Raw genomic sequence first — 55991 nt, 5'->3', positions numbered from 1 at the left:
TCCAGCCCTTCCCCCTTACCGGCGACCTTCAAGAAGGCATAGCCTTCCAGCGAACCCGTCATCAAATCGCTACCCAGCGCTAGCTGCGAATCGCGCATCTTTTCGTAGAGCTTTTCAATGCGGACCAAGCGAGGCCGGAGCGTGTCAAAGCCCGCAAGGTCACGCCGCAGTTCTGCAAGGCTGAAGTTGGCCGGCAGCACGCCGGGGTTGTTGCCCAACACTTCCACGGCCTTCCGGCAGAACGCTTCCGACTTGTCGCCCATCTTCATGAGCGTGCTGCGTTGTTCGATCGACAAGTCGATCAGACCAGCAAGCTTCTCTTCCAGCGTCTTCAGCGCAGCGTCGACAGCAGTCAGGTCCGCGGGGCTTGGTTGAAACGAAATCAAGTTTTGTGACATTGCAATCCTTATTGGTTGGCAACGTTATGCCCGTTGGCACAACCGAGCGAGATTGGCGTGCCGCAGCCTTGGTAGCAATGCAAGCATCGACATTTGACAATTCGATCGGACGGTTCTGAAGGAAGCCGCTCGACGGCCGCTTGTTTCGTTTCAGTGTTGGAGAGTGACGTTCGACTCTTGGACAGTCGATCTCGAGTGTTTAAGAGTCGAGTCTGACTCTCAAAGCGTGGCGCTTCAGCGTCTAACGGTGGCGCTCGAGGCTCAAACCGTCGCGCTTCACTGTCCGAGGGTCACAATCGTCACCCTCGGACAGTGAAGCTCCAGTGTTTGAGGGTGAAGCGTGACCGCCGGAGGGTCGGACTCCTCCGTCTTAGGCTGAAGCCCGACTCTTTATGTGTCGCGCTCCACAGTTAGACAGTGGAGCGCTAGTGTCAGACAGTCGACGACGAAGCGCCGTGCGGAGGTTACCGAGCGGTCCTGTTTGCGAACGGCTCTTCCTTTGCGGCGATGCGAGCGCGTAGCTCCTCGTTTCGGTGTTGGCCGTTCTCGCCAAAGTGAATCAGGCGATGGCACGTAGGGCAAATGGCGCCGACGTACTTCGGGTGGTCCAGCCCACCATCGGAAAGCCTGTTGATGTGGTGCGGCTCCAGATACGGCGTGCCGTCGCTTTTGCGATTGAACGGTGCCGGCGCCTCGCAAAGTTCGCAGTGGCCCTCCGCACGCGCTAAGACATATCGCTTGACGCGCGCACTGCGCTGGTATGCGATCCGCACAGTCTCTTTCGGGTCAGCGATGGGGTCGCCGGGCTGACATGCAGCAATCGCCGCTTGCCTCAACGTCGTCAGGTCCGCTCGCTGACTCTCGGCCTTCGCCGCATTGTCGTCGTCTTGATCCGGCAGATCGTCCAGTTCGCGACGCAGTGTGTTCGATACCGGCATCAGCCGGAACACGATCACATTGCGTTCGTTTCCATTGCGGTCCGCGTCTCGTTTGAAGAAGTACGAATCACAAGCGAATTCACCCAAGTATTCGCATGGCTTCCCTTTGCCCCGCATCTTAAAGACGTGCAGTGCGCGGCCGTCCTTAGCGTGAGAAGCGATGGCGAGGTTGCCCTTGGTCATCTTCATGTCGCCCAGTTGCCCCTCACCAACGTAGTACAGGTAACCAAACGCGTCGAACTCGTCTTTGTAGCCGTGCTGCTCGCCGGTCCCCGTAAATAGAAAAACGGCTGGGGACTGTCGGGAGGGCGCGATGCCGCTTTGGCCGCTACCCCCAAACTTTCCCGTGATCTCTTCTCTGCGGTTGTAGGCCCTCCCGATGACGAACTCGGGAATCTCCGTTGCCGTCGCAGCCGTGGGCCGAACGGTGTCCTGGTCGTTACTAGGCAGCATGCAATCCCCCCGGATTGGCTGTAAATTTTTGTGCCTATTTTATGTCACGCTAGTCCGCACTGAGCGGTGCTCTCAGTTGCGCAAGCCGTGCGCCATCAAGCCGTCAGCAAATTTCGCATCGGAAATAGGGGGCTGCTTTTGCGCTTCGCTTTCGTATAATCCCCAGCGCTGCCGCACCAACGGCAGCCGGGTCTGGCGATCCGACCGCGCAACACTCAAAGAAGACGGACAACTGCTGATGCGGTTGCGTCCGTACACGCTCGCGCTAGCTTCATGGCAGGCCGGGTGGGGAGACCGCAAGGTCTGCCGGTTTTCTTTGGGGGCCGGTTCGCCAGCCCCGCCGTCGGGCCTGCCACCCTCGTCTGGCGACGGAGTGGTGAGCCTCCAGCAACCCCAAAGAGGCCATCATGCCAAGCACCCAAAGCGGGCACCGCCCCGCGTCTTACCCATCTCCACCCGAACCACCCACGCACGCGCCCACGTCGTCTGACACAGGCACGCTCACCAAAAACCGCACTTACCTGAACGGTGCAATGGCAGCGCAGGCGTACCTCAAGCGCACACGCACCGCCATGCGGTCCCACGGCCAATGCCGACCGGGCATGCTGCGGGCAGAGCTTCAACACCTCTCTGCACACGCGTTCCCGCCGGCCTTCATCAAAGGCTTTATGGACGCGATCGATGCGTACGTTTCGATGTCGCTCGGGGGCCGCGATGTTGATCCGCAGACGTGGGATGTATTAGCCGCCATAGAGCGGCGTGGCTACAGCCAATAACAACGGACTGACGCATTCCCGTGACGGGCGGGAATGCCAGGGTTTTCGAGAACCTATCCAGGCAATTCCCACGCCCGCAGTCACAACGGCGCTATTGGCGTTCCAACCTCCCTAACTCTGCAAGAACGGCATCCCGAAACTGGTCAAAGATCAGCCAGTTTTTGTACTCGGCGCGCCAGTGCCCTTTTCCCCGGCAGATTGGCTCGACCATGCTCCTCACTGATTCGTTGTACGGATGAAATACCGTCATGTTTCTAAACGGTAAATTCCGTGCATAGACCGGCACCCCTAGAATCAGAAACATCCATTGCCCATTTCCTTGCAACATGTCGACCTCCGTGTGAATGACGAGGTCAGGCTAGGAGCGGCCGGGCGCAAAAAACACTCTCCAACCATGAACGAAACACTGGTGCAGGGAAATTCCGGCTTTGAAATCAACGAGTTGGAGGCGGGGCGGGCACAGCAGGTCGCCGCGCTCCAAGCCTTCCTGGCATTCCATCAGCAGTTCGATCGCGAGACCAAAGCGCTCGCCGTGGCTCGGGCTCTCGCGCAAGCATCGTTGGAACGGCTCGAAAAGGGGCAGCCGATTGCCAAGTACAACTCGGCGAACATCGCCGGCTTAGTCGACCAGAAGGTCGGGCCGGACGGCGCAACCGCATGGCTGTCGAAGGTGTGGAAGTCGCTGGAGCAGCTACTTGAAGAGCGCCGAACGGGCATTCAAGACGTAGCACGGCAAGCGGGCGCCAATATCTACGCGTGGCCAACAAAGACGCGGGGCGCAGGAGGGGCGGGCAATAACTCGGAATATGGCATTGAGTTCTTGTCGCTGCCCCAGAGCGACAACCCGGTCGTAACGCCTCTGCCGGGGGAGGTCACTTACGTCCAAGAGCTAACGTTGCGGCCGGCGTTCTGGGCGCGTCCGCTGTTCAAGAAAGGATTTCCCTTAAAAGGGTGGCGGCGCACAAGCTTCATCGCTTTCGGTGTTGTCGTGCTCCTAGCCGTGGGCGCCGCACTGCTGCTGACTTGGCTCACCCTGAACAACCCGAGGGTGTCATCGTCCGCCAAAGACGTCGTTGTCTGGGTGGTGTTCGCCTTGATGGTGTCTTGGTTTGGCTACTCGATACTGAAGCCCTTCTCCGACTTGGCAGACCTTCGCCTCATCATGGCGCCGGATGTAATGGTCGGCTTCACTGAACTGAATGTTCAACTTGAACTAGCCCGAGAGCGTCCCGCCGACGAGGAGCCGTATCGCGTGCTGCGGCTGGTGCGCTACTCAGCCAAATGCGCTGTCTGCGGTGAGACCGTCCACTTGGCCGACGGCAAAAGAGAGTTTCCTGGCAGGCTGGTAGGCCGGTGTTCAGAACAGCCGCGAGAGCACGTCTACTCCTTTGATCGACACACCAGAATCGGCAGGCCTCTTCGTTAGCCGTCGCGCTATCCAGGCTCCGTTCGCACATGACCCCTTCACTGAAAGAAAGCCCACTCGGCACCTATGCCGACCGCAATGGCAACTTCCGGTCGGAATATCAAATCGCTACCAGGCTGGTTTGGGTCGTCTGCCGGCATCACATCGCTTGCCACCAGTGTGCGGATAAAGCAGACGCGTTGTTGCCCGACATATGGGCCGCAATGCCAGACGCTGTCGCCATGGCCGAGGACTACTCGCGAACCGTCATTCCGGAGTTCTGGCGCCAGCACGACATGTCGCAACGCGAAGGTGCGCGCATGGCTGTATGGGGCATCACCATCGTCCCAAACACTGGAGACGCCACATTCGATATCTCGATGAACTACGACTTTGACTTCGACTCTCCGACGTTCTCGAAAGACGATGCCCGGAAAGAGACGCCCATCTTGCTTCCCGAGCTACCGGACCCGCATTACGTCTTTGTCGCCCGTAACAGCAGCGGGCAGCTCACTGTGGTGTCTGGGCATTCTTGATTGCGAGATCAATCCTGAAACGTGGGAAGCACTCTCCGCCATAGAGCGGCGTGGCTACAGCCAATAACAACAGATTGACGCGCTCCCGAGACGGGCGGGGCGTCAATCGATCAACCGTGCGCCTCGATGCTCACCTTCGCATACGACTCGCGCTCAATTTCAAGCACCTGCACAGAAAGCTGAAGGTGCACGCCTGCCGGCGCGCTGCACTGCGCTTGCAAGACCGCCAACACGCTTGCCGACAGTTCGCGCCGCGTCTCCAGCGGTCGCCCGCTCAGGATCGCGAGATCAGCGTGTACGAATGCGCGCGGCGCGCTGGAGGTGCCCACGGCAAACGTGTCGCACCGGTGGCTTCGGCTTTTGATGTCGGCCTCAACAAAATGCCCGGTCGCAGCAAGGGCTGTGTTGACGGCGAGCAGCGTCGCTTTGGCGTCAAAGGTGTTGAGGTTGGCGGAGTATTCAAGCGTGAGATGGGGCATGGCGGGGCCGTGCTGCACGGCGGTTGTTGGGGGAGTGCGGCACAGATTGTGATGCAAGCCGCAGCCCCCTGGGCCAACGCCAATTTCCACAGTGGGGGATTCAGAAAACGGCCATCTCGCCAACGCTCAAGTAGGGGAAGTGCTCTGCGCCATAGAGCGGCGTGGCTACAACCAATAACAACAGATTGACGCATTCCCGTGACGGGCGGGAATGCCAACAGAGGCAGCGCTTCAGGCGCGCTCGAGCCAAGCCAGTCTCCGCCTCTTCATCAGTTCAACGCACTCGACTTGCGGGCCGGTTTTCCTGACCGCTTCTGCGGCCCGTGCGTTCACGTCGGCCGCTTCAAAAATACGGCTTCAATATGCGCGCGGTCGGGCGTACCGAACTGGTCGGTAAAGAACTTGGCCGTATCGCGAAACTCAACGGCCGTGCCGTGAAACGGGTCGCGTATCGACAGATGAAACTGTCCGTTCGCTTCCCGAATGCCGTCCAGCATCACCATGTGCCCGTTCTTTCGGAGCATGCATGGCCCCATGTCATTGATCTTGCTCGCAAGATCCCGCCACGCCTGTTTGCGGCTCGGGTGCGCGGCGCCAAACAGGCCCGTCTTGTAGTTGAGGTCGTGCTCCACCAGGATCGGGGTCCATCCAGTCTGGTGGTGTAGCGAAGCCATCAGGTTGGCGGTTTCACGGGTCTTGCCAAGGGCTGCTTCGTAACCGTGGGCGGTGTCGCGGTTGATGTGCCCGTGGTCAAACAGCATCATCAGTTCGCAGGCGCCCGTGCAATCCCGAAAACCCGGCTGCGGCACCACCACCTTGCCGTTCCCAAGCGGATAGGCCTTGAATTGCCAGCCGACTTGAATGGGGCTGACCGTATTGCCGTTCACCTCAAACGCTGCGTGCTTGGCATCGGCGGCCAGGTTGATGCCCCCAATGCGCTTGGTGACGTATTTGGCGGGAATGTCGTAGATCTGCCCCTTCCCCAACTGCGAGAAGTAGCGGTCATTGTCACCCTCCGCGCGCGGGAACCGCCGGACGGCACCATCGCTGCAACGGACCATGGGCTCCGCCATCGGTGCGTACTTGATATCCGGCGGAATGCCATAGGCAGCGGGCGGGCGCTCATACATGGCCCCGACAACCGTAGCGATACTCCTGAAGTGCGAGAACTCAGCAGCCGGATACACCGACCGATGTGGCCCTTCTGGCAACGCCGGAGAACCGGGCGGGCTCTGCCGAGACGACGATGCTTCCCCAACGGTCGCACGGCTGCTGCTCGGCGCCGTGGCGCTGATCGGGCGTCTCGGCAAGGGTGCGCGGCGGCGCATGGGCCCATCGGCGTGTGAACTGGTTCCCGCGCGCCGCGCAGCCGGCATGCCGTCGGGGCGCTGCAGCACGCGCGTAGAGCGCTGCGGTGAATCCGTTGAGGCAGGCTGCCTTGCGGCACTCGCGTCCTGTTCCAGCTGCAGGCCGCTGACTCTCTGATGCAGCTCTGCGTATGCAGCTGGATCATGCGGCACATGGTTGAACTTGGTGTCCATACGGGGGTTCGCAAAGCATGATTGGCAGCCGATGCTGCCACGCAGGCAAGACGCCCGCCCCGCCGGCTGGCGAAGCAACGAAGTCGTGTGCGAAGCAAGAGGTTCCCCATACCTGCCCAGTCGCAACGCAGAGCGACTGGCGCCAACAGGCCTCCTCAAACAGCGAGGCAATTCACTTCACGCTGGCCCATTCGAACGGCCCGTAAACGGCGCGATTCGGACCTTCAACTTTCCTCATGGTCATCTTTAAGCGCGCGCTCGGATGCTAATTTGATTCAGCGTGATAGCACGCATGTAGGCAAAAGGCGCCGGCGCAAGCGGATTGCTTTGCCGGGCCGCGATGCCCCTCAGCGCGAAGGTGCCGCTGAGTCGGGTGCTTTCTCAAATAAGCATGAAAATTGACGAGGTCGGGAAATGACAAACGGTAGTGTGGCAGCGGACACGCATCGGCAAGAAATGCACGCGCGCGGAACTCGCAGTCTGTTCTCTCATCGGCATGTGGCGGCAGCTTTGATGGCTCTTGCCTTATTCGGCTGCGGCGGAAGCGATGATGCATCCACCAGCGGCACGACAACGCAAAGCAGTAGTGGCAGCGCACCAGGCACGCCACAAACGGGCACCGGCTCCGGCGCTGGCGACGTTAAGCGGGTCATGGGTACGGACACCAACGCTTCCGCCGCGATTCTCAGCAAGATGGGCAGAACGGGGCGTGTGCAGATCGGCTTGGGTTCGGGGCAGTCCATCGCTGATATGCAGGCCCAGGGCATTCGTCCTGACATTGTCGACGTCTACCTCGTAGGCGTTGGGTCAGGCGCCTGGACTTCGTGGAACAGCCCCACCGGCGCATACGTGACCTATCAGGCCAAGAACGCCATCAGCTATGGCGCGACCCCGATGTTCACGCTCTACCAGATGGCCCAGCGCGGCGACAGTAATCTGAGCGGCATCAGCGATGCGAGCTTCATGAATGACTACTGGTCGCAAGTGCGGACGATGTATGACCGCATCAACGAGCTCGACACCGCGGTGCTGGTCAACCTTGAGCCGGACTTTTGGCCTTACGTCTATGCGCAGGCGCCCAACCACGACATGACGCAAATGCCTGCCGTGCTCAATAACCAGCCGGAATGCAGTTGGATGGCGAACACCGCCGCCAACATCGGCAGCTGTCTGGTGTCGATGGCGCGTTGGCATGCGCCCAAGGCGTTGATTGGCTTTCCCCCGGCATTCTGGAATGCCACGCCAGACGTGTTCGCAAAGCAAATGCAGCTCGTTGGCGCGGATCGTGCCGATTTCATCGTGGCGCAGACAAGCGACCGCGACGCCGGCTGCCTTGAAGCCGCGGCCGTTGGAGAATGCATGGGCCGCAGTGGTCCGTTCTACCTGGACGAAAACAACGTCAACACGCCCAATTTCCACCAGCAGCAGAACTCGTACTCGGCCTATCGTGACGCGCTGGGCAACGGGCTGCCAATCCTTTGGTGGCAAACGCCGTTGGGTGTGCCTTCCGACACCCCTGGCGGCACGCCCGGGCACTACCGAGACAACCACGTTGACTACATGCTGCGCAACACGTGGGAGTACGGCGGCATGCATACCTTTGCCATTGTGTTTGGCGGCGGCGGTACCTATTCGACGAACATCAACACCGACGGCGGCCAGTTTGCGCGCCTCTTCGGTCAGTACCTGACGTCGGGTGGCGTTGCAGCGCTGTAACGGTGGGTTGGAGGGGCGCATTGGCGCCCCTTTTTATTACCGAGGAAGATGGCCAACAAGCCGGCGCCAGTGATGGAACTGCCGGGGCCAACCGTGCCAACGGTGAGGCATCGGCAGCGGTGGCCGGGCTGGGCGGAGGCAATGCGCTCGCCGCCGGTGCAGGCGCTGGGCTGAGCTCACTTGCGGCGGGCAAGCTGAATGAGTTGTCGAGCGCAATTGCTAGCTCTAGCCCGACTGGCAACAAGAACGTGGATGAGGCGCTGGGCAATATTGTGTCCAACGCTTTGGCAACTGCGGTGGGCGGAGCTGTTGGCGGAAACCCGTTACGCAGAAGGTCGAGAGGTTCAACAAGGAAAAGTGCTTCCCCACCCAGCAAGCCATCTCCAATCGCACTAACTGAGCCGTACCCTCCAACGATTCCAGATCATGTTGTCTGCAGTTTGTGGTGACGCAATATAGCGTCGCCGCTCCGCCTTCGACGTATGGCCAGCTGGGTGCACACCGGACACCAGGGGCTGTTAGTAGACCGCCCTACGCGAGCGCTAAGCAAGCCTCCGCCTCCTCCCACCCCCTAGTTCACCAACGTAGTAACGCTCTTCGCCGGCAGCGTCACCGTGAACGTGTTCCCACTCACGGCCACGGGCGCCTGCTGCTCAAACGTGGCACTCGCCGTCGTCCGGTACGGCGTCAGGCTGGTCACCGTGCGCCCTGCAGAGTTGACCGACGTCGTCAGGGTCACGTCCGTGGCGTTCTCGTTCACCAGCACCACCACGGCCTTGTTGTCGGCGGCGCCCGTAGGCGTGCCGAACGCAGAAACACGCACGCCCTTCTGCGGCAGTGTTGTCGTGTCGTAGCGCACGTAGCCCGGGCGGATGAAATACGCAAAGTGCTTCAGGCCAATGCCGAAGTAGGTGGGCTTGTTGTCGGAGCCGATCAGGCCGGTGGGTTGGGCATCGTTGGAGTTGACCAGCCACCAGTAGACGTACGCGTTGTACTGCCCCAGCGTAAAGCCGTCGTGGATCTCCTTTGCAATGGCAATGGCATCGTCAATGCTGGTCTGCCAGGCCGTCTTGTTGTCGGCCTTGTTCACAGAATCCAGGAAGTGTTCGGTCATCCAGACGTCCTTGCCCAACCTCCGGGCTGACGCCGGATACGCGGGCACGCCGCCGTACAGGTGGCCGCCAATGATCGAGACGTTGGCGGCCGCATTGGCATCGCCCAGCAGCGTGTCCGCCGTGGCTTGAGAAAAGTAGAACGATTCCGGTGCCATCAGCTTGGTCGTGGTGCCGGCCACGGCCGCCGCGCCTTGGGCGGCAGTCCAGGCGCGCATGTCGTCGGGGCTCCAGAGGCAGGATTCATAGGTCGCGGGGTCCCAGTCCGGTTCGTTCTGCAGGGATACGGCGTAGAGCCTCACGTTGCGCGTTGCAGCATAGCGGATGTAGCTGTTCAGGTACTTGGCGTAGTCGGCGTAGCGCGCCGGGTCCAGGCGCCCGCTGTAGAGCGGGTTGCTGCGGGTGGTGTTGACGATCTTCATGCTGGCCGGCGGCGTCCACGGCGATGCAAAGACGAGCGCACCGCGTGCCTGGGCGGCGGCGCCGTTCTCAAGCTCGGCTGTCCACTGCGTGGTGTCGGCGGTCTGCGTTGTGGTGTTCCATTCAGCGGGCGCAATGCGCAGCCGCAGGATGGACAGCCCAAGGCTGTCGGTCAGGCTGGTGCCGAACAGCGCGTTCAGACGGTCGTCCGCCATCTTGCTGTAGTACCAGGCCGCCGATCCGCCGAACCCCTGGATGGTTTGTTTCGCGCTGCCAAAGTTGATGGCGGCGGCCGCAGCGGCGGGCTTGATGGTGAGCGCCGTGCTGACCAGGGCCGTGCGGTAGTGCGCGCTGTCCCGCGGTACGAACGTCGCCTGCAGGATCACGCTGCCGGCCGTGCTGGTGGTGGCGGCGCTCAGCGGTGCGCCATCAGCGGTGGTGTAAGACGCCGGGTCCACAGTGCCCTGAATGCCATACAGCGCATAGGGCACGGTGGAGACCTGCGCAGGCGTCAGCGCCGAGCTCTGCGTCACGGTAGCAGGCAAGTCCCACCGCACGGGCGGCTCGGCCTTGTTGACGGTCAGCGTGCGCACGGTGGTGGTGCTGGCGTATTTGGTCGTGTCCTGCGGCGTGAATGTCACCGACAGGGTCTGCGTGCCGACCTCCGGCTTGGTCCCGATTGCCGGCGAATACGTGAAGGTACCGGGCACATTGGCGGTCGCGTTCAACTGCGCCGCGCTGAGCGCCGTGCCCCACGCGATCGATGCGGGGGTCAGCCAAGTGATTGTCGGGGTGGGCGTGGTTGGCGCAGGCGAGGGTGCAGGCGCGGGCGCTGGGGCCGGTGTTGGCGTCGTCGGCGTAGTAGTCGTCGGCGCGGGCGTTGGTGCTGGGCTGGCCCCTGGGCTCGACGTTGCGACTGGTGCAGTCGTTGCGGCAGTGGACGAGTCTGCTGGCGTGTCGCCGCCACCGCCGCAGGCCGCCAGCCCCAGGCTCAGCAAACCGATCACCATGCTCCGCGCGAGGTGTGGATGCGGGTCTTGCGGCGCGCGCGTTGTTCTCGTCGTCAACGACATGTCTGGGCTCATTTTTTTGGATGGGTTACGCGGGCAGCCACCCCCTACGAAAGTGGGGTGCGCCGTTTTGCACACGCGGTATCCCATGTCGCCTCAGCGCGCGTCAAGGCAAGGGCGGGGCTGTTGAGAGTTCTTGAAAATCCCCATGGCTTCGCGCCATGAACAAGCCGGTCGGGCGCACCAAACCTGCGCTGCACGCAAGACGGCTTCGGCGCAATGCACTGCGGCTCGCGCTATTGCGCTTGGGGTATCGACGGATGGGGCAGGGCGTTCCAAATCGGTGCGGCCCGCACCAACTCCAAGCGACTGATGCCCGCATCCGGCAGCGCACGCCTCGCCCACGGGCAGCGCCCAGGCAATCAATCGCCCGCGGTGCAGCCCAGCAAGCCACTGGATGCTGCATGGCACAAAACTCGCATAAGCAGTGGGCGACCGGTCAGACCACGACCGCGTCTTTCTCTAACGTCAGCCCATGCACAGCATTCCATCCTCCGTCGCGCAAGCACTCCAGCAACGCATCCTGAGCGGCGATTACCCGAGTGGCAGCCGCCTGCCGCCGCAGCGTGAGCTGGCGGAAACGCTGGGCGTGAGCCGCGCATCGTTGCGCGAAGCGCTGACGGTGCTCGAGACGCTGGGCTTGGTGGACATCCTCCCGAGCCGGGGCGTGGTGGTGCGCGGTACGCAGGCCAGCGCCGAGCGCATGCATCGCCCGTTTGCCACGCCGGCGCTGGGCACCTTGTCGCCGCGTCAGTTGATTGAGCTGCGTCTGGTGCTGGAGCCCGGCTGGACGGCGCTGGCCGCCGCGCGCATGCATGCCGCCGGCCTGCGCCACCTGCAATGGCTGCAACAGCAGTTGGCCCACGCGCTGGAGCGCAATGACTTGCTGAGCGCGGCAGAGGCGGACTTGCACTTCCACGTGCTGCTCGCACAGTTGTCCGGCAATCCGGGCCTGATGGCGATGGCGGGGCAGTTGGAGCACGCCATTGGCCACAGCCTGCGCCTGCCCTTTGCCCGTAACGGCGCAGACGACCACCCCGCGCACGAACACGACGCCATCGTGCAGGCCGTTGCCGCGGGTGATGCCGTCGCCAGCGCAGAGGCCATGCGCGCGCATCTGTTGTCGGCCGCGCGCCGCAGCGGCATCGACTTGAGCGCGCCGCCTGCCACGCCCGAACCCATGCAGCACGAACCGGTTTCCTTTCGCCTCGCCTCGATTTCCTGAATTTCCTGAAGGAGTTTTTGAATGTTCCGCACCCTTGCTCTGCAGCTGTCGCGTCACACCTCGCGCCGCACCTTCTTCCACGCCGTCATGGCCGCCAGCGCGCTTGTCGCGTTGTTGCCGGGCCGCCCGGCCCATGCCGATACGCTGGCCAACATCCAGAAAGCCGGCGTGATCCGCGTGGCCATCCCGAATGACTTCCCGCCGTTCGGCTCGCTCGGTCCGGACCTGAAGCTGCAGGGCTATGACATCGACATGGCCGGCCTCATCGCCAAGGAACTCGGCGTCAAGGCAGAACTGGTGCCCGTGACGAGCACCAACCGCATTCCGTTCCTGACCACGGGCAAGGTGGATGTCGTGATCTCCAGCCTGGGTAAGAACGCCGAGCGCGCCAAGGTGATCGACTTCTCGCAGGCATATGCACCGTTCCCCAAGAGCGTGTACGGCCCGAAGGAAGCGTCGATCAAGGTGCCGGCGGATCTGGCGGGCAAGACGATTGGCGTCACGCGCGGCTCGACTGAAGATCTGGCGCTCTCCGCCGTTGCGCCGGCGTCGGCCACCATCAAGCGCTATGAAGATAACAACGCCACCGCGCAGAGCTACCTGATTGGTCAGGTGCAGCTGGTGACGGTGGGCAACATCGTGGCCAACGCGGTGAACGAGCGCACCAAGCTGCGCCAGCTCGACCTGAAGTTCCCCGTGGAAGACACGCCTTGCTACGTGGGTGTGGCCAAGGGCGAGCCCGCGCTACTGGACAAGGTCAACGCCATCATCACCAAGCTGAAGACCGATGGCCGCCTGAACGATCTGTCGCAGCGCTGGATCAAGATGCCCCTGCCGGCAAAGATGTAAGAACCTGCCCGCCTTCGCAACACAGGCCCGGCGCCCACGTTGGTGTGTCGGGCCACGGATGACCTCCATGGCTTATCAATTCGACTTTGGCGCTGTCTTCAGTTACAGCGGCCAGCTCGCGCAGGGCGCAGCATTTACGCTCGCGCTCACGGCGGCGGGCGCGGTGCTCGGTGGCGCCATCGGCATTGCTGGGGGCGTGTGCCGCGCCTGGCGCATCGCCCCGTTCAATGCGCTGTTCAAGGTGTATGTGGAGGGCATCCGCAACACGCCATTCCTGGTGCAGTTGATGTTCGTGTTCTTCGGCTTGCCCTCGCTGGGTTTGCAGATCAACGAATGGCAAGCGGCGTTGCTCACGGCGGTGGTCAACCTGGGCGCGTACATCACCGAGATCGTGCGTGCAGGCATTCAAGAAACGCCGCGCGGCCAGCTGGAAGCGGCCAATGCCTTGGCGATGAGCCGCTGGGCCATCTTCCGGCACGTCGTGCTGCGGCCCGCGCTGCAGAAGGTGTGGCCGGCGCTGAGCAGCCAGATCGTGATCGTGATGCTGGGCACGTCGGTTGTCTCGCAGATTGCCGCGCAGGATCTGACCTTTGCGGCCAACTTCATCCAGTCGCGCAACTTCCGCGCATTTGAAACCTACCTGGTGGTGACGGCGCTGTACTTTGCGCTGGCGCTGTTGCTGCGTCAGTTGCTGGCCTGGATCGGGCAGCGCTTTATCGTGGGGCGCCGCGCGCCTGCGGTGTCCGCTGCACCGCTTGCTGCCACCACCGCAGCCGCCTCCATTGGAGACGCCGCATGATCTCCGACATCCCTCTGTTGCCCATTCTCCTCAAGCTGGGGGAAGGGCTGCTCGCCACGCTCATGCTGTCGCTGATGGCCTTTGCGCTGGGCGGCACGGCTGGCCTGGTGGTGCTGTTTGCCCGCGTGGGGCGCAACGCCACGCTGCGGCGCGTGAGCAAGGCGTACATCCAGCTTTTCCAAAACACGCCGCTGCTCATGCAGATGTTCATCGTGTTCTTTGGTGCGTCCATGGCGGGGTTCGATATGTCGCCCTGGACGGCCGCCGCCATCGGCCTGACGCTGTACACCAGCGCCTATCTGGCTGAGGTATGGCGCGGCTGTGTGGAGGCCATCCCGCGCGGCCAGTGGGAGGCGTCTTCCAGCCTGGCGATGGGCTACTTCCAGCAGATGCGGCACGTGGTGCTGCCGCAGGCGGTGCGCCTGTCCATTGCGCCCACCGTGGGGTTCTCCGTGCAGATCGTCAAGGGCACGGCGGTGGCCTCCATCATCGGGTTTGAAGACCTGTCCAAGCTGGGTTCGGTGCTGGCCAATGCCACCTTCCAGCCGTTCCTTATCTACGGGCTGGTGGCCGTTGCGTACTTCGCGCTGTGCTGGCCGCTGTCTCTTTGCGCCTCTCATCTGGAAAAGAAGCTCTATGCCGCTCGTTGATCTCTGCGCCGTACACAAGCATTACGGCAACAACCACGTTCTCAAGGGCGTCGACCTGCGCGTGGAAAGCGGCCAGGTGGTCGCCATCATCGGGCGCAGCGGCTCGGGCAAGAGCACGCTGCTGCGGTCCATCAACGGGCTGGAAGCCATCGACGACGGGCAGATCGTGGTCGACAACGCGGTGCTCAAGGGCTCGCAGGCTACGCCCGCACAACTGCGCGCGCTGCGCCTGAACGTGGGCATGGTGTTCCAGCAGTTCAACCTGTTTCCGCACCTCACGGCGGGCGAAAACGTGGCGCTGTCGCCCGTGGTGGTCAAGGGCATGAAAAAGTCAGACGCCCAAGACCTCGCCCGGCAGATGCTGATCAAGGTGGGCCTGGCCGATAAGTTCGATGCGTACCCCGATCAGCTCAGTGGCGGCCAGCAGCAGCGCGTGGCCATTGCGCGGGCGCTGGCCATGCAGCCGAAGGTGCTGCTGTGCGACGAGATCACCTCCGCGCTGGACCCGGAACTGGTGAACGAAGTGCTGGCCGTGGTGAAGCAGCTCGCCGCCGAAGGCATGACGCTGATCATGGTCACGCACGAGATGCGCTTTGCGCGTGACGTTGGTGATCAACTCGTCTTCATGCACCAAGGGCTGATCCATGAAAGCGGCCCGGCCAAGGAAGTGTTTGCCAGCCCCAAGACGGCGGAGCTGGCGGCGTTCATTGGCGCGGTGCAGTAAGCGGGGCCTATGCCACCTCTTGCAGCTATTTAGGATTAGGCAGTTTCTCATCACCCCACCTGGTGCCTTCTGACTATTTTGTTGGTGCGCTCAACATAATGGTTAGGGGTGCCAAATCGGTAATCTGTTCAGTAAGTTTTCTCTCCATCTGTGCTTCTTATCTCTCAGCAGCGGCCGGAATTTTATTTGCTTATGCTACCGAAGCCCTGAATTTGGGCCGAAGTAAATGCCGTGAAAATCGCACCGCATTTGCTGCGTTGATATTGAAATCACATTCTGGAGATAAAACATGTCTAACGTTCAGACCGCTGCCACGTCGTGGGGGACAGTGCCGTCGATCCGTGTGTACACGGCCAATGGTGGCAAGATCACCGAGCGTTGCTATGACGGGAAGGGGTGGTACACGGGTGCTTTCAGCGAGCCCGGCGATAACGTCTCCGTCACGAGCTGGCTGGTCGGCAGCGCTATCCATATCCGCGTGTATGCAACCAGCGGCAGCACCACCACGGAGTGGTGCTGGGACGGCAACAGCTGGACCAAGGGCGGCTATACCGCCACCAACTGATTTACCGCAGGTTTGATCGTGCGGAATCTGAAATGGGGTTCCGCACAGGTTGGCGTAAAGCGAGAGCGTTCGTTTTGCGCCGATTTGCGTTTCGTATTTTTAATATTTTTGATTTTGGAAATTCGGGTTGATCAGTATTTGAAGATAATCGGCCCATAAAATACCGCCGTGCCGCCGGAGGGCATGGCCCTGCTTGCCGGCAATGCATCCGCCGTGACGACGACGCGCGCGCCTCCCGGCATTGCGCCGCGCACCCAAGCGCCGAGCCGCACTTGCGTAAATGCAACCCAACACGGGTGTCAGGCGCCCGGGGTGCTCTGCGATAATCGCAGCCACTCCAGCTCCTGCCTCACCCGCCCCATGGTTGTCCGCCCCCATCTGCACTGGTTCCGCATGCTTCTGGCATGGCGCGGTTCGGTGCTGCCGCAGCTTCTGCCGCGCCTGTTCCTGATCTTCTGTGTGTCGTTGGTGGCCATTGCGGTGCATGCGCACCTGCTGCCCATCTCGGTCAACCTGAGCACGACGCCGTTCTCGCTCGTCGGCATTGCGCTGGCGGTGTTCCTGGGCTTTCGCAACAACGCCAGCTACGACCGCTATTGGGAGGCGCGCAAGCTCTGGGGCCAGTTGCTCAACACGGCACGTTCGCTCACGCGCCAGGCACTGACGCTGCCGCGTGGCGTTGGTCCGAACGGTGCCGTGGCCGAAGCCGACGTGCGCGAGTTCGCTCAGGTGCTGGGCGCGCTGCCGCACGCGCTGCGCCATCAGTTGCGCCACACCGATGCACGAGAAGACCTCGCCGCGCGCCTGCCTGCACCGTTGCTCGAACGCGTGATGGCGTCGCGCTACCAGCCCATCGCCATCGTGCAGTGGTTGAGTGAATGGGTGCAGCGTCGCACGCAAGCCGGCACCCTGGATGCGTATGCCGCCCTGGCGTTCGACCGCAACCTGAACGAGCTGTCGAACAGCATCGGCGGGTGCGAGCGCATTGCCGGCACGCCGCTGCCGTTTGCGTACTCCGTCATGATCCATCGCACGGTGTACTTCTTCTGCGCGGCACTGCCGTTCGGTCTGGTGGAAAGCATCGGCAGCTTCACGCCCGTGTTTGCGGTGTTCGTGGCGTACACCTTCATGGCGCATGAGGCCATCGCCTCGCAGCTTGAAGATCCGTTCGGCACCGAAGACAACGACCTTGCGCTCAATGCGCTGTCCAACACGATTGAAGATGCGGTGCGCGACATCATGGGCGAGCCCAGCATGCCGCCGCGTGCAGGCGTGCGAGGCGGGGTGATCTTGGATTGATGCGGCGGTTGCCGCGCAACGCTTAAACGGCCATCGCCAGCGGCTGCGCCCACCGCTCCAAGGTGGCGGCGCTGCCGTGTGCCGCACCGCCAGCCGAATCTGCGTTGCCCGCCAGCAGCGCGCTCAGCTCCACACCGAACAGGCTTGCGCATGTGTCGTTCAGCGTGCGCACGTTGCGCATGCCGGCCCGCCGGGCCACCGCGTGCAGCGCTTCGGCTTCGGCACTGCCGCACATCTGCGCCAGCTGGTACAGCGCCCACGCGGCGCGTTGCTCGCGCACCAGGGCATGCAGCGCTTCGCCTTCTGCAAACAGACGCGCCCGCACCTGACGCGGGCAGGCCTGCCAGCACTCGCTCAACAAGGCCGCTTTCCACGCCTGCGCGGGGTGTTCAAACACCAGCGTGGCCGCTGCGCGCGCCCAGGGCTTGTCATGCTGAATGGCGGCCATGCGCGGGCAGCCCGCGTCGGGCACGGCCTTGAAGCTGATGGCGCATGGCTGCCATACGGTGCCCGGTATCTCGCAGCCGAAATGCGCGAAGGCGGGCACGACAAACGGATCGCCCGGGCGCACTTCACGCCGCCCGTTGGCATCGCGCAGGCACGCGCTACCCCGCTCGGCCTGCACGCGCACCGCAAACGGAAAGCGCAGGCGCGAGAGACGGACGTGGGCACGGCTGATGAGTGGCATGGCTGACCGATAAGGCGGCGGGTGAAGCGCGACTGTCGCAGGATTCTAAGTCTGCGTGCAACAGGGGCAATGTCGCTCGGGTGACAGAGTCGGGCGCCGCTTACAGCTCCGACAGGCCGAAGAGCCGCAGCCGCGCAAGGTCGGTCACGCGGATGGTCTGATATGACAGCGCGATCATTCCGCCTTCGGCCAGCCGTTGCAGCGCGCGGTTGACGCGCTGGCGCGACAGCCCCGTCAGCAGCCCGATCTCTTCCTGTGACAGTTCCAGCACGGTGCTTGTGCGCGGGTACAGGGCCGGGTGGAACAACTGCGCAATCGCTTGCGCCACGCGTGCATCGGCGCTCAGCAGCCGGTCGTTCTGCACGGTAGCAATGAACTGGCCCATACGCTCGTTGAGTTGCCGCACCACAAAGCTGGCAAACGGCAGGCTCTGCGCGAGCAGCGTGTTGAACACGGGTTCGGGCACCAGCAGCACTTGCGAGGTGCGGATGGCGATCACGTCATAGCGGCGGTCTTCGCGCTTGATGACGCTGCCCTCGCCGCACCATCCGCCTGCCGGCACGCCCGAGAATGTGCAGCCGCGCCCGTCGGAGGTGTACACCGCCAGCTTGATGAGGCCGGTGTCGACGCCGATCCAGTAGCGGGACGGCTCGCCGCGTCGGGCAATGAAGGCGCCGGGCTCGAATGCCTGCAGCTGGGTTTCTCTCGCGGCCAGGGCCTGATGTTCAGGCGCCAGCGCGGTGAACCACGCATGGCCTTCCAGTTGTGTGGCAGGCGTGGCAGGCGTGGGGGCGCGGGTGGCGTTCATGGCAGGCGTGGCACTCGGTCAAAGGGTGGCGGGGGCGCGTGGGGCTCAGCCGTCGCTTTGTAAGAAACCCGTCAGCCTTGGTGTGGCGCGGGTTTCCGGGCGGTTTGTCATTCAGGTGACAGAGTGCGGGAGCCGGCAGATGATAGCGTTGCCCAACAAAAAGCAACAGCGCCCGGCGCACGGAGACACAGCAATGCCCACGGATTTTGATAGCGGTCTGGCCCGCAACGCGGCCAACTTCGTCCCGCTTACCCCGATCGAGTTTCTGGCCCGCGCGGCAGACGTCTATGGTGACCGCCTGGCGATCGTGCACGGCCCCGTGCGCCAGAACTGGCGCGACACCTATGTGCGCGCACGCCGCCTGGCCAGTGCGCTGTCGCTGGCCGGTGTGGGCCGTGGCGACACGGTGGCGGCGCTCTTGCCGAACACGCCGGCCATGGTGGAAGCCCATTTTGGGGTGCCGATGGCGGGCGGCGTGCTCAACGCGCTCAACATCCGCCTGGATGCCGCCAACCTCGTCTTCATGCTGCGTCATGGCGAAGCCCGCGTGCTGCTGGCCGACACCGAGTTTGCCGACGTGGCCCGCCAGATGGCGCTGGAGATTCCCGGCCTGAAAGTGGTTGCCGTCAACGATGCCCTGGGCCCCCAGGCCGAGCCGTTTGGCGACACCGATTACGAATCCTTCCTGGGCTCGGGCGACCCGCACTACGACTGGCAGATGCCGGCAGATGAGTGGGATGCGATTGCGCTCAACTACACCTCGGGCACCACGGGCGACCCGAAGGGCGTGGTCTATCACCATCGCGGCGCAGCCATCAACGCGGTATCGAACATCCTGGAGTGGGATCTGCCCAAGCACCCCGTCTATCTCTGGACGCTGCCGATGTTCCACTGCAACGGCTGGTGCTTCCCGTGGACGATCGCGGCGCGCGCGGGGGTGAATGTCTGCCTGCGCAAGTTCGAGCCGAAGCTGGTGTTCGACCTCATGCGCGACGAGGGCGTGACGCATTACTGCGCAGCGCCCATCGTGCACACCGCGCTGGTGAACGCGCCGCCGTCGTGGCGCGAGGGCCTGCGCGGGCCGGTGCGCGGCATGGTGGCGGGTGCACCGCCGCCGGCCGCCGTGCTGGCGCAGATGGAAGCCATGGGCTTCGAGCTGACGCACGTCTACGGCCTGACCGAGGTGTACGGCCCCGCCGCCGTCTGTGCCGAGCAGGACGAATGGCGCACGCTGCCCGAGCACGACCGCGCCACCATGAAGGCACGCCAGGGCGTGCGGTATCACCTGCAATCGCAAGTGGCGGTGCTCGACCCGGAAACCATGCAGTTCGTACCGGCCGATGGCGAGACCATTGGCGAGATCATGTTCCGCGGCAACATCTGCATGAAGGGCTATCTCAAGAACGAGAAGGCCACGCGCGAGGCGTTTGCCGGCGGTTGGTTCCACACCGGCGACCTGGGCGTCTGCATGCCCGACGGCTACATCAAGATCAAGGACCGCAGCAAGGACATCATCATCTCCGGCGGCGAGAACATCTCCAGCGTGGAAGTGGAAGACGCGCTGTATCGGCACCCCGCTGTGCTGGCCGCAGCCGTGGTCGCCCAGCCCGACGCCAAGTGGGGCGAAACACCCTGCGCCTTCGTTGAACTCAAGGACGGCGCCACCGCCACCGCAGAAGACCTCATCGCGCATTGCAAGACCTTGCTGGCCGGCTTCAAGGTGCCCAAGGCGGTGTTCTTCGGGCCGCTGCCCAAGACGTCGACGGGCAAGATCCAGAAGTACGAGCTGCGCCGCAAGGTGAAGTCGACTTCGGCGATTGATGTGTGAGCTTGTTGCGGGCGTCCGCGTGCGCCCGCAACAAGAAGGCCACGGCCAGCGGCTGCACCCACCGCGGCTGGGATGGCGCTACTGGGCGCGCCCGAGGGGGCTGCATTCCGGCCGGGCGGCCGCCTCTGCCGTGTCCCGCACGTTGGACAGACGCAGTACCGAAAACGGGCCGAAGTAGCGTTGCGTCCGTACCAGGCATTCATACCCTTGAGCTTGGGCATCGTCCGGGGCGTAGGCTTCAAACGTGTCCAGCGTGCCCATCAGGGCGGCGTGATCGCCGCGCCAGACAACGCGGCTCGGCCTGCCCTCGACGGACTCAACCGGTGCGGAAGCCGCATTCCGCTCGATGCGGGGGCCGGGCAGGGCCCGGAATCCGTGGAACGCGTACGTAGTCTCTTGCGTGGTGCCAACCGGCTCCGGTTCGCCGCTCGTGTTGGTTGCAGCGTCTCTCGGGTGAACGTGCTCAATGCTCACGTTGTCCGGCGCGATGGCCAGCACCAGCAGCGCCACTGCGGCAGCATCAGCAACCCGCCCAGCCACAGCAACGCAGTGCCCGCAGCGTCATAACCCAGATGCCAGTTCAGTGCCGCCAGCCAGCCGATGTCTTTGGACTGGCCCAGCGCGAGGCACAGACCGCCGGTGATGAGCAGCAGGGCGACAACGGCGCTGTACCGGCGCAGGGGTTGGCGGGAGGGTGGGGTGGAAAGCGCATCCATGGTGCTGTGTCGCCGTGTTCCTGGAAGTAGTGCCGCCGGCCTAGGCTAGGCGATGGTATTGGAATCGCGCACCGGGCTGGAATAAGAGGTGTTTACAAACCGCACAGATAGCGGTTTTCAGGCATCGAGTGGCCCGATGGGTGAACGCCGGAATACAAAAAGCCCCTCGCCGTGGCGAGGGGCTTTGCATTCATGCAAACCGATTCAGCTCTCCCTCAAGGCACCGCCACAATCGCCATCCCGCGCGGGATGTTGCCGGTGGCGGGCACTTGACGCAGCACGGTGTCACTTGGTTACTGGACGCGGAGCGGCGTGGGCGCGACGCGCCGTTCAACTCGTTACCGTCGGTCATCCACAGCATCGGGCTTAGTTGGATGCCAGGGCCGCTGCAGGCGCGGCGGCGACCGGCTGAGTTGACGGGGTTTGGGAGGGTGTTACTGGCGGCGTAGGATGGGTTTGCATTCCGGAAAGGTCGCAAAGTCAGCCGAGCCGCTCACAAAGGTTCGATTCGAAACCACGAACGGCCCAAAATAGCGCTGTGTCTGCACCAAACATTCGTACCCGACGGGTTGGCTCGTGGCTGTGTCACCTTGCGCGCTCGACACGTAATCAGGTGCAACGGCGTGCCATTCATAGGTGTCTTGCACACCGGACAGCAGGCCGTGTTCGCCTCGCCATACAGTACGGCGTGTTCTGTCTGGCGCGTATTGCTGGTGCTCGGGATCAAAGTAGCGATGCATCCAGACACCGGGTAAGTGTCGCAGGCTGCACAGTGCGAACGTGGATGAGCGGTTCATTTCGTTGTCACCGGACTCGCCATAGGCGCTGGAGTCGCCACCCTGATACTTGTCGATACTGACGCTTTCGGGCGCGATCCACAGCACTGCAATGGCAACCAGCGCGGCGATGACGAAGCCCACCTGTTGTAGCCGACCACCATGCCTGCCCGGCCCGCGATGCACCCAGAGCGAATACGCCAGTTGCGGCAGCATCAGCAGACCGCCCAGCCACAGCAATGCAACGCTGACGGTATCGTAGTTGAGCCGCCAGCCCAATTGTTCGAGCCAGCCGATATCTTGCGACTGGCCGAACATCAGGCACAGGCCGCCGGTTATGAGCAGGAGCGCGACAAGGGCGCCGTACCAGCGCAGAGGCTGGCGGCGTGAGGGGGGAGTCGACAGAGCGTCCATGGTCTTGCGTTGCTTAGTTTCTTAAAGCTTGTGAAAGAGTTCACTCCAGATTTCCGCCAAGAATGACTGAAAAGCAACGTGGAATGCGAATGCCCATACGCTCGCGCCGACCGCAATACAGGCCGTGCACACAGTACCGATGATCCAGGTTGCCTTCCGTCGGCCCGCGCGTTCGTCGGAGGCTTGGCTTCGGAAGCGGTATGGGTTCGCTTCTCCAGCTGTCGGCGCTTCCTCTGCCGTCCACGCGGCGGGCAGAAGCGCTTCGCGCCGGAAACGCTCGTACAGAATCGTCGACAGCGGTCCCGGCCAGAACGCGGTCCACCAGAAGATGCGAAATGGTCCGATGACTGGCCACCAGTTACGCTTGCGTAAGCGCCCGATGACACCGGCTTCCATCTCCTCTGACGAATCGGCGAGGCTGACTTCGCGCATCGGCCCAAAGTCGAGCAGTGCGCTCTGCCACGTACGGCCACCGCGTACCACCTCAAGTTCAGGTACCTGTTCCGGCGCCTCGTCCATGTATCGTCGAATGAGCTCCCAGAGGCGCTGGCACGCATCGCGATCGGGCAGGATGCCTTGCACCTGCAGGCGTTGTATCGGCCGCGGCGATGCGCCTGCGCTGAACTCCACCAACGTCAAGGCCCAGGCGGGGAGCGCACCCATAGTGAGCGGCCCGGGCACGGCTGACGCAAATGGCCGCACATGGTTCCAGTCCAGCCGAACGGCGATCTTGCCCTCTTGCGTGTACACGCTCTGCGCCTTTCGGTTGAAGTGCAGGTCGGCGTATCGGCTGAATAGGCTGATTTTGAGCAAATAGATGATTCCGGCAACAAAGCCCGGAGTCAGCACGGCCGCGATCGCGCCCATGATGAGTCGGCCCGACCAGGGCTGCTTGTCGTCAAGGATGATGAGTATCGACGCCGGCACGATGAACGCCAGCATGAATAGCAAGGCAAGCGCCATAAAGGCGCTGAGTGCTTCGACGTCGGAGGCGATCTCGTCGTAGGCCCAAACCATGGAGCGGGAGTCAAGCTTGACGATGCTGCGCGGTGGGGCTTGGGGTGTGGCATCGCTATGGCGCGGCAGTTCGCCCTGCATCAACGGTTGCGAGCCGTCAGAAGCAGCAGGGTACGGTGAAAGATCAGACGGCTTACGCATGCCACCTCTTAACCATGGGCAGGCTCCTTTTCCTTGCTTTCTGCTACCTCATCGGCGGAGCGGCCATCCACCACGAAGTCCTTGTATGCGGCGCGGTTGGGCCAGTACTGCACTTCGGCAGCAGGTACGCCCTGGATCAATGCTTTGGCGGTGCGATAGACGCCTGCGCCCGGGAGGATCGCGTCTGTGAGCGCGTTCTTGATCGTATTGGCCTGGAGGCTTGAGCCTTCACCAATCCAGATCAGGATAGACAAGCCATCACCTTCTAGGCTCGCCTGGGCGTGCACTTGCGCTGCTGCAGGCGAGTGAATCACGTTTTCGAGATGGAATTCCTTGGCGGACGCCTTTGACCGACCCGCACCATTGAGTTGGTATCTCGCAATCACACCTTGTCCGGAAGACTTCGGGGCTTTGACCTGGATGTCCATCTCGGTGGCATCGCCAAACACCGGGATCTCAATCTTCATGGCGTTTGGGTTACCAAACGCAGACGCTTTTTCAAGTTTGACCGAGTAAAACAGGCGCAGCAGTGCGTCGAGCTGCTGCCGCGTTGTCGCATACGCATTTCCCCAATCCGAAGTTTGATTCTTGCGGAGCAGCGAGCGGCTCGCCCATTTTTCAAACGGGCTTGTAGTGAAGTGATCCGCGAGGTAGCTGAAGCCCCATGACGTCGCGGTCAGGACTGCAGAAGCTATACCAATCCACATGGCAAGCGGAGGAGCCTCAACCGACACCTCCGCCCCCACCGCGGCTGCTTCGCCCGCAGCAGCCAGGCCTGCGGCTGCCTCACCCATGGTTGTAATGGCGGCGCGCTCTGCCATTCCTCTTAACGCAGCCTTCGCCACCATGCGCGTGTAGAGATAGTAGGCGGCGCCGCTTGCAGCACTGGTGCCACCCGCAGTCATCTTCAGGCCGCCAGCGACACGGTCGCCCTCTCGCCACAGTTGGGCTCCATCCAAGATGCCTGCGGTGCCTTCGATCACGGAAACCGCAAGCACAAGCCTGCCGGCAATGGCGGACAGTCGGTAGTACTCCGCCGTCTTAACGCCCTGATGGGCTATCTGCTCGGCAACATATTTGAGTTCATATCCAGCCTGCCAGATCGCAATGGCCGATGCGCTGGCTTCCATCAGGTCTTTCGTCAAACGCTTCCAGTTGGCGTCACCGGATTGCGCCTCGCTGATATCGACGCCAAGCTCGTTTACGCTCTGAGCGAGAGAAAAAATCCGCAGCACGGCAAGTCCTGCTGACGCGGCGGCGTAGACTTTGGCCCCCGTCAGCGAAAGGTCTTCCTTCATCTTGAAGACTTCATGTTCGGGCAGTGCGTGCGTAACATCCGCAATCTCGGCGATCTTGTTGAATTGCGCCGGCATCGTCTCGCCCTTGCGCCACTCCTTACCAAGTACATCAAAATACTCGTCGATCTGCTTGGTGGTCTTGGGCACCTTCGTCATGATCTTGCCGCCTGCTTGGCTCTTCATGCCATCCGGTACCGCATCGGCGGGCAACGGTCGGTTGTAGGGCGTCTTTGAGGTACCGACGCTCAGCCCCTTGTCGACAGCTTCGCCTTGCTTTCGGCGCAGGCTGGCAATCAGGGCGGAGGCGCCGCCCTTGCCCGGCACCTGGATGAAGGCCACGTCTTCTGCAGTTAAAGCTGCCGCCTGAATGCGCCGGAACGTCTGACGGTAGAGCTTGGGGTTGGCTTTGAGCAACTGACGGGCACGCGCACCGACAGCTTGCATCAATCGCTTGGCACTTTCCGCATTGAGGTGTGCCGCCTCGTTCTTTAGCTCACGTACTTCACTGAGGAAGGCGATCTGCTCGCGCCCTTCCACATACATCTTGGCGCCTTCACCCACTTTTCCTTTATGTGGCGACAGCAAGGTCAGGAGATCGTCCTGATTGGCGGCAATGCCTCTCCAGAACAGTTGCTGCGCACTTACCGTGTCGAGTGTCAACTGTGCGAGCAGCACTTTATCGAATTCGTCTTTGCTGACTCCGCACCCTTCAAACATGTTGGCGACGCAGTGGCCGAGCAAGGCGCCCATCTGCTTGTCCTTCGGGTCGAACAGTTCGGGATGCCGCCGCTGCGGTACGAACTGCATCCACGCGATGTAGTCAGCAGAACGCTTGTCGAAATCTGCAGAGGCGTCGGCGCATCGGTGATAGCTCTCAAGGTATTTTTTGTACGCTTGAGTATCCAGCATGGCTTCCACTTTGCCTTTCTGGTTTCCAAACGGCGTGCTCTCAATCAACCCGGCAGTGGCCATCAAGTCACGATCGGCATCGGTGTACGGTTTTCCCTTCCCGTCCGTATTCCCCATGATGTCGGCCAGTGCGCAGTTGCGGTAGTAGTTCAACTGCGTGGCGATGCCAATGTCATCTTCCAGCGGCAACAGAAGCCCCTCAATCTTGTACGGAGCGTTGTTGCGCTTCATGACGTTCAAGAGCGAGGCTTCCGTGCACGGTGCGGGCCGGCTGTAAGCCTCCACCAGCAAGGTGCGACGGTCAACGCGCTGCTGGAATCCCATCACCTGGTTCTTCAGTAGGCCATCGCCAATCAGGCTCAACGGTCCCATGTTGGCCATCACGGTCGACTCGCACACCTTCTTCGGCATGATCTTTTTCATGTGGAAGGCGGCTGGGTCCTTGGCCACGTTGTCACGCACGCGCTTCGTCCAGCGAGCGTCCGAGAAGCCGATCCAGGCGGTAGGGCGCTTCGTTGGCTCGGCGATGGTGAGCAGCAGTGCATCGGGGGTGTTGGCCAAGCGCGAGCATGTTGCGGGATGACCGCCCATGGCCCCGGCCAAATCCGGGGCCATGCGTTGCATACGCCCGTCGGGCTGCACGGTGTAGATTTCCCACGAGGGGTCTTCCGGATAGTAGACATAGAGCCATCCGGCGCGCATGCGGCGCAGCACATATTGCGATGCTTGCAACGGCCGGCCAGCGAGGTAGCCCTGCTGATCGAGCATGTCGGCCAACTGTATCCAATCGGATTCTCCGGGCCGAAAGTACTGTGGCGGCAGCGCAGCGTACAGCGTCACAAGCATCGTCAGGCCCGACTTGTCGCAACTCGGGCACTTGGGCGGCTGCACTGGCAGATTGTTCTCTTTGGCCGCTGCGACGGCCTTTTGCAGCTTGGCGTGGTCAGGCATGGCTGTGTCGCTCCCAGAACGCTGCGTCGAAGCCGGCGAGTGCCGCAATGGGTGAGTCACCCTGGGCACGCGCGGCGAGCATGGCCTCGCGCACGGTGGTGTCTTGATCGAACTGCGGGGAAATCAGAACGCCGTACAAGGCGTAGATGATGCGGTCGAGCTCGTTGGTGAGGCTCCACGCGCTGCTTGCGCGTTCGACCAACGACAGAATGGCGGCGGCCAATGGAGGCTGCACGACGTTGTGTTCGGCGTCCTGTAATGCGTTCAGTACGGCGTTGATGGTGCCGCTGTTGCGCAGCATCGCCTTGGCAGTCTCCGGCCATGTTGCGTCGGCCAAGGGCGTAGTCGCTGCCGGCGCTGGGTAGCGCTGCAATGCGCCTGCACGGTTCAGCCACCACACGCCGTTGGTGCTGGGTGCGTATCGCACCGGCGGTTCGGCATCGCCCACGTCGGTGAGCAGTTCAAATACGCGCGGATCCCATAGGCGCAGATAGCGTGCGTGTGATCCGGGCCAGCGGTGCCTGGCCTGCATCGCTATATCGTGCGCAACGTGTCGGGCCTGCTCTGCAGGAAAGACCAGCCATGCGCAAACCGATGAGCCGCGCGTCTCTCTGTCAGGATGGCGGGTGGCTTCGGCCCAGGCGAGGTCGAGCGTGAAATCGATCGTGTCATCGCGGCCGAAGTCGCCGAGCGGAAGCAGGTAAGGGCGCTGCTCGGGCCGCATGATGTCGGGCTCGATGGGTAGCGGCACGGCTTCGTTGCGATGTCGTGCGTTGGCAAGCGGGTCCGTAATCTGCGGGCTGATCAGTACCCACAGTGACAATGGCGGCGGGCCGTCTAGCAGCGGGTCGACTTGCGCAAACAGGTGGTCCCGCAGGTGTTGGAGCGTGCCGGCATCCGACAGGGCTATGCGTTGGGGGCTCGGGCGTGCCGCCATGCTTTGTGCCAGTTCCTGGAGGATGCTGTTGGCCACGTTACGGTTCCTTGGACGGCGTCGCGCCCATGTCGTCGAGTGGGTCAACACGATGGGCAGCGGTATCGCGAACGCGCTCTGCCGGTGTTCTCGCATCACTCAAATGACGCGTCATTCGAGGTGCCGCCGGCCTGGGCTAGGCGATGGTATTGGAATCGCGCCCTGGGCTGGATTAAGAGGTGTTAATAAACTGCAGAAATAGCACCTTTCAGGCACTGCAGGGCCCGATGGGTGAACGCCGGAATACAAAAAAGCCCCTCGCCGTGGCGAGGGGCTTTGCATTCGCGCAAACCGATTCAGCTCACCCTCAAGGCACCGCCACAATCGCCATCCCGCGCGGGATGTTGCCGGTGGCCGCAGACCCGCTTGCGACGGCGGTCAGCTTGCCGGTGGTGCTGTTGATGCTGTACGCGCTGACGCTGTTGTCCACGGCGTTGACCACGTAGGCGAAGGTGCCGGTGGGGTTGACGAGCACGGTCACGGGCGCGTTGCCGGTGGGTGTGGTGTCGACCAGTGTGAGCGCGCCGTTGCCCGGGTTGATGCTGAAAACGCTGATGGTGTTGTCCAGCACATTGGCTACGTACATGAAGCCGCCCGACGGTGCGATGGCGATGTAGAACGGGTTGACGCCGGTGGCCACGGGCGAGCCCGAAGCGGTGAGCGCGCCAGTGTTGTCGATGCTGTACACGCCCAGTGTGTTGTCGGCGGAGTTGGCAACGTAGGCAAAGCCGCCGCTGGGCGCAACGGCAATGAACTGCGGCGTGTTGCCGGTGTTGACCGTGGTGCCCACCTGCGTGAGTGCGCCGGTGGCGTTGTTGACGGCGAACGCCATGGCCGTGCCCGGCGTGGCGCCGCTGTTGGCATTCACCACGTAGGCGAAGGTGCCGGCGCTGTTGATGGTGACGGTGTACGGGTTAGCGCCGGCGGTGATGGGCGCGAGCGCGGTCAGCGCGCCGGTGCCTGTGTTGACGGAGAACGCCGATAGCGTGTTGTCTCCAAAGTTGGCCGTGTATGCGAACTTGCCGTTGGGCGTGCGCGCAATGCTGTACGGCTGCAACCCCGTGGGCGTGGCCGAGCCGACCACCGTGAGCAAGCCGGTATCGGCATTGATGGAGAGCGTGGTGACGGTGTTGTCGTTGGCGTTGGCCACGTAGACGTATTTGCCCGCCGGGTCGATGGTCAGTGAAAGCGGTCCTTGCCCCACGGGCACCGATGCGCCGATGGCAGTGGGCATGCCGGTGGTCAGGTCCAGCGTGAAGGCGGAGATCGTGCCGTCGTTGGAGTTGACCGCGTAGCCGAACAGCGGCCGCGGTGCGCAGGCCACCGCAATGGTGGTCACGTTGCTCGTACCCACAATGCCGCTGCCGTTGGTGACAGTGCAGTTCTCGCCCGAGGGCCGCGTGCCCACGGTGGCCGAATAGTGTTTGCCCTGCGCGAGCTTGGTCGGAAAGTGAAAGCTGCCGTTGGCACTGACGACGACGGCATCGCCGCCGTTGTCCAGTAGCGTGACGGATTTGCCCGTGGTAAGGCCACTGACGGTGCCCCCCACGGAGTAAGTTGCCGGGGCAGGCGCAGGCGCCGGTGTGGGTGACGGCGTAGGCGATGGCGCGGGCGTGTTGTTGTTCGTCGGCGGGGTCGTGTTCGTTGCGTCTTCGCCGCCACCGCAGGCGGTAAGCCCCAGCGACAGCGCGGCGGCCATCACCAGCGCGGCGCCGTGCATGCCGCGTGCGTGCCGTGGGGCCTCTGGTGGGATCGGTGCCGGTGTCGGCTGTGCGTGGGCGCTGCTGCTGCGTTGCGCTTGGGCGATCAAAAGCTCGGCCATGGCTTCCCCCCGGTTTTTCGTTGTCGCGGTCTGTTGACTCGCGTTTCCCCGAAGCATAGGTACCCGGGTTCGCACGCCGACATAGGCCAATTGACGGACAAAGCCCTCGGCTTCATGGACGGAGGCGCCGCTGTAGGTCTAGTGCATGTGATTGGCGCGATACTGGCGGCTCTCGCCCGCTTTTGCCTACACGCGCTGTCAGCCATGTCCAACGCCAACCTGAGCAACAACGCCGTCGTCATCCGCCAGCTTTCTCCCGCCAATGCCGCCGATGTGGCGGACTACCGCGCCATTCGTCTGGCTGCGCTCAAGGATTCGCCCGACGCATTCGGCTCAACCTACGAGGCCGAGGTCGGGCTCTCGATGGAAGCGTTTGCTGAGCGCTTGGCTACCACCATCGTGCTGGGCGCCTATGCGGGAACCGGTAGCGACGCACGCATCATCGGCATGGTCGGCTTCAAGCAGCAAACGATAGCGAAGCTTGCGCACAAGGGTTTTGTGTGGGGCTTTTACGTGGCGCCGGCAGCGCGAGGGCGTGGTGTGGGCGTGGCGCTGGTGGAGCGCATCGTGGCGGCGGCAACGGGGTTGGTCCAGCAGCTCACGTTGTCGGTGGTGCAGGGCAACGATGCGGCGCTGGCGCTGTACGAGCGTTGCGGGTTTGAAACCTACGGCGTGGAGCCGCGCGCGCTCAAGTCCACCACCGGCTATGCAGATGAAGTGCTGATGGTGCGCTTTCTGCACGGCTGAACCTGGAGTGTAGGTGCAGCGCCTACGCGGGCACGCAGGCGCTGCTGTACAGCGATCGTTGTACTGGCGCCGGAGTTGTTACGCCGCTGCAACGTACGGCGCCTTCAGCGGCACCGGGTTGCGCAGGCTCACGTTCAGCAGGTTCCAACTGTTGATGGTGACGATCACGAAGCTCAGCTCGGCGATCTCTTCATCGCTGAAGTGCTCGCGCAGTTTGGCGAATTCTTCGTCGCTGGCATCGCTGTGCGGGGTGTTGGTGACCAGCTCGGCCCAGCGCAGTGCAGCGCGCTCGCGCTCGGTAAAGAAAGGAGCCTCGCGCCAGCCGGCCACGGCGTTCAGGTGGCGCGGGTCTTCGCCCATCTTGATGAGGTCGCTCCAGTGCATGTCGATGCAGAAAGCGCACCCGTTGATTTGCGACACGCGCAGCAGCACGAGGTCGACCAGCCGGGCGCCCAGCAAGTCGCGGCGCAGGCCGTTCGACAGGTTCAGCAGGTTGTTGAACGCCTTCGGTGCGAGTTGGAAGTAAGCGATGCGGGGGGCTTGCGACATGAGCGGCTCCTAAAGGGTTTGGGTTGGTGACCAGGAGCAATGGCAGGCGTTGCGTTGTTGCCGTGCGTCGCTCCATACCTTTAAGACGCCCCGCGCGGCTGGCTTGTGACAGGCCGGCCAAAAAATGTTTCGCTTTCTTTTATGCGCGGGTGCCGATGTGCGCCAGCTTGTCCGGATTGCGCACCACGTAGATGGCCACAATGCGGCCGTTTTCGATGACGAACGACTGGGCCGATTCCAGCGTGCCGTTGACGTAGCGCAGCAGCCCGGGTTCGCCATTCACGCGGGCGTGCACGTAGCGGACCTCGCCCATGGCGCGCACCAGCTCGCAGTAGATCTTGGTGATCTGGCCGGCGTCTTGAATGATGCGCATGAACGAAGGCACCTTGCCGCCGCCATCGCCCACCAGTTGTGCGTCGTCTGCCAGCAGGGCGCGGATGGCGTCGCGCTGGCCCGTGCGTGAGGCTTCGGCAAAGCGCTCCAGCAAATCCCGGTGCGCATCGGGCGCGACATCAAAGCGCGGGCGCTCCTGCTGCACGCGGTCGGATGCGCGGTGCACCATCTGCCGGCACGCGGCTTCGGTCTTGCCCAGCAGGGCGGCAATCTCTGCGTAGTCCTGATCGAACACCTGGCGCATCAGAAACGCCGCGCGCTCCTCGGGCGACAGACGCTCCAGCACCCACAGTAGGGCCATCGACAAGTCGCCCGCCAGTTCCACGGCGGCCTCGGGCGTGGGCGCGGCGGATTCCGGTTCAACCAGCGGCTCGGGCAGCCACCAGCCGACATACGCTTCGCGCTCGGTCTTGACGGCGCGTAGTCGATCGATCGACAGGCGCGTGACGACGGTCACGAGCCACGCCTCGGCGGATTGCAGTGCGGTCTGATCGGTCTGGTGCCAGCGCATCCAGGCGTCCTGCAGCACGTCTTCGGCGTCAGCCCGGCTGCCCAGCATGCGATAGGCAATCGCAAAGAGGCGAGGCCGGGCGGCGGTGAAGGTCGTGTCTTCGCTGTCGGTGCGGAGGGTGTGGTGCGGGTTGGGCTGGGTCATGGCGGGGCGTCGTCTAGGGATGATGCTCCCTAGACGGGCGAGCGCGATCGTTTGTGACAGGGTGCTGCGATTATGCGGCGTTCGTCACATCCTGCGTGTCGGCCGCACCTATGCTGGTGCTGAGCCACGGCCCCAGCGCCTGCCGCAGCGTCAACAGGTCGATGGGTTTGCCGAGCAGGCGTGCGCCGGCAATGGGCTCGCCAATCTCGGCCTCCGTGCCGTAGCCGGACATCAGCAGCACGTTCACCTGCGGCTGCAGGCGCAGCAGCGTGCGGGCGAGGTCCGCGCCGGATTGGCCCGGCAGGGTGAGGTCGGTCAGCAGCACCTGAACGGGGTGTGCGCGGGCCAGTGCAAGCGCGTCTTCGGCGTTGGCGGCGGCAACGCATTGCAGGCCGAAGGTGGCGAGCACCTCCTGCATGGCTTCGCGCGAAGTGGTGTCGTCTTCCACCAGCAGCACCGTAGGCGGTTGTGAGGCGTCGGTTGCCACTGCATGGCCCATTGATGCCGACACCGATTGCGCGGTGCGGTTGGCGGTGAGCACATTGCGCACCATGCGCGCCAGGTCGTCACGTCGGTAGGGCTTGCCGAGCAACGTCACACCGGGCGGCAACCGGCCGTCGTGCTGCACCTCGTCACGCGTATAGCCCGAGACCAGCAGCACCGGCAGCGGAGGCACACGTTGCGCGGCGCGTATCGACAGCTCACCGCCCTTGATGGGGCCGGGCATGATCACGTCGGTAAACAGCAGGTCGATGGGCGTGTCGCTGTTCATGAGTTCGAGCGCGGCCTCGCCGTTGGCGGCTGTGAGCACGCGGTAACCGAGCTGGGTCAGCATGTCAACGGCGGTCAGGCGCACGTCGGTATCGTCTTCCACCACGAGAATGGTCTCGCGCCCGCCCATGGGCGTGACGATGGTGTCGCGCAGCTCGACGGCATCGTCCGGGGCCGCCTCTGTGCACCGTGGGAAGTAGAGCTGCACCGTGGTGCCCTGGCCGACCGTGCTGTCGATGGCGATATGCCCGCCGCTCTGTTTGACGAAGCCAAACACCATGCTCAGCCCCAAGCCCGTGCCGTGGCCGTCGGGCTTGGTGGTGAAGAAGGGCTCGAAGACGTGTTCGACCACTTCGGGCGGCATGCCCACGCCGGTGTCGGTGACAGAGAAGACGAGGTAGTCGCCGGGGGCGGGCTGGTCACGCCCTCGTGCTTTTGTGTTGTCGAGCGTGACGTTGTTGGCGGCGATGGTGAGCATGCCGCCGCCGCGCATGGCGTCGCGTGCGTTGATGGCGAGGTTCAGCAGCGCGTTCTCGAGCTGGTTGCGGTCGGCCTGCACGTTCCACAAGTCGTCGGCCAGGCGGGTTTCCACCTTGATGGCTTCGCCCAGCGCACGGTGCAGCATCTCGCTCATGCCCTGGACCAGCCGCGTCGGGTTGACGACCGCAGGCGAGAGCTGCTGGCGCCGCGCAAATGCCAGCAATTGCGCGGCCAGTGTGGCACCGCGCTGCACGGCACGCGTGGCGGCGGCAATCCGGTGCTGCACGCGCGTGTTGCCCGGCGCTTCCACCGACAGCAACTGCAGGTTGCCGGCAATCACCTGAAGCACGTTGTTGAAGTCGTGCGCCACGCCGCCGGTCAGATTACCGATGGCTTCCATCTTCTGGGCCTGGCGCAATTGCGCTTCCACTTCAGCGCGGGCAGACAGCGCATCGGCCACGCGTTGCTCCAGCGTTTCGGTCAATTGGCGCAGGGCCTGTTCGGCGGCCTGCCGTTCGCGCTCGGTCTGCACGCGCTCGGTGGTTTCCACCACGATGGCTAGCACACCTGCCGGGCGGCCGTTGTCGTCGGGCAGCGGGCTGTAGTACAGATCCATCCACACGTCTTCGGGGCGGCCATTGCGCAGCAGGACGAGTTCCTTGTCGCGGTACGAAAGCGTGCCGCCATCCAGACAGACATCCATGACGTGCCGGTTGAAGTCGGCCACTTCGGGCCAGCCGAGTTCCACCGGGCAACCAAGAAGATACGGATGACGCCCGCCGGCAAATACGGCGTAGGCATCGTTGTAGATCATATAGCCATGGCGGCCCCACAGCATGACCAGCGGTACCGGGCATGCCAGCACCATCTGCACCGCGGCGTGGAGACTGCGCGGCCAGTCCACGATCGGGCCCAGTTCTGTGGAAGCCCAATCGAACGCCAGCACGCGCTGCGCCATCTCACCCTTCCACCCGAGGCAGTCATGGTGATGCGCGAGAAACGGCATAAGGTCTCCTCTGGGGCGGGCCGCACAATGCACCCGCGTTGCGGTCATTCTAGAAAACGGGGAGGCCGGCCGGCGTCGGCATCAGACGGCTCAAAGCAACATTGCGCACGCAGAAAACGTGCCCGAGGCGCCCGGCACGCTTTGCGCTGGCTGTCTATCATGTGCATCCGGGCCCGCGCAGTCGCGCGTTTCGCACCGGAGTTTTGCCACCACCAACACGCCCACATTCGCCAGGAGTTTTCATGAAGTTGATCGGCATGCTTGATTCCCCGTACGTGCGCCGCACGGCCATTTCGCTCAAGCTGCTCGGGTTGCCGTTCGAGCACGCGTCGGTGTCCGTCTTCCGGCATTTCGACCAGTTCAGCGCCATCAACCCGGTCGTCAAGGCGCCCACCCTGGTGTGCGACGACGGCACCGTGCTGATCGACTCCACGCTCATCATCGATTACGCAGAAACGCTGGCGGGCCGCAGCCTGATGCCGGCCGCCATTGCCGAACGCCAGCACGCGTTGCGCGTGATCGGCCTTGCGCTGGCCGCGTGTGAAAAAGCGGTTCAGATCGTCTATGAACACAACCTGCGCCCCACCGAGAAAGTGCACGGGCCCTGGGTCGAGCGCGTGCACAGCCAGTTGCTGGCAGCGTTGGAAGCGCTGGAAGCGGAGTGGAAGGACGCGCCGCTGCCTGTGGAGGCAGGTGAGCTGACGCAGGCCGGCGTGACGGTGGCCGTGGCCTGGGCCTTTATCCAGTTGATGGTGCCGGACCGCGTGCCGGCGGCGGATTATCCGCGCCTGGTGGCGTATTCGGCGGCTGCGGAGCAGCTGGGCGTCTTTCGTGAGTTGCCGATGGATGCGGTTTGATGGGGCGGCCGACGCGGGCTTGTGCCGTTCCTGCGTCTGCCTCCTCGGGCATGCAACCTTGAAGTCACGACGGGCGGCCCCGACGTGCGTACGCGAGCGTCAGCGCCCCGGCGAGCATGGCGCATGCGCCCAGCAGCCCCACGCCTGCGGTTGCCGTGTGTGTCAGGTCCGTCAGCCACCCGATGGCGAACGGGCTGACGAAGCCCGACAGGTTGCCAACCGCGTTGATGAAGCCGATGCCGGCAGCCGCCGCCACGCCGTCCAGCCGCGCAGTGGGCAGGTTCCAGAACAGCGGCAGCGCCGACAGGATGCCGGCGGAGGCCACCGTCAACGCGGCCATCGCGGGGGCAAGCTGGTCGACGGTGAACGCACTCACACAAAAGCCCGCACCTGCCACCAGCGCGCAGGAGCCCACCAGCGTGCCCCAGTTACGCCGCTTGTCGGCTTGCCGTGCCACCACATTCATGGCCACCATGGCGACCGCATAAGGTATGGCGCTCAACCAGCCGACCGTGACGGTACTGGCGATGCCGGCAGCGCGAATTACGCTCGGTAGCCAGAAGCTCACGCCATACAGCCCTGCCAGCAGCAGGAAGTAGATCAGCGCAAACAGCAGGACCGTGCCGTTGAGGATGTCCGACGCGCGATGCAGCCGCTCCTGCGCCGGTGCAGCCTTGGCGAGATCGGCTTCCAGAAGGGCCAGCGCATCGGCACTGAGCCAGCGCACTTCGCGCGGCCGGCTCGGCAGGAGAAAGAACACCAGCACACCCACCAGCGCCGAAGGCAGCCCCTCCAGCACAAACATCCAGCGCCAGCCGACGTGCCCGAGCTGCCCGTCGAACGCAGCCAGGATCCATCCGGACAACGGGCCGCCCACAATGCCCGCCACGGCCGTGGCGCTCATGAACAACGTGGTCATGCGGCCACGCCGGTGCGCGGGAAACCAGTACGTCAGATACAGCACGATGCCAGGAAAGAAACCGGCTTCCGCCACGCCAAGCAGGAAGCGCAGCACGTAAAACCCGGTCGTGCTCTGCACCCAGCCCATGGCCGCCGACAGCAGCCCCCACGACACCATGATCCGTGCGATCCAGGCGCGCGCGCCCAGCCGATGCAGCAGCAGGTTGCTTGGCACCTCGAAGAAGAAATAGCCGAGGAAGAAAATGCCTGCGCCGAGTCCGTAGGCGGTGGCGCTCAGGCTCAGGTCCGTCGCCATCTGGAGCTTGGCGGTGCCGATGTTGACCCGGTCCAGGTAGGCCAGCACCTGGGCCAGCAGCAGGATCGGCATCAGCCGCCAGGCGATGCGGCGGTAGATGACATCGAGGGCAGGGTCGTCAGGCACGGCGTGTGGCAGTGCGGGCGAGGTGGGAGGAAGGGGGGAAGCGGGCGCGGGCTGGGCCAGCGCACCGGCGTGTGGGTGCGTGTTCATGCGGTCTCCTGGTTTGTTGTTGTGAGCGTATGGAAGGGACAAGCGGGCTAGCCAGGTGCGCGCGAGTCGGTCTTCTGGTACAGCGTGCGGTCGAGCGTTTCGACCAGCACGCAGCATTGCCACCAGGCACCGTCGTCAGCGCTGGCGGCAACGGCGTCGTGCAGCACGTCGTGGATGACTGCAGCCATGGCGCGCTGCATCTGGGCCGGGCGCGGGTTGGTCAGCACCAGACGGGCGACGACGAACTGCGCTTGCGCGTCGTCGCCGGCCAGAAACGTTCCGGCAATGTGCACGCGGCTCTTGAGATCGGTCAGCCGTGCGCTGCCGCTTTCGGCCAGCCGCTGGTGGATCGTGCTCAGCAGCGCGGGAAAGTCCATGCGACGCGCCAGCGGCTCCGTCGCTTCAATCACGATATGGGGCATGGCGATGCGTGAGAGGTGTGTAGCCGGGCGGCGGATATGCAGCGCCGCCGCCGTGCTGGCTTCAGATGGTTTCCTGCTCCCGCACGCTCAACGGGCTCGTGGCCGTGTAGCGGGCGATCTCGTCCTTGCGCAGGAAGGCCACGCCAGGGTGCTGCTTCGCGTAGCGCAGGAAGGCGTCCCATGCGCGCACCATTTGCGGCGTGCCGCTGATGCGGTCGTGCGCACTGATCGACATCATGCGGCGGCGCGAGCCGGCTTCTTCGTAAAGCTGGTCGAAGTCGAGCTTGATCTGCTCAAGGAATGCCGAGGGCGAATAGTTGCGGCCCTCCACGAGCAGGATGTCGTTGTTGCGCAGCGTGTAGGGCACGACCACGAAGTCGCGGCCGTTGACCTGTTCGATGAAGGGCTCGTCGCGGCTCAGGTCATCGATGTGATACAGGTAGCCCAGCTCCTGCAGCAGCGACAGCGTGTTAGGGCCGCGTCGCAGCCAGTTGCAGTTGTAGCCCACGGGGCGCTGGCCCGTCACCGCCTCGACCATCGTCATGGCTTCGCTCAGGAAGGCGCGCTCTTGGGCGCGCGTCATGGCGTATTGCGAGCTCCAGCGCGGGCCGTGTCCGGCGGCCTCGTGGCCGCGTGCGACGATTTCACGCGCCAGTTCAGGGTGGCGCTGCGCAGCCTCGCCGATCATGTGCGAGGTCACCTTCACGCCGTGCCGGTCCCACAGGTCGAGCATGCGCGGAATGCCCTCGCGATAACCGTAGGCAAACCACGTGTTGGTGGCCGGGTCGGACGGCATGCTGGCCGGAAAGTCGATCTTGGGGAACGGGCTGTCGGTGCCCTTAGGCGGCTGGCCGCCGGCCTCGAACTGCATCGAGATGGAGATGACAAGGCGGATGCCGTCGGGCCAGAACTGGCCTGCACCTGGCGCGCCCGCAGTCGCAGGGGCGTTGGCTCGCGGTGTCTGCGCGGCGGCGTTGCCGGCCAGCAGCGCACCGGCGGCCAGGGCGCTTGCCCCGGCGCCTGCACGGCTGAGAAACGTGCGGCGGCCAGCGTGGGCCGGGGCGGCAACGGTGTCGACGTGGGCGTCGGTGGAGGGCGGGGTATCAAGCAGTCGGGTCATGGCGCAAGCGCAAACGTGAAAGACCGGGGCATGCTAGCCTTCGCGAAATCGATGAAATACCGCTGCCAATAGGAAACATCCTTTCCGAAAAACGAAGAATTGCCTCATGCTCGACAACCTGCCCGCGCTCATTTCGTTTGCCCGTATCGTTTCCGCCGGCAGCCTGTCGGGCGCGGCGCGCGAGATGGATTTGCCGCTGTCTGTCGTGAGCAAGCGCTTGGCGCAACTCGAAGCCGCCTTGGGCGTACGCCTGATCCAACGCACGACGCGCCGTCAGACGCTCACCGAAGAGGGCGTGCTGTTCCACAGCCGCGTGGTGCGCATCCTTGATGAAATCGAACAGGCAGAGTCGCTGCTGATGCAGCGTCGCCAGGCCGTGAGCGGCCTGCTGCGCGTGACCGCGCCGGGCCAGCTCGGGCGTCGACGCATTGCGCCCATCGTGGCGGCGTTTCAGCGGGAACATCCGCAACTGAGCGTGCAGCTTGAGCTGACCGACGCCGTGGTCGACCTGATCGACAGCGGTTACGACATGGCCATCCGCTTTGGCGCGCTGACCGATTCGACGCTGATCGCGCGGCCGCTGGCGCCAAATTTTCGGGTGCTATGCGCCTCGCCGGACTATCTGGCCGAGCATGGCGCGCCGGTGCATCCGGCAGACCTGGTGCGGCATCGGTGCATTCTCATCGGTGACCAGCGCCGCGCCGACTGGCGCTTCAGCGGCGGCGGCGAAGAGCACACCGTGCGCGTGACTGCATCCATCGTCACCAACGACGGCGAAGCCGCGCATGCGCTGGCCGCCGAGGGCGCGGGCATTGCCGTCAAATCCATTTGGGACGTGGGCGACGATCTGCTGGCCGGGCGTCTGGTGCGCGTGCTGCCGGGGCATTCCGTATCGGCGGCACCGCTGCACGCGATCTATCCGCACAGCCAGCACCTTGCGCCGCGCGTGCGCGTGTTTGTCGATTACGTACGGGATCGGCTGCAGCAGGATTGGCGTTGGGATGCGCTGTGACGGCGGAGCAGGCGCACTCGGGCGCCTGATGTGCTGACGCGTCAGGCCGCCTGCGGCGCGATGTTCGCCTGACGGTACAGCCCGCCCACCAAGTCGGATTCGGTAACGATGCCGGCCAGCCGGCCGTCGGCATCCAGCACCGGAATGTGGTGGTGGCCGGCGCTGGCAAACATCGGCACAAGATCCGACATGGGCGCCGTGGCAGCGATGGTCTGCACGCGCGTCTTCATGTGATCGGCCACGCGCGGCGGCGTGAGCGCACCGATGCTGAACCAGCGGCGCAGCGTCTGGCGCATGTCTGCCGGCGCCAGGCCGAGCAGGTCGACGCGCGTGACGATGCCCACCACGCGCCGCGCTTCGTCCACCACCGGTAACGCCTTGAAGCCATGCTGACGCAGCAGTTGCAGCGCGCGCGGGATCGACGAGCCGGCCGAAACCGTGACCACCGGCGTGGTCATGATGTCGGCGCAGGCGAGCGCGTGGAACGTACGCGTGTAGGCCTGGAGCTGCATCTCGCGCAGCACGGCTTCAATGTCTTCGGGGTCGATGTCGAGCAGCTCGCTCTGACGGCGCAGCGCGGCGACGATGTCCGCGCGGGTGAAGCCGGCTGCCGTGGGCGGACGCTCGGCAGCGGGCAAGCGTTGCGCGTGCGGATACCGGTGGCCCGTGGCCGCGTGGTACGCCAGCGCGCCCACCAGCAGCAGCGCTGACTGGACCAAGATCGGCTCCAGCACGAAGCGATAGCCCAGTGCATGCACGGCCGGGCCGCCAATCACGGCGGTGAGGGCCACCGCGCCAGAAGGCGGGTGCACGCAGCGCAGGGCGAACATGCCGGCAATCGCTACCGAGACGGCCAGCGCCGACGCAATCACCGGATCATCCACCAGCAGCGCGAACGTTACGCCCACGGTGGCCGCCACCAGGTTGCCGCCGATGATCGACCACGGCTGCGCGAGCGGACTGGCCGGCACCGCAAACAGCAGCACGGCCGAGGCGCCCATTGGCGCGACCAGCAGCGGGATCAGCGTGGCAGCGCCCGGCACCATCTTCATCATCGTGCCGGTAAAGAGGATGCCGACAAGTGCGCCGACGGCGGAGCGGACGCGCTCGCTCCAGCGCACTGTCACGGGTGCAGGAATGAAGCTGTGGAGCCAGCGGCGCAGGGCAGGATGCAGAGGTGAAGCGGACATGGTCGACGGGACGGCGATTGCCCGGACCAGGCTTCACCAAAGTCAAAGAGTGCAGCCGGCGATTGTATCACTCTGTGACATAACGCACTGTCAGCGCTGTCATGACGCGGAATGCCCCAATGTAGGGCGAAGATCACGCAGATTTGTCAATTAAACGTCACCGTTATTTCACGGCGCGTGCCGAGACTGCTGGGCTTTCCAGCGCTCTCCGCGGGCTGCGAGCCCGCCGCACCATGTCCTTCACTGTCCGCCTTGCGTTTTCCCGTCCGCGTCTTTGCTCCAGCCTCGTTGCGCTTTTCGGCGCCCTCGCGCTCACCGCGTGCGGCGGCGGTGATGACACGTCCAACAATGGCACGCCGGTCGCCACCACGCAGGCCATTCCCGCGCCGCCCGCAGACCCTGGCTTTGTCGACACGGCTGCCGTGGCCAGCGGCGTACCGGCGTTCGTCGACAACATCGCGACCAACCAGCGCGGCGATGCGCGCTACGCCACGCTCGGCACCAACGCCGGTGTGCGCTTGTTCACGCGCTTTCTCGACCTGTGGCAGCCGCTGGCGGAAATCGTGGATGCGGGGGTGAGCGCGCCGGCCAACGGGTCGTTCCCGGCGGTGGTCGCGTCCACGTGGACGGGCCTGCCCAATGACGGCACGGCCGGCGGCACGCAGCTCAATCTGCCGGTATTGAACGCAAACGTTCAATACGTGGTGAATGCGACCACCAACCGCACGCAGGCCCAGGCCGACGCAGCGTACTTTGACGACCGCCGCGGCAAGGGCTACAGCGTGAGCGACGGCATGGGGCCGTTGACCACCGCGTGGCGCACGCTGGCGCAGCAGACGACGTCCATCACCACCGTGCCGGCCGATGCCGCCACCGTGCTCTACAACGACAGCGGCAACAACACCGGCGTGGGCACCTCGGGTGGCAATACCGCCTTCGGCAAGGTCGTCGACCTGATCAACACGGTGGGCAACAACGCCTCCACCGAGCCTTCGAAGCGCTTCTACAAATACGCGCGACCGTACCGCTGGAGCAGCAGCGTGGTTGTCGTGCCGACGCTGGTGCCGGCCGAGAGCCCGACGCCCACGACCGACGGCGGCTTCATCAGCGGCCACTCGGCCGAAGCCGTGCGCGATACCGTGGCGATGGCGTATCTGGTGCCTGAACGCTTCCAGCAGATCGTGGCGCGCGGCATGGAGCTGGGCGAGAACCGCATCCTGGCCGGCATGCATTCGCCGCTGGACGTGATGTCCGGCCGCATGATCGGCATTGCTGCGGCCGCGGCCAACCTGGCGGACCCGGCCAACGCCACGCTCAAGGCGGCGGCCTTCTCGCAAGCGCACACCGCGCTGATGGCGCAGACGGGTACGGATGCCACCAGCTTCCCGGTGCTTGCGCAGTCCGGCACGCCGGCCACCGACCGCTTTGCCGACTACGGCACCAACCAGGCCAATTTCACGCGCCGCATGACGTTTGGCTTCACGCAGATCGGCGCGACGACGCTGGCGCCAGTGGTGCCCAAGGGCGCCGAGGTGCTGCTGGAAACGCGCTTCCCGTATCTGAGTGCTGACCAGCGCCGCGTGGTGCTGAAGACGACGGAGCTGGCTTCCGGGTACCCCGTGCTCGACGATGCCGAAGGTTGGGGCCGCCTGAACCTGTTCGCTGCCGCGGATGGCTACGGCGCGTTCAATGGCAACGTGATCGTGTCGATGGATGCAACGCAGGGCGGCTTCAACGCGGCCGACACGTGGCGCAACGCCATCTCCGGCGCAGGCAAGCTCACGCTGCAGGGCAGCGGCACGTTGCGTCTGGCCGGCGCCAACACCTACACCGGCGGCACGCAGGTCGCAGGCGGTGTGCTGGAAGCCGATTCGGCCAACGCATTCGGCACGGGCGATGTGTATGTCGGCGCCGGCACGCTGGCCGTCAAGGCGCCGGCAGCGGTGGCCATTGCGGGCAAGTTCACGCAACTGCAGGGCACCACGCTAGACCTCGCCATCGGCCCGAACGGTCAGGGCAAGCTGAGCGTGGCCGGCCTCACCACGATTGCCGGCGGCACGCTGCACGTGAAATTCGTGAACGGCTACGCGCCCAAGGTGGGCGACACCATCGCCGTGGTGGATGGCGCGGGCAGCAACCGCCAGTTCTCGTCGGTGATCGTTGACGGCTTCAAGGCCACGGCCATCTACACGGCCACCGGCATCCAGGTCCATCTGGACGCCTGACCGTCTGAACGCTCACCTGAGCGGCAGGAGCACGTCCGTCACGGCTTCGTGTTCGGGCACGTCGGGGTAGAAGCGCACGCGCCGGAACAGCAACGGCGCGTCGCGCAATTCCTCGCCGCTGGCGGGCAGCCAATCCGCATACAGGTATGCCACGCTCTGCCCGAGCGTATCGTCGGAGCCGGCGTGACGCAGCACGGCGTAGCGGCCGCCTGCCAGCGTCTTGGCCATCACGCCCGATTCATTGGGGGCGACCGGTGCCGGCGTGGCCGCGCAGATGTCCATACGGAACGCCTCGGGCGGCACATCGTCGGGGTTGTCATAGATGACGTTGTACGTGGCCGAAACGCTCGGGTGCAGCCGATGCTCGCGGCGCCAAGCGATGAACGTGCGGATCGTCTCGCCCAGACGCGCTGGGTCACCGCGGTGTTCGATGGCGGCGACGGGCATGGCCTCGCGCTCGACGATCTCAACGGATTGGGTGTGCGGTTGTGCTGGCATGTGTTGGCTCCTGAGGGCGCGCAGCGCCTGTAGATCGGTGGCCCAGGGAGCCCACTGCGGCGCCGCCCGAAATGCCGACGGCGATTGCCCCGCCTGCCTGCGGAACGCGCGCGCAAATGCTTCCGGCCCTTCGTACCCGCAAGCCAGCGCGATGTCGGTGATGCGCGCATCGTCACGATAGGCGAGTTGATGCGCGGCGCGCTTCAGGCGCAGCAACTGCACATAGCGCCCGACGTTCATCCCGAACAGCAACGAGAACTGCCGGTGGAAGTGGTAGCTGGAAAACGCCGCCACGTTGGCCAGTCCGTCCACGTCGAGCGTGTCTTCCAGATGCGCGTCGATGTGTGCGAGCACGGCGCGGAAGCGGGCGAGGTAGCGGTCGGTGGCTGTGGTCAATGCGATAGCTCCTGGGTGGCGATACGGTATCGCCAGCAGGCTTGCTGCGCCTGATCGAAATTGCGCAATCGCCTGCCGTGATGTTTGGCCCGTGCCGCCCGCCATGGGGCGTGGTTGGGCACATGCGGCGCATATCGGCGCCGCCTTGGCGTCCCTAGAGTGGGTTGTGCCGTGAGGACGGTTCCTTGCGGTGCGCCGGCACACAGAGCCGGTGGCTCACGCTCATGGATGACGAGGCCACATCATGGCAGAACAGACGCTCTACACATCGCACAACAACTATTCGAGCCTGCAGACGCAGGGCGGCGGCACCGACACCGAACGCCGGCTCGGGTGGTGCGCCGCCGCCAGCGCGCTCTGGTGCAAGAACACGCTGGACGCGGCGATCGCGCCCAAGGATTCCGACCCGAGCAAGCTGCGCGCCGGCATCTTGCAGGTCAAATATCGCTGGGATCCGAATGGCAATGGGCAGGACGTGCTGAACCTGCTGCACAACCTGGAACTGAACGGCACGCGTGTGGCCGACGATGTCGCGCTGGCCACCATGCTGGATACGGTGGTCGGCACGCCCGGTGTGTATTGGATTGCCGATGAAACGCATGCAATGGCAGTCGACACGCGCGCCGGCCGGCAATTGTTCTACGACATCGAGAACGGGCTTTTCCAGTACGCCAGCGGCGCCGAATTGCGCCAGGGCATTCAGTCGCGCTATGCCAAATCACGGGAGTGGACGGCTTTCCGCGTCACGCATCAGTGAGCGAGCGTAGCGCCCAAGAAAAAACCGCCCCGAAGGGCGGTTTTCTTTGATGCGAGCGCTGGCTCAGGCAAGCGCCTTGGCCGGCTCACCTGCCAGGCCAGCTGCTTCGCGCAGCAGCAGGGCCTTGTCGGTGGCTTCCCAGCTGAACTCCGGCTCTTCGCGGCCGAAGTGGCCGTACGCGGCGGTTTTTTCGTAGATCGGGCGCAGCAGGTCCAGCATCTGCACGATGCCCTTCGGACGCAGGTCGAAATGCTCGTGCACGAGCTTGGCGATCTGGTCGTCCGGGATCACGCCCGTACCTTCCGTGTACACCGTGATGTTGATCGGGCGTGCCACGCCAATCGCGTAGCTCACTTGCACCTGGCATTGGCGCGCCAGGCCGGCGGCCACCACGTTCTTGGCCACGTAGCGCGCGGCGTAGGCAGCCGAGCGGTCGACCTTCGACGGGTCCTTGCCCGAGAACGCACCGCCGCCGTGCGGGGCTGCGCCGCCGTACGTGTCAACGATGATCTTGCGGCCGGTCAGGCCGCAGTCGCCTTGCGGGCCGCCGATGACGAAGCGGCCGGTCGGGTTCACCAGGTATTTGGTGTCGGCCAGCATGTGCGAAGGCAGCACCGGCTTGATGATCTCTTCGATCACGGCTTCGCGGATGGCCTCTTGCGACATTTCCGGCGCGTGCTGGGTGGACAGCACCACGGTATCCACGCTGTGCGGCTTGCCATCCACATAACGCACCGTCACCTGCGACTTGGCGTCCGGGCGCAGCCAGGGCAGGCGGCCGTCGCGGCGCAGTTGCGACTGGCGCTCGACCAGGCGGTGTGCGTAGTAGATCGGGAAGGGCATCAGCTCGGGCGTTTCATCGCACGCGTAGCCGAACATCAGGCCCTGGTCGCCGGCGCCCTGGTTCAGGTAGTCGTCCGACGCGCGGTCCACGCCCTGCGCGATGTCCGGCGATTGCTTGTCGTAAGCGACGAGGACGGCACAGCCCTTGTAGTCGATGCCGTAGTCGGTGTTGTCGTAGCCGATGCGCTTGATGGTTTCGCGCGCAACGTGGATGTAGTCGACGTTGGCCGTCGTGGTGATTTCACCCGCGAGCACCACCAGGCCTGTGTTGCACAGCGTTTCTGCTGCGACGCGCGCGTATTTGTCCTGGGCGAGGATGGCGTCCAGGATGGCGTCGGAAATCTGGTCGGCGACCTTGTCGGGATGGCCCTCGGAGACCGACTCCGAGGTGAAGAGGAAGTCGTTTGACACGGCTGTTAGCTCCAGATTGGCTATCACGTTGCCAATCCGTTAAGCCACGGCCGGCGACGCTTTAGCGGTATTTAGCAACCTTGCCGAGGTTTGTGGCCAAGCAAGGATTCGCCCCGCAAGTTGTCAGTTAACTCGGCGAATCGCGCTATTATACGCGGCACTTTTCGGGGCCGCAGCACGGCCTGCCAAGACCCTGCTCCCCTGTCGACTGCGACCAACACATTGCAGCGTACGCACGCATGACCTTCCTCTACTGGCTGTTTTCACGCCTGCCCCTGCCAGTGCTGCAGGCGCTGGGCGGCTGGCTGGGAGCGTTGGCCGCCAAGGTGCCCGGCCGCTATCACGACCGGCTCATCGCCAACTTCCGCCACGCCTATCCCGACGTCACGCCCGCCATGCTCAAAGAGGCCGGGCGCTCCGCTGGCCGGATGGTGTTCGAGATGCCGTACTTCTGGGTGCGCAAGAACGGAGCGCAGGTCGCCCCGCACCTGTTCGACGCCTGCCGATCCATTATTGAACGCGCGCTTGCCGACGGGCGCGGTCTGATCTTCCTCACGCCGCATCTGGGCTGTTTCGAGGTCTTGCCGCAGGCTTACGCGCACGAGCATCCGGTCACATCGCTGTTCAAGCCGCCGCGCAAGGAGAGTCTGCGCACCTGGATCGAGAACATGCGCAAGGGGCCTAACATGCACATGGCCCCGGCGGACCCGCGTGGCGTGCGCATGCTCGTGCGCGCACTCAAGCGCGGCGAAGCCGTCGGTATCCTGCCCGACCAGACGCCCACCGGCGGCGAGGGCGTATGGGCGCCGTTCTTCGGCAAGCCGGCCTATACGATGACGCTGGTGCAGCGTTTGCATCGGCTGACAGGTGCGCCCGTCGTGGCCCTGTTTGCCGAGCGACTGCCGCGCGGCGAGGGTTACCGCCTGCACGTGGAGGAGATCGGCGATCTGCCCGAAGACGCCACGCAGGCCGCCACCCGCATCAATGCCGCCATTGAACGGTTGATTGCCGTGGCGCCGACGCAATATCTCTGGGGCTACAACCGCTACAAGCATCCTAAGGGCGCGGATGCTCCGCCCGTTGCCTGACACTGCTGCCTTTATGGAACGTTTCTCTGCCAAACTCGGACTCGGCTTTTTGTGGCTGCTGTCCTTCCTGCCGTACGGTTTTGTCGCGCGTTTTGGCGAAGGCCTGGGCGGGCTGCTGTACCGCATTCCCAATGGCCGCCGCCGCGTGGTGCTGGCCAACCTGCGCGCGTGTTTTCCCGAGAAGTCCGACGCCGAGCGCGAAGCCATGGCGCACGACGTCTTCCGCAAGGTCTTCCGCAGCTTTGCCGAGCGCTCCTTTGCGTGGTTCGCATCGGAAAAGCGCCTGATGCGCGTGGTGAAGATCGACGACCAGGCCAATCTGCCGGCATTGCACGGCCAGCCGCACATTCTCGTCACGCTGCATCTGTCGGGCGTGGAGATCGGCGCGCTGGCGTTGACGGACTACCTGCGCACGCACGTCGGCAACGCGGGCTGCTCGCTGTACACGCGCATGGCCAATCCGGTGCTCGATGATGCCATCAAGGCGCTGCGCAGCCGCTTTGGCGCGACCATGGTGTCGCGCAACGAAAACATCCGCCAGATCATGCGCACCATCAAGCGCGGCGAGGCGCTGCAGCTCATTTCCGACATGGATTTCGGCGAGCGCGACTCGGAGTTCGTGCCGTTCTTCGGCGTGCCGGCGCTCACGCTCAATGCCATTCCGCGCATGGCGTCGATGACGGGCGCCAAAGTCGTGCCGATGTACACCGAGATCCTGCCCAACTACGAGGGCTATGCGCTGCGTATCCTGCCCGCGTGGGAGAACTACCCCACCGGCGATCTGACCGCCGACACGCGCCGTATGAACGCCTTCTTTGAAGATGCCATCCGCCCGCGCATCACCGAGTATTACTGGGTGCACAAGCGCTTCAAGCACCGCCCAGAGGGCATGCCGGGCATTTATTGATGCCGGGAGCCGGCTGGGGCAACCGGGGCCGGCTCGCTTTAGAATGGGCGTTTTCCGAACGCTCATCGCCGCATCTGTGCGGCCAGCCATGAAACTGCACTTCACCAAGATGCACGGCGCGGGCAACGACTTTGTCGTGCTCGACGGCATCCAGACCCCGATCGACTTCACGCCCGAGCAATGGGCTGCCATTGCCGACCGCCACTTTGGCGTGGGGGCCGACCAACTCCTGCTGGTCGAGCGTTCGACACGGCCCGACGTCGATTTCCGGTACCGCATCTTCAATCACGACGGCGGCGAGGTGGAGCACTGCGGCAATGGTGCCCGCTGCTTCGTCAAGTTCGTCACCGACCGGGGCTTGACCGATAAGCGCACCGTGCGTGTGGAAGTCATGAACGGTATCGCCACGCTGACGATGCAGGACGACGGCCAGGTCACAGTCGACATGGGCGCACCGGTGTTCGAGGCGGCGCGCCTGCCGTTCCTGCCGGAGGGTCTGCCCACCCGCGTCGAAGGCGACGACACGCAGCACGCGCTGCAGATCAACGGCCGGACCGAATGGCTCTCGACCGTGTCGATGGGCAATCCGCACGCCGTGCAGATCGTCGACGACACGGAGGCCTTTCCTGTGCTGGAAGACGGCCCGCTGATCGAATCGCATGCGGTGTTTCCGCGTCGCGTGAATGCGGGCTTCATGCAGATCGTCGATCGGCATTCCGTGCGTCTGCGCGTGTACGAGCGCGGCGCGGGCGAGACACTTGCTTGTGGCACCGGCGCCTGCGCAGCGGTGGTGGCCGGCATCCGCCGCGGCCTGATCGATTCGCCCGTCAAGGTGGCCACACATGGCGGCGATCTGATCATCGCGTGGGCGGGCGTTGGCCAGCCGGTCATGATGACTGGGCCCGCCACAACCGTCTTTGAAGGCACGCTTGACCTGGATGCGCTCAAGCTGACTGCCGCCGCGCACTGATACCGCGAATACCGCACGGCGGCCGCTGTCGCATACGCCAGAACAACAAGGAGATACCGTGGGCACGAACGGCAAGAACTTGATTGACGACTATCGTTTCGACGGCAGCAACAAGCTCAAGATCGCCAAGATAGACGCCTCCAGCAAGCCGTTCTCCACCGGCAACAAGGCGGATGACAATGCGCGGCTGGCCGAAGTGGCAACCAAGCTCGATGCGCTGCAGGACGTGCTCTACGCCGAGCACCGGCGCAAGGTGCTGGTGATCCTGCAGGGCATGGATACATCGGGCAAGGACGGCACCGTGCGCGGCGTCTTCCGCGCGATGGACCCACTGGGCCTGCGCGTGGTCGGCTTCAAGGCGCCGACGCCGCAGGAACTCGCACACGATTACCTCTGGCGCGTGCACGCCCAGACGCCTGCCCGCGGCGAGATCGTCATCTTCAACCGCAGCCATTACGAAGACGTGCTCATCACGCGTGTGCACGGCGACATCGACGCGGCCGAATGCAAACGCCGCTACGGGCACATCAACGCGTTCGAGCAGATGCTGAGCGACACCGGCACGACCATCGTCAAATGCTTCCTGCACATCTCAAAGGACGAGCAGCGCAAGCGGCTGCAGGAGCGCATCGACGATCCCCATAAGCACTGGAAGTTCGACCCGGCCGACGTTGCAGAACGCGGGTTCTGGGAGGGCTACATGGAGGCCTATGAGGCGGCCATCAACGCGACTGCTACACCTGAAGCGCCTTGGTATGTGGTGCCTGCGGATTCCAAGACACATCGGAATGTGATGGTGGCGGAGATTTTGTTGCAGGTATTTGAAGGGATGAAGCCGCAGTATCCGGAGGGGAATCCGGCGTTTGAGGCGTTGAGGATTGAGTAGTTTTTTTGGGGGGTTGTTTTGGCCTTGGTGGTCCATCCCCCTTTCGTTCCCTGCCGGGACCGACTTACTTTTCTTTGTCTTGCCAAAGAAAAGTAAGCAAAAGAAAGGCGCGCCCGAGATGGCGAAAGACTCCTTGAATTTGTGTGACCGTGCGGGGAAGGAGGCAAACTCGCTGCGCTCAGACAAGCCTCCTTCCTTGATCCGCCCGCTCACAAAAATTCAAGGCGCCATCAAGGGCCTAACGTCAAAAGAAAAAGGCCAACCCGTCGTGAGGTTGGCCTTGTCGTTTGGGCGGGCGCCCCGAAGGTTTGGTTTTTGTCTTTTGACTTTGGTGCCCTAGATGGCGCCTTGAATTTCTGTTGCAGGGAGGAAAAAGAGGGGAGGCCTGTCTGAGCGCAGCGAGTTTGCCTCCCCTCCCTCCCTGCGACATAAATTCAAGGGGAAGTCGCCCCCGGTAGGGGGTGAAACAAGGGGTGAACCAAAAAAACAAAACCCCAGCGAACAACATCCACCGGGGTTTTCCACAACATCAAAAGCTCAAATCGCACTAACGCCGTACTTATCCCGATAAGCCGCAGCCTTCTCCCGATACCCAGCCAGCGCCGGATCACCCGCGTTATCCAGATACCCCAGCAAATCATCCAGGTTGGCAATCGACACAACCGGCATCCCATACTGAGCCTGCACATCCTGCACCGCAGAGCGCTCGCCGATATCCACAGCATTGCCGCTGCGCTCCATCCGATCCATCAGGATGAGCACGGCAGCGGGCGTCGCGCCAGCGGCGCGAATCAGCTCAACCGACTCGCGCACCGAAGTGCCGGCGGAAATCACGTCATCGACGATCACCACGCGCCCTTGCAGCTTCGCGCCGACTAGGCTGCCGCCTTCGCCGTGGTCCTTGGCTTCCTTGCGGTTGTACGCAAAGCCGACATTGCGATCCAGGCCTGCCAGGGCAACGGCGGTGGCCGATGCCAACGTGATGCCCTTGTAGGCCGGCCCGAACAGCATGTCGAACTCGACACCCGAGTCCAGCAGGGTTTTCGCATAGAATTGCGCGACTTGGCCCAGCAGGGCGCCGTCTGCAAACTTGCCGGCGTTGAAGAAATAGGGCGACGTCCGCCCCGCCTTGGTCACGAATTCCCCGAACGACAGCACGCCGGCTTCCACCGCAAAGCGGATGAAGGATTGGCGCAACTCGCTGTTTTGGCTCATCTTTTTTCTCTGGTCTGCAAAAAAGTCCCGCCATGTTACGCATCATTTCCGCCAACCTCAACGGCGTTCGCTCCGCTGCCAGCAAAGGCTTTTTCGATTGGATGGGCAAGCAGGACGCCGATTTCGTCTGCGTGCAGGAACTGAAATGCGCGCAAGACGACATGACGCCCGAATTTCTGGCGCCGCACGGCTACCACGGCGTCTTCCAGCACGCGGTGAAGAAAGGCTACAGCGGCGCAGGCCTGTACACGCGCCACAAGCCGGACGAAGTCATCGTCGGTTTCGATAACGGCGAGTTCGACGCCGAAGGCCGCTATGTCGAGGCCCGCTACGGCAAGCTCTCGATCATCTCGGTCTACGTGCCGTCGGGCTCCAGCGGCGAAGAGCGCCAGCAGGCCAAGTTCCGCTTCATGGACCTGTTCATGGATCACCTCAAAGACCTGCGCCACGAAAAAGGCCGCGAGGTGGTGCTGTGCGGCGACGTCAACATCGTCCACAAGGAAATCGACATCAAGAACTGGAAGGGCAACCAGAAGAACTCCGGCTGCCTGCCCGAAGAGCGCGCGTGGCTGACCAAGTTGTTTGACGAAGTCGGCTACGTGGACGTGTTCCGCACGCTGGACGACCGCCCAGAGCAATACACGTGGTGGAGCAACCGCGGCCAGGCTTACGCAAAGAACGTCGGGTGGCGTATCGATTACCAGATCGCCACGCCGGGCATTGCCGCCACGGCGCGCCGCGTGTCGATCTTCAAGGACATCAAGTTCAGCGACCACGCGCCGCTGACCATCGATTACGACACAAAGGTGCACTGGTAAGCACTTTATTGCGCTGCCGCAGAAATTTCTTCGTCAGCCGCTACAATGCAAAACTCACGCGCCGGCATGGGGCCGGCGTTGTGCTTTTTGCTCCTCTGTTTTTAGCGAGATCGCCATGGCATTCAAGGTTTTCGTCGACGGTCAGGAAGGCACCACCGGCCTTCGCTTGCTCGACTATCTGTCGCAACGTGACGATATCGAGCTGCTGCGCATCGCCGAAGACAAGCGCAAGGATTCCGCCGAGCGCGCCAAATTCCTGAATGCCGCCGATGTCGCATTCCTGTGCCTGCCGGATGTCGCCTCGCGCGAGGCCGTCTCGCTGGTCAACAATTCGAACACCTGCATCATCGACGCCAGCACCGCGTTCCGCACGTCGGACGACTGGGTCTACGGCCTGCCGGAGCTGAACAAGGGCCAGCGCGAGCGCCTGCGCAACACCAAGCGCATCGCCGTGCCGGGCTGCCACGCCAGCGCCTTCGTGCTGCTGATGCGCCCGCTGGTGGAGGCGGGCATCGTCCCGGCCGACTACCCGGTCACCGCGTTCTCGCTCACGGGCTACAGCGGCGGTGGCAAGCAGATGATTGCCGACTACCTCGCCGCCAATAATCCGAAGCTCGACAGCCCGCGCCCGTACGCGCTGGCATTGGCACACAAGCACCTGCCGGAGATGCGCGTGCAGAGCAAGCTGTCGCTCGCCCCGATCTTCACGCCGGTCGTCGGCAACTTCCTCAAGGGCCTGGCCGTGACGATCGGCCTGCACCCTCAGCATCTGGCACGCAAGGCGAGCCCGGCAGACATCGCCAAGGTGTTTGCCGATTATTACGAGGGCGAGCAGTTCATCCGCGTGGCGCCGGCTGACAACGTTGCGACGCTCGACAACGGCTTCTTCGACGTGCAGGGCGCCAACGACACCAACCGCGCCGACCTGTTCGTGTTCGGCTCGGACGAGCGCATGGTCGTCACCGCGCGCCTGGATAACCTGGGCAAGGGCGCGGCCGGCGCGGCGGTGCAATGCATGAACGTGCATCTTGGTGTGGACGAAGCGACCAGCCTGCACGTGGAAGCGCCGATTCCCGCAGCGGGCGCCGAGCACGCTGTGCGCGAAGCTGCGCCGGGTTTCGCGAGCTGATCGCCGCCTGAGCTGAAACGAAAAACGCGCCTTCGGGCGCGTTTTTCTTTGCCGGCGCGGCTTACTTGCTTTGCGCGCCTGCCGGAATATTGAACAGCATGCCGCCGCCGTTGCCGCCCGCCATTACGCTCGGCGTCACGCCGTTCCATTTCTCGATGGCGGCACGTTCCAGCTTCAGGCGTTCCCACGCAAGCAGGCGGTCATCCAGCGATGAAGCGAGCGCATGGTTGGCCGCGGCTTCGCCTTCAGCAATCGCCACCTTCTTCTTGGCTTCGGCCTGAGCGGAACGCACTTCGTTCTCGGTGCGGATCGCATCCTGAATGGCTTTGGTCTTGGCGCTCACCGCATCAAGCAACGAGCGTGGCGGGCGCAGCGAGCCGACAATGCCGAACTGCTTGATCGACACGCCCAGCGGTGCAAGCCGCGCGTCCAGCTCGTTGGTCAGCCGCGCCACGAACTCTTCCTTCTTGCCGCCGTTCACGTCATCAAAGTTGTATTCGGAGCCGATGGCGACGATCACGTTGCGCGCCGTGTCGCGCAGGTAGCCGTGCGTGAAGGTCTCGATGCGATCGGCGCGGAAGTTGGTGTAGAACGCCGGCACCTTGTCGCGGTCGAGCTGGTACGAGACGGCCACGTCCACATTCACGGGAACGGCGTCCTTGGTATTGAACGTCAGCTCTTCGTTGAGCGCGTGGCCTTCGTTCACGTCTTGCGTCCAGATTACGCGCTGCACGTAGGTCGGGTACTGGATGATCGCCGTCTGCACAGGGTTGTAGAAGACGAACCCGGTGACGACGTTTTCATGTGTGATGCCGCGATCGACCAGCCGGTTGATCTTGATGCCCGTGTAGCCGGGCGGAATGATCTGCCAGTTCAGCAGGAAAGTCCGCCCGATCACCAGCGCCGCAACGGCGCCGAAGGCGAGCGCGAGCAGTTTGACCGGCAGCTTGCTTGCCGTGACTTGAGGCATGAGGGTTCCCTTGTTTGTTGGTTTGCTTCTGAGGTGTGGCTGGCGGGGCGGGCGCGCTGCTTACGCAAAGGCCTGCTTGCTGGCGCAGGAATCGTCAGCGATTCCCGTCAGGGATGGCCGCGCCCGGTGGGCGGGTGGTGGCAAGCAAGCTTGCCAATGGTGATGAGGCGGTGAGCTTCAATACGACCGAGGTGGCGCATTGCGATGCCCGGATGTTGCGATGCACAAAGTATAGGGCGGCCCCAGATTTTTGCTCCCCTCCGGAAGCACTAGAGCGCGGCTTCGAATGCGCGGGCGTTGTGGGTGCGAATCAGGCGTCGCCGGGGTTGATGCGCGCTGGGTTCCAGCCCAGCGCGTTGTACACGTGATAGCGCGCGATGCCGATCCACTCATGCAGCGCGAAGTCCGTCAGCGCGAAGTTGTACGCCATCGGCAAGGGCGATGCTGCGGCCTGCAGATCGTCGGCGCGCACGGGAATTGGCGCCATGCCGAAGTGCGTGAAATACAGCAGGCTGCGTCGTAGGTGGATGGCCGACGAGACGAGCACCGTGCGATCAGCCGCATATTGCGCAAGCACGGTGCGCGAGAACTGGGCGTTCTGCCACGTATTCATGCTCTTGGGCTCCATCAGCACGTCGGCCTTGTCGACGCCGAGGGCAACGAGTTCGCGGCCATACACCGTGGCTTCCGGCTCGCCGTGATGGCGGGCATCGCCACCGCTGACGAGGATCTTGCAATCGCCGTCGGCCTTGCGGCACGCCTGGTACAACTGCGCGGCTTCGACCAGGCGCGGATACGAGAACAGCCCCGGCTCGACCGCGTCGCCCACACGGAACGTGCCCGCGCCCAGCAGCACGATGGCGTTGCGCGCGCCCCATTGGACATGCGGCTCGTTCTCGAAGGGCGTTTCCAGCGAATCCAGCAGCCATGCCGGCACTGGCCCGCAGCCGATCACAATCACCAGCACACCCGAGAACACCGCCAACCCGCGCGCAGCCCGACGTCGGCCGCGTGCTGCACACACCGCTGCCACGATCACCAGCACACACAGGATGGTCAGGCTCACAGGTTCCTCCAGGTTGGCGCTCACGCGCGTACGTGAGGCGCCATCGTAAAGAGGAATGGCGGGTTGCGCGACCCGTCTTCTTACGGGGTTGTTGCGGCAGGCTGGGGATTCGCTGAGGGCGCAAGCATGTTCGCGGCCATCACGCTGGCCCCACTAACCAAGGCGCGGCAAGATGGCGAACTTGTCGCTCGATGCAAAACCACAGGCCGTGCAGGGCAACGCCACGGCTCCAAAAAGGATCGGTGCCCGATGCAAATGAAGGTTGTTCCCCCGGTAAGGGTGCTTAGCGCGCCGCATCGCATCACGCTCGCAGAAGTCGGCAAGACGGCGTCTGCGGTTTGTGCGGCAGTTGAAGCCGATGCCGCTGCGCAGGGCATGACGGTCAACGGTCCGTGGATGTTCATCTACCGCAATCTGCCGCATGACCCGGATACACCGTTCGAGATCGAATTTTGCCTGCCCGTGCAGTCGGGAGCGGTCTATCACGGCCGACATGTGCTGAAGACGCTGCCGGGCACAACCTGCGCGGCGCACGTCCACGAAGGGCCGCTCGATCGACTTTTCGATAGCTACGCGACGCTGTTGCGAGCGGCGGCAGCGCGGGGTTGTCGTCTCTCAGGCGAGAGTCGCGAGATTTATCACTGCTGGCAGGGCCCGCAGGCAGCAGAGAACCGCGTGGAGATTCTGTTCGCGCTGGAGCCCGAGCCGGCATGATGGGACTGGACGGCGGCTCGACGCTTTTTCGTGTGGCGATGACCGACGATAACGGGCGCCCGTCGGCTGCCCCTTTCACTGCGCGGCGCCAATCTTTCCGAGCAACGCACGCAACATCGACCGCTCGGCAGGGTCAAGCGCCGCAAGCATGCGCTCCTCCGTCTCGACGTGGGAGGCAACGAGCCCGTCAATCAGCTCAAAGCCTGCATCGGTGAGCGCGATCTGCAGGCCGCGCCGGTCTTCGGGATCGGTTCTGCGGACGATGAGACCACGTGTTTCCAGCCGGTCGAGCCGGTTGGTCATGGCCGACGTAGACAGCATCATGTCCTTGGCCAGCGCTGATGGCGACAACGCCTGCTTGCGGCCATTGCGGCGCAGGGTGAGCAGCACGTCAAAGCCCGCCATGTCGAGTTCCGCCTCCGCCACGTTCGCGACGACCGCCTGCCGCAGACGCTCACCTGCGCGCCAGATTTCGCCGCAGACCGCCATCGGGCTCGGGTCGATGTCCGGGCGCTCCCGGCGCCATTGCGCGAGAATGCCGTCCATCGGCCTGCCTTGCGCCGATGCCGAATTGCCTTGACCCATCGAACACCTCATCCTAGTATTTCGACGTCAAACTACTTGATGTCGAATTTCTAAAATCGTACCGGGTTTGTCTGCCCCCAGCAATTGGCTTGATAGGGGCGAGTTCGTGCGTCTTTTTACAGGCATTTATTTCGATATCAAATTACGTTACGTGGAGATTTCTCATGCCGTTTAATCGTCTGGCTGCGATGTTGGCCACCGCGTTGGCGCCCATGCTGTGGGGCACCACGTATCTCGTCTTTACGCAGACGCTTCCTGTCGGCCACCCGCTGCTGGTTGGCGCGTTGCGCGCGCTGCCGGCCGGTGTGCTGCTCATGCTGCTCGGTCCTGGCCTGCCGCCGCGAGACAAGCTGTTGCGCCTGCTGGCGCTTGGTTTGGCCAACATCGGCGTGTTTTTCGCGCTGTTGTTCGTGGCAGCGCAGCGTCTGCCGGGTGGCGTGGCGGCGACGATCATGTCGGCGCAACCGCTGGTGGTCGCGCTGCTGGCGTGGCCGTTACTGGCTCGCAAGCCGCGCCCGGCGCAACTGGCGGCGGCGCTGGCCGGGTCGGTGGGGGTGGGTCTGCTGATTCTCGGCCCAGCGGCCAA

53 protein-coding genes (2 of these 53 running past the window's edge) are annotated in these 55991 nt (G+C 63.8%); 25 read left to right on the top strand and 28 right to left on the bottom strand.

The window, feature by feature from the left end:
- Window positions 1–398, bottom strand: partial view of a hypothetical protein gene (locus NG898_RS09380; RefSeq protein WP_252692066.1) — the 5' portion only. It extends 73 nt beyond the left edge of the window; the window shows 398 of its 471 coding nt (coding positions 1–398); it begins with the start codon at window positions 396–398; the stop codon falls past the left edge of the window.
- 464 nt (window positions 399–862) lie between these two features.
- The gene (locus tag NG898_RS09375; protein ID WP_252692065.1) at window positions 863–1789 is read right to left on the bottom strand and encodes an HNH endonuclease; all 927 of its coding nucleotides are present in this window, start codon (window positions 1787–1789) and stop codon (window positions 863–865) included.
- A 407-nt stretch (window positions 1790–2196) separates the two neighbouring features.
- On the opposite strand from NG898_RS09375, the gene NG898_RS09370 reads away from it, so the two are divergent.
- On the top strand, window positions 2197–2565 hold the full coding sequence (locus NG898_RS09370) for a hypothetical protein (RefSeq protein ID WP_252692064.1): 369 nt from the start codon (window positions 2197–2199) through the stop codon (window positions 2563–2565).
- A 91-nt stretch (window positions 2566–2656) separates the two neighbouring features.
- Here NG898_RS09370 and NG898_RS09365 read toward each other — a convergent pair whose 3' ends face one another.
- Window positions 2657–2893: a hypothetical protein gene (locus NG898_RS09365; RefSeq protein ID WP_252692063.1), complete on the bottom strand. Its 237-nt coding sequence runs from the start codon at window positions 2891–2893 to the stop codon at window positions 2657–2659.
- A gap of 66 nt (window positions 2894–2959) precedes the next feature.
- Between NG898_RS09365 and NG898_RS09360 the strand changes: the two genes are divergently transcribed.
- Together NG898_RS09360 and NG898_RS09355 are read left to right on the top strand one after the other, a co-directional pair.
- Entirely contained in the window at window positions 2960–3991 is a 1032-nt protein-coding gene (locus tag NG898_RS09360) for a hypothetical protein (RefSeq protein ID WP_252692062.1), read from the top strand.
- 203 nt (window positions 3992–4194) lie between these two features.
- A complete protein-coding gene (locus NG898_RS09355; protein ID WP_252692061.1) occupies window positions 4195–4506 on the top strand; it encodes a hypothetical protein in 312 nt (103 codons plus the stop codon).
- Window positions 4507–4616: 110 nt separating this feature from the next.
- Here the strand turns inward: NG898_RS09355 and NG898_RS09350 are convergent, their stop codons facing one another.
- Window positions 4617–4985 (bottom strand): 5-carboxymethyl-2-hydroxymuconate Delta-isomerase, encoded by a 369-nt coding sequence (locus NG898_RS09350; protein WP_252692060.1) that lies wholly within the window; start codon window positions 4983–4985, stop codon window positions 4617–4619.
- A gap of 329 nt (window positions 4986–5314) precedes the next feature.
- Complete coding sequence (locus tag NG898_RS09345; RefSeq protein WP_252692059.1) at window positions 5315–6115, bottom strand: hypothetical protein; 801 nt, start codon at window positions 6113–6115, stop codon at window positions 5315–5317.
- Window positions 6116–7177: 1062 nt separating this feature from the next.
- Between NG898_RS09345 and NG898_RS09340 the strand changes: the two genes are divergently transcribed.
- Window positions 7178–8242, top strand: a complete 1065-nt coding sequence (locus NG898_RS09340; RefSeq protein WP_252692058.1) for a hypothetical protein — start codon at window positions 7178–7180, stop codon at window positions 8240–8242.
- A gap of 571 nt (window positions 8243–8813) precedes the next feature.
- On the opposite strand, the gene NG898_RS09335 is transcribed toward NG898_RS09340, so the two are convergent.
- Window positions 8814–10847, bottom strand: coding sequence for a glycoside hydrolase (locus tag NG898_RS09335; RefSeq protein ID WP_252692057.1), 2034 nt, complete (start codon window positions 10845–10847; stop codon window positions 8814–8816).
- Window positions 10848–11319: 472 nt separating this feature from the next.
- Here NG898_RS09335 and NG898_RS09330 point away from each other — a divergent pair, with 472 nt between their 5' ends.
- The 7 genes from NG898_RS09330 to NG898_RS09300 all read left to right on the top strand — a co-directional run bounded on the left by NG898_RS09330 (window position 11320) and on the right by NG898_RS09300 (window position 16955).
- Window positions 11320–12069, top strand: a complete 750-nt coding sequence (locus NG898_RS09330) for a FadR/GntR family transcriptional regulator (protein ID WP_252692056.1) — start codon at window positions 11320–11322, stop codon at window positions 12067–12069.
- 21 nt (window positions 12070–12090) lie between these two features.
- Window positions 12091–12918: a transporter substrate-binding domain-containing protein gene (locus NG898_RS09325; RefSeq protein WP_420803689.1), complete on the top strand. Its 828-nt coding sequence runs from the start codon at window positions 12091–12093 to the stop codon at window positions 12916–12918.
- A gap of 67 nt (window positions 12919–12985) precedes the next feature.
- The gene (locus NG898_RS09320) at window positions 12986–13717 is read left to right on the top strand and encodes an amino acid ABC transporter permease (RefSeq protein WP_045205066.1); all 732 of its coding nucleotides are present in this window, start codon (window positions 12986–12988) and stop codon (window positions 13715–13717) included.
- Window positions 13714–14367: an amino acid ABC transporter permease gene (locus NG898_RS09315; RefSeq protein ID WP_037031833.1), complete on the top strand. Its 654-nt coding sequence runs from the start codon at window positions 13714–13716 to the stop codon at window positions 14365–14367. The genes NG898_RS09320 and NG898_RS09315 overlap by 4 nt, the downstream gene beginning before the upstream one ends.
- Complete coding sequence (locus NG898_RS09310; protein WP_045205064.1) at window positions 14354–15091, top strand: amino acid ABC transporter ATP-binding protein; 738 nt, start codon at window positions 14354–14356, stop codon at window positions 15089–15091. Before NG898_RS09315 ends, NG898_RS09310 begins: the two co-directional genes overlap by 14 nt.
- A gap of 289 nt (window positions 15092–15380) precedes the next feature.
- Window positions 15381–15656, top strand: coding sequence for a fucose-binding lectin (locus NG898_RS09305; RefSeq protein WP_045205063.1), 276 nt, complete (start codon window positions 15381–15383; stop codon window positions 15654–15656).
- 360 nt (window positions 15657–16016) lie between these two features.
- The gene (locus tag NG898_RS09300; protein WP_252692055.1) at window positions 16017–16955 is read left to right on the top strand and encodes a bestrophin family protein; all 939 of its coding nucleotides are present in this window, start codon (window positions 16017–16019) and stop codon (window positions 16953–16955) included.
- Window positions 16956–16977: 22 nt separating this feature from the next.
- Here the strand turns inward: NG898_RS09300 and NG898_RS09295 are convergent, their stop codons facing one another.
- Both NG898_RS09295 and NG898_RS09290 read right to left on the bottom strand, forming a co-directional pair.
- Window positions 16978–17643, bottom strand: coding sequence for an AraC family transcriptional regulator (locus NG898_RS09295; protein WP_252692054.1), 666 nt, complete (start codon window positions 17641–17643; stop codon window positions 16978–16980).
- Between the two features lie 100 nt (window positions 17644–17743).
- Window positions 17744–18451, bottom strand: coding sequence for a Crp/Fnr family transcriptional regulator (locus NG898_RS09290; RefSeq protein WP_252692053.1), 708 nt, complete (start codon window positions 18449–18451; stop codon window positions 17744–17746).
- A 193-nt stretch (window positions 18452–18644) separates the two neighbouring features.
- On the opposite strand from NG898_RS09290, the gene NG898_RS09285 reads away from it, so the two are divergent.
- On the top strand, window positions 18645–20279 hold the full coding sequence (locus tag NG898_RS09285; RefSeq protein ID WP_252692052.1) for an acyl-CoA synthetase: 1635 nt from the start codon (window positions 18645–18647) through the stop codon (window positions 20277–20279).
- A 78-nt stretch (window positions 20280–20357) separates the two neighbouring features.
- Here the strand turns inward: NG898_RS09285 and NG898_RS09280 are convergent, their stop codons facing one another.
- From NG898_RS09280 to NG898_RS09250, 7 genes are all read right to left on the bottom strand, one after another.
- Complete coding sequence (locus tag NG898_RS09280; RefSeq protein ID WP_252692051.1) at window positions 20358–20789, bottom strand: hypothetical protein; 432 nt, start codon at window positions 20787–20789, stop codon at window positions 20358–20360.
- Window positions 20750–20995, bottom strand: coding sequence for a hypothetical protein (locus NG898_RS09275; RefSeq protein WP_252692050.1), 246 nt, complete (start codon window positions 20993–20995; stop codon window positions 20750–20752). Before NG898_RS09275 ends, NG898_RS09280 begins: the two co-directional genes overlap by 40 nt.
- 434 nt (window positions 20996–21429) lie before the next feature.
- Window positions 21430–22185 carry a hypothetical protein gene (locus NG898_RS09270; RefSeq protein WP_252692049.1) on the bottom strand — a complete coding sequence of 252 codons (756 nt, stop codon included), beginning with the start codon at window positions 22183–22185 and terminating at the stop codon, window positions 21430–21432.
- A gap of 21 nt (window positions 22186–22206) precedes the next feature.
- Window positions 22207–23343 (bottom strand): DUF6708 domain-containing protein, encoded by a 1137-nt coding sequence (locus tag NG898_RS09265; protein ID WP_252692048.1) that lies wholly within the window; start codon window positions 23341–23343, stop codon window positions 22207–22209.
- Window positions 23344–23351: 8 nt separating this feature from the next.
- Window positions 23352–26501: a toxin VasX gene (locus NG898_RS09260; RefSeq protein WP_252692047.1), complete on the bottom strand. Its 3150-nt coding sequence runs from the start codon at window positions 26499–26501 to the stop codon at window positions 23352–23354.
- On the bottom strand, window positions 26494–27474 hold the full coding sequence (locus tag NG898_RS09255) for a hypothetical protein (RefSeq protein WP_252692046.1): 981 nt from the start codon (window positions 27472–27474) through the stop codon (window positions 26494–26496). The genes NG898_RS09260 and NG898_RS09255 overlap by 8 nt, the downstream gene beginning before the upstream one ends.
- A 307-nt stretch (window positions 27475–27781) precedes the next feature.
- A complete protein-coding gene (locus tag NG898_RS09250; protein ID WP_252692045.1) occupies window positions 27782–29296 on the bottom strand; it encodes a lactonase family protein in 1515 nt (504 codons plus the stop codon).
- 204 nt (window positions 29297–29500) lie between these two features.
- On the opposite strand from NG898_RS09250, the gene NG898_RS09245 reads away from it, so the two are divergent.
- Complete coding sequence (locus tag NG898_RS09245; RefSeq protein ID WP_252692044.1) at window positions 29501–30043, top strand: GNAT family N-acetyltransferase; 543 nt, start codon at window positions 29501–29503, stop codon at window positions 30041–30043.
- 78 nt (window positions 30044–30121) lie between these two features.
- Here NG898_RS09245 and NG898_RS09240 read toward each other — a convergent pair whose 3' ends face one another.
- From NG898_RS09240 to NG898_RS09230, 3 genes are all read right to left on the bottom strand, one after another.
- Window positions 30122–30592, bottom strand: coding sequence for a carboxymuconolactone decarboxylase family protein (locus NG898_RS09240; RefSeq protein ID WP_045205052.1), 471 nt, complete (start codon window positions 30590–30592; stop codon window positions 30122–30124).
- Window positions 30593–30731: 139 nt separating this feature from the next.
- Window positions 30732–31640 (bottom strand): RNA polymerase sigma-70 factor, encoded by a 909-nt coding sequence (locus tag NG898_RS09235; protein WP_252692043.1) that lies wholly within the window; start codon window positions 31638–31640, stop codon window positions 30732–30734.
- Between the two features lie 70 nt (window positions 31641–31710).
- On the bottom strand, window positions 31711–33897 hold the full coding sequence (locus NG898_RS09230) for a response regulator (protein WP_252692042.1): 2187 nt from the start codon (window positions 33895–33897) through the stop codon (window positions 31711–31713).
- A 242-nt stretch (window positions 33898–34139) separates the two neighbouring features.
- Here NG898_RS09230 and NG898_RS09225 point away from each other — a divergent pair, with 242 nt between their 5' ends.
- Complete coding sequence (locus NG898_RS09225) at window positions 34140–34754, top strand: glutathione S-transferase (protein ID WP_252692041.1); 615 nt, start codon at window positions 34140–34142, stop codon at window positions 34752–34754.
- A 64-nt stretch (window positions 34755–34818) separates the two neighbouring features.
- On the opposite strand, the gene NG898_RS09220 is transcribed toward NG898_RS09225, so the two are convergent.
- The 3 genes from NG898_RS09220 to NG898_RS09210 form a co-directional block, all read right to left on the bottom strand.
- Complete coding sequence (locus tag NG898_RS09220) at window positions 34819–36183, bottom strand: MFS transporter (protein ID WP_252692040.1); 1365 nt, start codon at window positions 36181–36183, stop codon at window positions 34819–34821.
- Window positions 36184–36230: 47 nt separating this feature from the next.
- Complete coding sequence (locus NG898_RS09215) at window positions 36231–36605, bottom strand: 5-carboxymethyl-2-hydroxymuconate Delta-isomerase (protein WP_252692039.1); 375 nt, start codon at window positions 36603–36605, stop codon at window positions 36231–36233.
- Window positions 36606–36666: 61 nt separating this feature from the next.
- The gene (locus NG898_RS09210) at window positions 36667–37725 is read right to left on the bottom strand and encodes a polysaccharide deacetylase family protein (RefSeq protein WP_252692038.1); all 1059 of its coding nucleotides are present in this window, start codon (window positions 37723–37725) and stop codon (window positions 36667–36669) included.
- Between the two features lie 106 nt (window positions 37726–37831).
- Between NG898_RS09210 and NG898_RS09205 the strand changes: the two genes are divergently transcribed.
- On the top strand, window positions 37832–38737 hold the full coding sequence (locus NG898_RS09205) for a LysR family transcriptional regulator (RefSeq protein ID WP_252692037.1): 906 nt from the start codon (window positions 37832–37834) through the stop codon (window positions 38735–38737).
- A 41-nt stretch (window positions 38738–38778) separates the two neighbouring features.
- Here NG898_RS09205 and NG898_RS09200 read toward each other — a convergent pair whose 3' ends face one another.
- A complete protein-coding gene (locus NG898_RS09200) occupies window positions 38779–39927 on the bottom strand; it encodes an HPP family protein (protein ID WP_252692036.1) in 1149 nt (382 codons plus the stop codon).
- Between the two features lie 233 nt (window positions 39928–40160).
- Here NG898_RS09200 and NG898_RS09195 point away from each other — a divergent pair, with 233 nt between their 5' ends.
- On the top strand, window positions 40161–42152 hold the full coding sequence (locus tag NG898_RS09195; protein WP_252692035.1) for a phosphatase PAP2 family protein: 1992 nt from the start codon (window positions 40161–40163) through the stop codon (window positions 42150–42152).
- A gap of 12 nt (window positions 42153–42164) precedes the next feature.
- Here NG898_RS09195 and NG898_RS09190 read toward each other — a convergent pair whose 3' ends face one another.
- Window positions 42165–43046, bottom strand: a complete 882-nt coding sequence (locus NG898_RS09190; RefSeq protein WP_252692034.1) for an AraC family transcriptional regulator — start codon at window positions 43044–43046, stop codon at window positions 42165–42167.
- 244 nt (window positions 43047–43290) lie between these two features.
- On the opposite strand from NG898_RS09190, the gene NG898_RS09185 reads away from it, so the two are divergent.
- The gene (locus NG898_RS09185; protein WP_252692033.1) at window positions 43291–43803 is read left to right on the top strand and encodes a hypothetical protein; all 513 of its coding nucleotides are present in this window, start codon (window positions 43291–43293) and stop codon (window positions 43801–43803) included.
- 63 nt (window positions 43804–43866) lie between these two features.
- On the opposite strand, the gene metK is transcribed toward NG898_RS09185, so the two are convergent.
- The gene (gene metK / locus NG898_RS09180; protein ID WP_252692032.1) at window positions 43867–45057 is read right to left on the bottom strand and encodes a methionine adenosyltransferase; all 1191 of its coding nucleotides are present in this window, start codon (window positions 45055–45057) and stop codon (window positions 43867–43869) included.
- Between the two features lie 239 nt (window positions 45058–45296).
- On the opposite strand from metK, the gene NG898_RS09175 reads away from it, so the two are divergent.
- From NG898_RS09175 to NG898_RS09160, 4 genes are all read left to right on the top strand, one after another.
- A complete protein-coding gene (locus tag NG898_RS09175) occupies window positions 45297–46145 on the top strand; it encodes a lysophospholipid acyltransferase family protein (RefSeq protein ID WP_252692031.1) in 849 nt (282 codons plus the stop codon).
- A gap of 13 nt (window positions 46146–46158) precedes the next feature.
- Complete coding sequence (locus NG898_RS09170; protein WP_252692030.1) at window positions 46159–47052, top strand: lipid A biosynthesis lauroyl acyltransferase; 894 nt, start codon at window positions 46159–46161, stop codon at window positions 47050–47052.
- Between the two features lie 88 nt (window positions 47053–47140).
- Window positions 47141–48022, top strand: coding sequence for a diaminopimelate epimerase (dapF, locus tag NG898_RS09165; protein WP_252692029.1), 882 nt, complete (start codon window positions 47141–47143; stop codon window positions 48020–48022).
- A gap of 58 nt (window positions 48023–48080) precedes the next feature.
- Window positions 48081–48908 (top strand): polyphosphate kinase 2 family protein, encoded by an 828-nt coding sequence (locus NG898_RS09160; RefSeq protein ID WP_252692028.1) that lies wholly within the window; start codon window positions 48081–48083, stop codon window positions 48906–48908.
- A 537-nt stretch (window positions 48909–49445) separates the two neighbouring features.
- Here NG898_RS09160 and pyrE read toward each other — a convergent pair.
- Window positions 49446–50123 (bottom strand): orotate phosphoribosyltransferase, encoded by a 678-nt coding sequence (gene pyrE, locus NG898_RS09155; protein WP_252692027.1) that lies wholly within the window; start codon window positions 50121–50123, stop codon window positions 49446–49448.
- 32 nt (window positions 50124–50155) lie between these two features.
- Between pyrE and NG898_RS09150 the strand changes: the two genes are divergently transcribed.
- Together NG898_RS09150 and argC are read left to right on the top strand one after the other, a co-directional pair.
- Entirely contained in the window at window positions 50156–50941 is a 786-nt protein-coding gene (locus NG898_RS09150; RefSeq protein WP_252692026.1) for an exodeoxyribonuclease III, read from the top strand.
- A 115-nt stretch (window positions 50942–51056) separates the two neighbouring features.
- Window positions 51057–52070: an N-acetyl-gamma-glutamyl-phosphate reductase gene (gene argC / locus NG898_RS09145; RefSeq protein WP_252692025.1), complete on the top strand. Its 1014-nt coding sequence runs from the start codon at window positions 51057–51059 to the stop codon at window positions 52068–52070.
- Window positions 52071–52131: 61 nt separating this feature from the next.
- Here the strand turns inward: argC and NG898_RS09140 are convergent, their stop codons facing one another.
- Together NG898_RS09140 and NG898_RS09135 are read right to left on the bottom strand one after the other, a co-directional pair.
- Window positions 52132–53040 carry a prohibitin family protein gene (locus NG898_RS09140; protein ID WP_252692024.1) on the bottom strand — a complete coding sequence of 303 codons (909 nt, stop codon included), beginning with the start codon at window positions 53038–53040 and terminating at the stop codon, window positions 52132–52134.
- A 310-nt stretch (window positions 53041–53350) separates the two neighbouring features.
- Window positions 53351–54106 (bottom strand): YdcF family protein, encoded by a 756-nt coding sequence (locus NG898_RS09135; RefSeq protein WP_252692023.1) that lies wholly within the window; start codon window positions 54104–54106, stop codon window positions 53351–53353.
- 249 nt (window positions 54107–54355) lie between these two features.
- Between NG898_RS09135 and NG898_RS09130 the strand changes: the two genes are divergently transcribed.
- Window positions 54356–54820, top strand: a complete 465-nt coding sequence (locus NG898_RS09130) for a GyrI-like domain-containing protein (protein WP_252692022.1) — start codon at window positions 54356–54358, stop codon at window positions 54818–54820.
- Between the two features lie 75 nt (window positions 54821–54895).
- Here NG898_RS09130 and NG898_RS09125 read toward each other — a convergent pair whose 3' ends face one another.
- Window positions 54896–55405 carry a MarR family winged helix-turn-helix transcriptional regulator gene (locus tag NG898_RS09125; RefSeq protein WP_252692021.1) on the bottom strand — a complete coding sequence of 170 codons (510 nt, stop codon included), beginning with the start codon at window positions 55403–55405 and terminating at the stop codon, window positions 54896–54898.
- Between the two features lie 164 nt (window positions 55406–55569).
- Here NG898_RS09125 and NG898_RS09120 point away from each other — a divergent pair, with 164 nt between their 5' ends.
- A protein-coding gene (locus NG898_RS09120) for an EamA family transporter (protein WP_252692020.1) crosses the window boundary here: on the top strand, window positions 55570–55991 show its 5' portion. 496 nt of this gene lie beyond the right edge of the window; only the first 422 of its 918 coding nucleotides appear in the window; the start codon lies at window positions 55570–55572; the stop codon falls past the right edge of the window.

It is taken from the genome of Ralstonia mojiangensis (genome assembly GCF_023955645.1).
In the GTDB taxonomy this organism is placed as follows: Bacteria; Pseudomonadota; Gammaproteobacteria; order Burkholderiales; family Burkholderiaceae; genus Ralstonia; species Ralstonia mojiangensis.
This window is presented reverse-complemented; position numbering and strand designations above follow the sequence as displayed.

Excerpts from the sequence above, each read along its gene's own strand:
- NG898_RS09375 (WP_252692065.1), bottom strand. The coding sequence starts at position 1,789 with ATGCTGCCTAGTAACGACCAGGACACCGTTCGGCCCACGGCTGCGACG.
- NG898_RS09370 (WP_252692064.1), top strand. The coding sequence starts at position 2,197 with ATGCCAAGCACCCAAAGCGGGCACCGCCCCGCGTCTTACCCATCTCCA.
- NG898_RS09365 (WP_252692063.1), bottom strand. The coding sequence starts at position 2,893 with ATGTTGCAAGGAAATGGGCAATGGATGTTTCTGATTCTAGGGGTGCCG.
- NG898_RS09360 (WP_252692062.1), top strand. The coding sequence starts at position 2,960 with ATGAACGAAACACTGGTGCAGGGAAATTCCGGCTTTGAAATCAACGAG.
- NG898_RS09355 (WP_252692061.1), top strand. The coding sequence starts at position 4,195 with ATGCCAGACGCTGTCGCCATGGCCGAGGACTACTCGCGAACCGTCATT.
- NG898_RS09350 (WP_252692060.1), bottom strand. The coding sequence starts at position 4,985 with ATGCCCCATCTCACGCTTGAATACTCCGCCAACCTCAACACCTTTGAC.
- NG898_RS09345 (WP_252692059.1), bottom strand. The coding sequence starts at position 6,115 with ATGTATGAGCGCCCGCCCGCTGCCTATGGCATTCCGCCGGATATCAAG.
- NG898_RS09340 (WP_252692058.1), top strand. The coding sequence starts at position 7,178 with ATGGGTACGGACACCAACGCTTCCGCCGCGATTCTCAGCAAGATGGGC.
- NG898_RS09335 (WP_252692057.1), bottom strand. The coding sequence starts at position 10,847 with ATGTCGTTGACGACGAGAACAACGCGCGCGCCGCAAGACCCGCATCCA.
- NG898_RS09330 (WP_252692056.1), top strand. The coding sequence starts at position 11,320 with ATGCACAGCATTCCATCCTCCGTCGCGCAAGCACTCCAGCAACGCATC.
- NG898_RS09325 (WP_420803689.1), top strand. The coding sequence starts at position 12,091 with ATGTTCCGCACCCTTGCTCTGCAGCTGTCGCGTCACACCTCGCGCCGC.
- NG898_RS09320 (WP_045205066.1), top strand. The coding sequence starts at position 12,986 with ATGGCTTATCAATTCGACTTTGGCGCTGTCTTCAGTTACAGCGGCCAG.
- NG898_RS09315 (WP_037031833.1), top strand. The coding sequence starts at position 13,714 with ATGATCTCCGACATCCCTCTGTTGCCCATTCTCCTCAAGCTGGGGGAA.
- NG898_RS09310 (WP_045205064.1), top strand. The coding sequence starts at position 14,354 with ATGCCGCTCGTTGATCTCTGCGCCGTACACAAGCATTACGGCAACAAC.
- NG898_RS09305 (WP_045205063.1), top strand. The coding sequence starts at position 15,381 with ATGTCTAACGTTCAGACCGCTGCCACGTCGTGGGGGACAGTGCCGTCG.
- NG898_RS09300 (WP_252692055.1), top strand. The coding sequence starts at position 16,017 with ATGGTTGTCCGCCCCCATCTGCACTGGTTCCGCATGCTTCTGGCATGG.
- NG898_RS09295 (WP_252692054.1), bottom strand. The coding sequence starts at position 17,643 with ATGCCACTCATCAGCCGTGCCCACGTCCGTCTCTCGCGCCTGCGCTTT.
- NG898_RS09290 (WP_252692053.1), bottom strand. The coding sequence starts at position 18,451 with ATGAACGCCACCCGCGCCCCCACGCCTGCCACGCCTGCCACACAACTG.
- NG898_RS09285 (WP_252692052.1), top strand. The coding sequence starts at position 18,645 with ATGCCCACGGATTTTGATAGCGGTCTGGCCCGCAACGCGGCCAACTTC.
- NG898_RS09275 (WP_252692050.1), bottom strand. The coding sequence starts at position 20,995 with ATGGATGCGCTTTCCACCCCACCCTCCCGCCAACCCCTGCGCCGGTAC.
- NG898_RS09270 (WP_252692049.1), bottom strand. The coding sequence starts at position 22,185 with ATGGACGCTCTGTCGACTCCCCCCTCACGCCGCCAGCCTCTGCGCTGG.
- NG898_RS09265 (WP_252692048.1), bottom strand. The coding sequence starts at position 23,343 with ATGCGTAAGCCGTCTGATCTTTCACCGTACCCTGCTGCTTCTGACGGC.
- NG898_RS09260 (WP_252692047.1), bottom strand. The coding sequence starts at position 26,501 with ATGCCTGACCACGCCAAGCTGCAAAAGGCCGTCGCAGCGGCCAAAGAG.
- NG898_RS09250 (WP_252692045.1), bottom strand. The coding sequence starts at position 29,296 with ATGGCCGAGCTTTTGATCGCCCAAGCGCAACGCAGCAGCAGCGCCCAC.
- NG898_RS09245 (WP_252692044.1), top strand. The coding sequence starts at position 29,501 with ATGTCCAACGCCAACCTGAGCAACAACGCCGTCGTCATCCGCCAGCTT.
- NG898_RS09240 (WP_045205052.1), bottom strand. The coding sequence starts at position 30,592 with ATGTCGCAAGCCCCCCGCATCGCTTACTTCCAACTCGCACCGAAGGCG.
- NG898_RS09235 (WP_252692043.1), bottom strand. The coding sequence starts at position 31,640 with ATGACCCAGCCCAACCCGCACCACACCCTCCGCACCGACAGCGAAGAC.
- NG898_RS09230 (WP_252692042.1), bottom strand. The coding sequence starts at position 33,897 with ATGCCGTTTCTCGCGCATCACCATGACTGCCTCGGGTGGAAGGGTGAG.
- NG898_RS09225 (WP_252692041.1), top strand. The coding sequence starts at position 34,140 with ATGAAGTTGATCGGCATGCTTGATTCCCCGTACGTGCGCCGCACGGCC.
- NG898_RS09220 (WP_252692040.1), bottom strand. The coding sequence starts at position 36,183 with ATGAACACGCACCCACACGCCGGTGCGCTGGCCCAGCCCGCGCCCGCT.
- NG898_RS09215 (WP_252692039.1), bottom strand. The coding sequence starts at position 36,605 with ATGCCCCATATCGTGATTGAAGCGACGGAGCCGCTGGCGCGTCGCATG.
- NG898_RS09210 (WP_252692038.1), bottom strand. The coding sequence starts at position 37,725 with ATGACCCGACTGCTTGATACCCCGCCCTCCACCGACGCCCACGTCGAC.
- NG898_RS09205 (WP_252692037.1), top strand. The coding sequence starts at position 37,832 with ATGCTCGACAACCTGCCCGCGCTCATTTCGTTTGCCCGTATCGTTTCC.
- NG898_RS09200 (WP_252692036.1), bottom strand. The coding sequence starts at position 39,927 with ATGTCCGCTTCACCTCTGCATCCTGCCCTGCGCCGCTGGCTCCACAGC.
- NG898_RS09195 (WP_252692035.1), top strand. The coding sequence starts at position 40,161 with ATGTCCTTCACTGTCCGCCTTGCGTTTTCCCGTCCGCGTCTTTGCTCC.
- NG898_RS09185 (WP_252692033.1), top strand. The coding sequence starts at position 43,291 with ATGGCAGAACAGACGCTCTACACATCGCACAACAACTATTCGAGCCTG.
- NG898_RS09175 (WP_252692031.1), top strand. The coding sequence starts at position 45,297 with ATGACCTTCCTCTACTGGCTGTTTTCACGCCTGCCCCTGCCAGTGCTG.
- NG898_RS09170 (WP_252692030.1), top strand. The coding sequence starts at position 46,159 with ATGGAACGTTTCTCTGCCAAACTCGGACTCGGCTTTTTGTGGCTGCTG.
- dapF (WP_252692029.1), top strand. The coding sequence starts at position 47,141 with ATGAAACTGCACTTCACCAAGATGCACGGCGCGGGCAACGACTTTGTC.
- pyrE (WP_252692027.1), bottom strand. The coding sequence starts at position 50,123 with ATGAGCCAAAACAGCGAGTTGCGCCAATCCTTCATCCGCTTTGCGGTG.
- NG898_RS09150 (WP_252692026.1), top strand. The coding sequence starts at position 50,156 with ATGTTACGCATCATTTCCGCCAACCTCAACGGCGTTCGCTCCGCTGCC.
- argC (WP_252692025.1), top strand. The coding sequence starts at position 51,057 with ATGGCATTCAAGGTTTTCGTCGACGGTCAGGAAGGCACCACCGGCCTT.
- NG898_RS09140 (WP_252692024.1), bottom strand. The coding sequence starts at position 53,040 with ATGCCTCAAGTCACGGCAAGCAAGCTGCCGGTCAAACTGCTCGCGCTC.
- NG898_RS09130 (WP_252692022.1), top strand. The coding sequence starts at position 54,356 with ATGCAAATGAAGGTTGTTCCCCCGGTAAGGGTGCTTAGCGCGCCGCAT.
- NG898_RS09125 (WP_252692021.1), bottom strand. The coding sequence starts at position 55,405 with ATGGGTCAAGGCAATTCGGCATCGGCGCAAGGCAGGCCGATGGACGGC.